Below are 54371 nucleotides of genomic sequence, written 5' to 3'. Positions count from 1 at the left end.
CTCAGCAGTGAAACGCGTCATCGCCGATGGTAGTGTGGGGCTTCCCCATGTGAGAGTAGGTCATCGCCAAGCATTTAATTAAGTGAAAACCCCGGTCTCGATGAGGCCGGGGTTTTTGCGTTATGGGTGTTGTATCAAAGTAGGACTACTTTGGGATGGTAGAGAGCAGGGGTAACCGGTAAGATTCGCCTCTCTTGTTAACGCATTGGGATGAACAGATGTATACAGAAGATGATGTGCGTCGACTGACCTGGCAGTGCCGTCGAGGCATGCTGGAACTGGATGTACTGCTGGTACCCTTTATGGAAGAGGCATTTCGCGATTTGGCAGAAGACGATAAAGATCGTTTTGTTCGTTTGCTGGATTGTGAGGATCAGGACTTGTTTGTCTGGTTCATGCAGCGTGGTGAATCCGAAGATCCTGATTTGCAGCGGATAGTGAACATTATCCTTGAACGCGTTCAGCCCGATTAAAATCCATCTGCGCCGCGGCCGCAGGCTGCTGCGCATCCTTTATCCTGCGACCCTGTTTCTGGGGGGCGCCGCTCTGTTCCATTTGTCTGCAGAGCCTGAACGCCTGGTATTGGTCCTGGTTGCCTACCTGCTGGTTGGCAGTGTCATTGTATGGCAACTGATGGTTATGGATGCGGCTGACGAAGTTTGTGGCCTGGACTGGGATGTTGAGCACAAAATGATGTCTGTGCTGACGCTCGAAGGTAACTGGGTGCCTGTGGATAAGCTTTATCGACGCTTATCCGTACAAGGTGTTGTTCATTTGTTGCTGTTGCAGCGACGGGACCGAGCATTGCCCAGCTGGCTGTGGATAACGCCTGACCGTTTGAGCGCTGATGAGGCCAGGCGTCTGCATGTGGCTCTAACTCTGGGGCCGCCTATCGCACCGAATCCGGCCACTGAAAATTGAGAGGTGAGAGTACGGTATCCATCCTTTCCTGAGCCGCTTTGGGGTAATCCAGCGTATAGTGCAGGCCACGGCTTTCCTTGCGGCTGATCGCACTGCGGATGATTAGCTCGGCGACAGTCGCCAGATTGCGCAGTTCGATCAGGTCAGAGCTGACTCGGTAATTGCTGTAATACTCGGCTATCTCCTGCAGCAGCAGCTCGATGCGGTGTTGGGCACGCTGCAGACGTTTGGTGGTACGCACGATACCAACATAGTCCCACATGAACCGACGCAACTCATCCCAGTTGTGCGAGATGATGACGTCTTCGTCCGAATTGGTCACCAGAGACTCATCCCAGTGGGGCAGTTCAACGGTTTCAAATTGGCTCTGCTCTAGCGCGTTACTGATGGAACGCGCGGCGGCCATGCCAAAGACGATGCATTCCAGTAGAGAGTTTGAAGCCAGGCGGTTGGCGCCATGCAGTCCGGTAAAGGCTGTTTCGCCAATCGCATAAAGCCCTTCCAGGTCGGTTCGACCTTCACTGTCGGTCATTACGCCGCCACAGGTGTAGTGTGCAGCGGGCACCACCGGGATGGGGTCACGCGTGATGTCGATACCGTAGTCGAGGCAGCGCTGGTAGATCGTCGGGAAGTGTTCCTTGATAAATCCCGCCGGACGATGAGAGATATCCAGGTATACGCAGTCACAGCCCAACCGCTTCATTTCATGGTCAATCGCACGGGCGACAATGTCACGCGGGGCCAGTTCTGCACGTTCGTCAAAGGCCGGCATGAAGCGGGTTCCATCCGGCAGCAGCAGTCGCCCGCCTTCACCGCGAACTGCTTCGCTGATCAGGAATGACTTGGCCTGGGGGTGGTAGAGGCAGGTCGGGTGAAACTGATTGAACTCCATATTGGCGACCCGGCAACCGGCGCGCCATGCCATGGCGATACCGTCACCGGTAGAGCCATCGCTGTTACTGGTATACAGGTAGGCTTTTGCGGCACCGCCGGTAGCAAGTACAACCTGTTTGGCACGAAAGGCCTGGACGTGGCCGCTGCGGCTGTTCAGTACATAAGCACCGATGCAGCGGTTCTGAGGCAGGCGGAGTTTGCGTCGCGTAATCAGATCGATAGCAACGTGCTGGTCAAACAGGCTGATGTTAGTTGCTTCGGTGGCACGTTGCAGCAGTGTCGAATGGACTGCGCGGCCGGTTGCGTCGGCGGCGTGAATGATGCGCCGGTGCGAGTGACCGCCTTCCTTGGTCAGGTGATAGTGGTCATTCTCACGTGTGAAGGGAACGCCCTGGTCGATAAGCCACTGAATGCTGGTAGGCCCTTCGTGGATAATATGGCTGACGGCTTCAGGCCGGCTCAGGTCGGCACCCGCGACAAGCGTGTCCCGTATATGGTCTTCGGCACTGTCGTCAGGCTCAAGGACGGCGGCAATGCCGCCTTGGGCCATCCAGGTGGAGCCACTTTCAAAGTCGGCTTTACTGAGTACCGCCACACTGAGATGGCTTGGGAGTTGCAGGGCGAGAGTCAGACCGGCTGCGCCGCTACCGATGACCAGTACATCGTAATCCAGAGGGGTGCCTTGGGTAGAGCTCATATTCACATTCCGTACGTTCAGTGGAATCTATTATGCGGTCTCACACAGATGAGTGTAAGTCTGCTCGCCAACTAAATTTTTTTGGAACTTCATTCTGTATTCAGGCTCATAGTTGGTGCGTGCCTGCTACAGACATGAGGTTGCAATGGATTAGGTCGGCGTTACATACTGCATCGAAAATGAAAACGCCCCTGAGATGCGTGCTGGGGCATTAAAGTCGCAGCGACTTAATTAAGGATACCGAGTGTCTAACGAAAGTCAGGCAGCCAGCGATCAGGTGCTGGTCAAGCGTGTACAGGCGGGCGACAAACAAGCCTTCGATCTTCTGGTCAAACAGTATCAGCATAAAATAATCGGCCTGATAGGCCGTTATGTATACGACCCTCACGAAGCGATGGATGTTGCTCAGGAAGCCTTTATCAAGGCTTACCGTGCCTTGCCGGGGTTCCGTGGCGATAGTGCTTTCTACACCTGGCTGTACCGGATCGCCATCAATACCGCGAAAAACCATCTGGTGTCGCGAAGCCGTCGACCGCCAGATGTGGATGTCGATGTGGACGATGCTCACTATATCGACACTGATTCTGAACTGCGCGATCTGGAATCACCCGAGCGTGCGTTGTACCGGGATGAACTCGAGCGCGTGGTCAAGACAACATTGGACCGCTTGCCGGAAGATCTTCGCGTGGCACTGACCCTGCGCGAGTTCGAGGGTATGAGCTATGAAGATATCGCCAACGTGATGGATTGTCCGGTCGGTACGGTTCGTTCACGTATTTTTCGAGCACGAGAAGCGATCGACAAGGAGATCGCCCCCCTGCTTGCCAATTAATCGAGTTGATTGAGATATGTCGCACTGTGGCACTCGAGGAAAAGCTATGCATACAGCGAATGATTCCATCTCTGCATTGATGGATGGCGAAGTTGGTGAATTCGAGCTGCGCCGTACGCTGGAGCAGGTTGCGGATGACCCGGAACTGGCCCAGCAGTGGCGTCGCTATCATGTCGCACGGAGCGCTCTTAAAGGTGAGGCCCAGGCAGGGCTAAAGGTCGATATCAGTGCCGGGGTCATGTCGGCACTGGAGCAGGAGCCTGTCTATCATCCCTCGGTCTATGATCGCGAGCCTGATGCCGCCAAGCCGCAGAAACCCGTTTCACGTTGGTGGCGTTCGGTCAGCAGTATGGCGGTAGCAGCCTCCGTGACGGCTGTTGTGATTCTGGGGGCGGGCAACTTTTCCGAATCGCCCTCGCAGACACCCAATTTCTACCTGCCAGGTTCCAGTGTCAGTGGTGACCTGATGCGGACCAATCTCGGGCGTTCAACACAAGCTACTGTCGCCGGTTACGAGTCTCCCGATGTGATCCGGCTGTCAGATGGGCTTAAGAAATATATTGATCAGCACCAGCACCTGGTGGGGGCGCAGCGTGTACCTCAATGGAGTACGCGCTGGATGCCTGAAGGTTATTCGATCGTGCGTCACGAGTTGCTGCCGCACGGTGAAGTCATGGTGTTTGCCAACGGACGTGATGCGTTTTCAGTCAGTGTCGAGGAGTTGGGGCACCAGAGCCTGCCTGAAGGCGTGGCCCAGGCTGACGGCTATATCGCTGTGGGTAAACGTCGCGGAGACCATTTCGTGACCGTGGTCGGTGACGTACCGTTGATGATTGCCGATCGTATTGCCAGTGCTGTGCAGCCTGAGCAGTAAACCAGAGCAGTAAACATGATTGAAGAAGTTGCCCTTGTTTCGGCGGTTGGCCCCGAAGGGGTCAGAGTGACGGCTGCTCGCACCAGTGCCTGTGCCCAGTGTGCCAGTAAATCGAACTGCAGCCAGGGTGTGCTGTCACAGTGGGGGCAAGGGAAAACGGTCGAAATCGATGTCCAAAACCCCGAAGCGCTGCCGGTCCAGCTGGGTCAGCAGGTCGTGATCGGCCTGGAGGAAGGCAGTCTGGTTCGGGCTTCCCTGCTGTTATACCTGTTACCGCTTCTCATGCTGATTCTAGGTGCCTTGTTGGGGTCTTCGATGGGGATGGTCGAGTGGCAGCAGATCATGCTGGCGATGGTGCTGATGCTGACGGGGTTTGTCCTGGCACGCCGTTTGAGTACAGGACGGGGAGCTGAAGTGCGCTACCAGCCGGTATTACTCAGAATCGTTTGAACAGATAAAGGTGGTATTTGATGAAAGCAATCAGGATCAGTCTTTTTCTCGTTTTTGCCTGCCTGCTAACGCCCCTGGTCAACGCGGCGGCCTTGCCCGATTTTACCGAACTGGTTGAAGAGGCGTCGCCTGCGGTCGTCAACATCAGCACAGTACAGAAGCAGGGCTCGCAAACGCTATCCACTCCTTTTGGGCAGTTTCAGGGCCCCAACGGCGAAGAGATCCCGGAAATCTTCCGTCACTTCTTCCGTGAAATTCCTCAGTTCCGGGATCGTCCTCACCGAGCCCCCCGTTCGCTGGGGTCCGGATTCATCATCTCCCATGATGGCTATATTCTCACCAATCACCACGTGATCAAGGATGCGGATCAGGTCATGGTACGGCTGAATGACCGTCGTGAGCTGGAAGCCAAGGTGGTTGGTTCGGACGAGCGTACGGATGTGGCGCTGTTGAAGATCGATGCAGACGACCTGCCGGTGGTGCGACTTGGCCAGTCGTCGGAGTTGAAAGTGGGCGAGTGGGTACTGGCGATCGGCTCCCCCTTCGGTTTTGATCACAGTGTCACGGCGGGTATTGTGAGTGCCACCGAGCGTGCACTGGCTAATGAGAATTATGTCCCCTTTATTCAGACGGATGTGGCGATCAATCCGGGCAACTCCGGTGGTCCCCTGTTCAACCTCGATGGTGAAGTCGTCGGTATCAACTCGCAGATTTACACCCGCTCGGGTGGCTTCATGGGGCTTTCCTTTGCCATTCCGATCGATATGGCACTTGAAGTATCTGAGCAGCTTAAGGGGCAGGGCTTTGTCGAGAGAGGCTGGTTAGGTGTGTTGATTCAGGAGGTTAACCGTGACCTGGCGGAGTCCTTCGGCCTGAAGAAACCTGCTGGTGCCCTGGTTGCCAAAGTGATGCCGGACAGTCCAGCTGCGGCGGCAGGCCTGCAAGAGGGTGATATCATCCTCAGCTTCAATGATCACAGCGTAGTGCTGTCGTCCGACTTGCCGCCGTTGGTTGGAAGGATCAAGCCGGGTGAAAGTGCAGAAGTCGTTGTGATACGCGACGGGCGCAAGAAAACACTAGAGGTAACCATTGGACGTCTGCCGGATGAAGGCAGTGATGGCCAGCCCGCCGCTAAGAAACAGCCAGTGGAGACCAGTCGTCTGGGGTTGGTCGTGGCGCCATTGCCGGAAGAGCTCAAGGACAAATGGAGTGTTCGTTCCGGGGTGATCGTGGAGCAGGTTGAAGAGGGCGCGGCTGCCCGTGCCGGACTGGTGCGAGGGGATGTCATCACCATGCTTAATGGCGAAAGGGTAGAGACTCTGGAGCAGTTCCAGCGCATCGTGGAGGAGCTGCCAGCAGGGCGCTCGGTTCCCCTTCGAGTCGTGCGCCGTGGCAACCCCATGTTCATAGCACTGAAACCGGAGTAACTCCGAATTCAAGGGGCCGAGAGGCCCCTTGTCGTTTGTGGATAAGCCTCGCTGGTTCTAATGACCTGAGCCCCCTTCTTACGTTAAACTGCGTGCTCTTTATCAACCCTGTTTTCAGCTGGAGTCGGGTAGCCCTATCGTGAGTAACCTGGATCATATTCGTAATTTCTCGATCATCGCCCATATCGACCATGGCAAATCCACACTGTCAGATCGCCTTATTCAGACCTGCGGTGGGCTCAGTGACCGGGAAATGGAGGCCCAGGTACTAGATTCCATGGAGCTCGAGCGTGAGCGCGGGATTACCATCAAGGCACAGAGTGTCACCCTCGACTACCATGCCAAAGACGGTAAAACCTACCAGCTGAACTTCATCGATACGCCGGGGCACGTGGACTTCTCCTATGAAGTCTCGCGTTCGCTGTATGCCTGTGAGGGCGCGCTGCTGGTGGTAGACGCGGCTCAGGGTGTGGAAGCACAGTCAGTGGCCAACTGCTATACGGCCATCGAACAGGGCTTGGAAGTGCTGCCAGTCCTCAACAAGATGGACCTGCCCCAGGCCGATCCCGATCGTGTGCGTCAGGAGGTCGAAGAAGTAATCGGCATCGATGCGACGGATGCGATTGCCTGTTCCGCCAAGACCGGTTTAGGCATCGAGGATGTGCTGGAAGCACTGGTGCGTGTCATCCCTGCACCGGAGGGTGATGTGGAAGCCCCTCTGCAGGCACTGATCATCGATTCCTGGTTTGATAACTATTTGGGCGTAGTGTCATTGGTACGCGTCAAGCAGGGCACGCTGCACAAGAAGGACAAGATCATTATCAAGTCCACCGGGCAGGCGCATCAGGTGGATTCTGTCGGTATCTTTACACCCAAGCGTAAGGAAACCGGAGTGCTCCGAGCGGGCGAGGTCGGCTTTGTTGTGGCGGGTATCAAGGATATCCACGGTGCACCGGTAGGCGATACGCTAGTACCGGCCAAACACCCCGAAGTAGCAAGTCTGCCAGGCTTCCAGAAAGTGCAACCGCAGGTCTATGCGGGCCTGTTCCCGGTCAGCGCTGATGATTATGAAGACTTCCGCGATGCGCTGGAGAAGCTGACGCTGAATGATGCGTCGCTGTTCTACGAGCCGGAAAGCTCGGACGCGCTGGGCTTCGGTTTCCGTTGTGGTTTCCTCGGCATGCTGCATATGGAGATCATTCAGGAGCGCCTGGAACGCGAATACGACATGGACCTGGTGACCACCGCACCGACGGTGGTCTATGAGCTCCTGCTCAACAACGGGGATATCATCCATATCGACAGCCCGTCAAAACTGCCGGACCCGGGCAGTATCCGCGAGATGCGCGAACCGATCGTGCTGGCCAACATCCTGGTGCCGGAAGAATATCTGGGCCAGGTGATCGGACTCTGTGTCGAGAAGCGCGGGGTGCAGAAAAACATGCACTTCGTTGGCAAGCAGGTGCAGGTCACCTATGAGCTGCCGATGGCCGAAGTGGTACTGGACTTCTTCGACCGTCTGAAGTCGGTCAGCCGTGGCTATGCCTCTCTGGAGTATAATTTCCAGCGCTTCGAAGCAGCCAAGCTGGTGCGCATGGATATTCTGATCAACGGTGAACGGGTCGATGCTTTGGCGGTTATTTTGCACCGTGACAACGCTGAATATCGCGGTCGACAGCTGTGTGAAAAGATGAAAGAGCTGATTCCGCGGCAGATGTTTGATGTCGCTATTCAGGCGGCTCTGGGCGGCAAGGTGATAGCCCGTACCACCGTTAAGGCGTTGCGCAAAAACGTAACCGCCAAATGTTACGGCGGCGATGTCAGCCGCAAGAAGAAACTGCTGGCCAAGCAGAAAGAAGGTAAGAAACGTATGAAGCAGGTGGGACGGGTCGAGATTCCCCAGGATGCTTTCCTTGCCGTGCTTAAAGTCGACAGCTAAGGCCTGATTATGAATCTGGATTTCTCACTGATACTGGTACTGGTCACGGCGTTGACCGGTGTGCTTTGGCTGCTGGATTCCGCAATCTTTGCCCCGCGGCGTCGACAGGCGCTGCAGGATGCTCAGGCCCAGGCGCAGGAAACCCTGCCTGACGCCCAGCGCAAGGCGCTGTTGCGGCAGCCTGGTTGGGCGGATACCTCAAAATCGATGTTTCCGGTCCTGTTGCTGGTGCTGTTGCTGAGATCCTTCCTGTACGAGCCCTTCCAGATTCCGTCCGGCTCCATGTTGCCGACACTGAAGATTGGCGACTTCATTCTGGTCAACAAGTACCATTACGGCCTGAGATTGCCGGTGCTGAATACCCGGTTCGTCAGCAACAATGATCCGCAACATGGTGATGTCATTGTCTTCCGCTATCCTGAGGATACCAGCGTCAATTTCATCAAGCGGGTCGTGGGTGTGCCGGGTGACTTGATCACCTACAAGGACAAGGTGCTCTACATTAACGGAGTGCCCCAGCAGCAGGAGTTGCTGGCCAAGTTGCCGCCATCGCGTCCAGAGCAGCTGCTGCTCAACGAGACACTGGATGAGGTCGGGCACCGGATCTACCGTGATCTGTACCGCCCGGTGATAGACGGTGAATGGCGTGTGCCTGAGGGTAACTACTTTGTCCTTGGTGATAACCGGGACAACAGCAAGGACAGCCGCTACTGGGGATTCGTGCCGGAAGAGTTGCTGGTGGGTAAGGCCACTGCCGTATGGATGCATTGGGATGGCCTGCTGAGCCTGCCAGATTTCAGTGATGTTCGTCGCATAAACTAGAGGACTTAATGACATGGACAAGGGCGTAGCACACTTTCAACGAGGGGCTTCTTTTACCTCGACTCTGGTCGGCCTGATTGTGGCCGGGATCTTTTTTTCCGTCGGCTTCAAGCTGTATTCGCCTTACTGGCAGCATGCCGCCATCAACTCGATCGTGAAGACTGCCAGTGAAGATCCTGACGAGCTGTCCAAATCCCTGCGAGAGCTGCGCCGTGACCTGGACAAGAAACTCCTGATCAACCAGGTTGAACTGCCTGAAAAGGACTCGCTCAAGATCCGTCTTGAAGAGGGTGTGATCTATTTCGACCTGGTTTACCAAGTACAGGTGCCGATGTTCTACAACGTCGATGCCCTGGTTAAGTTTGAAGAACACTACGAAGCTGTAAAACCTTGATTAAACCTGCTGCTGAATTGGCCCGTAAGCTGGGCAACCCCTGTACCGATACCGAGCTGTTTGAACTGGCGCTCACCCACCGTAGCTGTGGCAAGCGCAATAACGAACGACTGGAGTTCCTCGGTGATGCGATTCTGAGTTTTGTCATCGCTGACGACCTCTACAAGCGCTTCCCTGCGGCTCGAGAAGGTCAAATGAGCCGTCTGCGCTCTCGTGTGGTCAAAGGGGAAACCCTGGCCAAGATCGCGCGTGAGATGCAGCTTGGAGATTACCTGCGACTGGGGTCGGGTGAACTGAAGAGCGGCGGCTACCGCCGTGATTCCATCCTGGCCGACAGCGTCGAAGCGATTATCGGTGCGGTCTATCTGGATCAGGGGATCGAGGCTGCACGCAGCTTCATTCTGCATTGGTTCGCCGGTCACCTGGAACAGCTGGATCTCAACATCTCGTTGAAGGATGCCAAGACCCGTCTGCAGGAGTTCCTGCAGTCTCGCCGTGTCGAGCTGCCTCGCTATGAGCTGGTATCGGTCGAGGGTGATCCGCATGATCAAACCTTCCATATCCGTTGTGAGGTGGCGCTACTGGATGAGGCTACAGAAGGGCGCGGCAGCAGCCGGCGTCAGGCCGAACAGGAAGCGGCACGTCGAGCTTTGAAGACCCTGGGGCAGGAGACCGGTGCATGAGTGAAGCCATTACCCGCTGTGGTTATGTTGCCATCGTTGGTCGACCCAATGTGGGCAAGTCCACACTGCTGAACCGCATTCTGGGGCAGAAGCTGAGTATCACCTCGCGCAAGCCGCAGACCACCCGTCATCAGATTCTCGGTATCCATACCGAGGGTGACCTCCAGGTGGTCTATGTGGATACTCCCGGACTGCACAAGGATGATCGGGGCAAGGCGCTGAACCGGTTCATGAACCGCACGGCGTCCGAGGCGCTGCGTCATGTTGACCTGGTGGTGTTCATCGTTGACCGTACCGCCTGGACCGAAGAAGACCAGATTGTACTGGATAAGCTGGAAAACGTACGCTGTCCGGTGATCCTGGCGGTGAACAAGGTTGATCAGCTGAAGGACAAGGACGCACTGCTGCCGCAGCTGGATCTGCTGGCCGCCAAGCGTCATTTCGATGCAATCATCCCGATCTCGGCCCAGAAGGGGCACAACGTCGAGCGTCTGCAGCGCGAAGTGGAAAACCGTATTCCTGAGGGGATGCACATGTTCCCCGAGGACCAGATCACGGACCGCAGCTCCCGTTTCGTGGCCGCGGAGCTGGTGCGCGAGAAACTGATGCGCAATCTCGGTGACGAAGTCCCCTACGGTACTACGGTCGAGATCGAGGAGTTCAACCACGATGGTCGAGTTCTTCATATCAGTGCGCTGATTCTGGTCGAGCGTGACGGCCAGAAACGCATCGTCATCGGAGACTCTGGTGCCGTGATCAAGACCATCGGTCGTGACGCCCGCCTGGATATGGAAAAGATGTTCGATACCAAGGTGATGCTGAACCTCTGGGTCAAGGTAAAGCGTGGCTGGTCCGATAACGAGCGTGCATTGCAAAGCCTGGGTTATCGACACGAGTGATGGCGCAACGCGTCGATGCGACAGCAGCCTATGTACTGCATGCGCGTCCTTACCGTGAAACCAGCTTGCTGGTCGATCTGCTGACGCTTGAATACGGACTGGTCAGTGTTGTGGCGCGGGGAGCACGCAAGCCGGGCTCTCGGCTTCGCGCCAGCCTGCAGCCTTTCCAGCTGCTGCAGGTCAGTTGGCAGGGGCGGACCGAGCTGAAAAACCTGCGCAGCGCCGAAGCCACCGAAGTGGGGGCCATGCTGCAGGGGCGAGCGCTGCTCTGTGGCCTCTATCTCAATGAACTGGTTCAGCGTCTGTTGAGCCCGCTCGACCCCCACCCCCGGCTGTTCGTGCTGTTCCGCTACGTCCTCAATGAACTCAAGCTGGCGACTGATATTGAAGGGGCTCTGCGCACCTTCGAGCGTCAATTGCTGGAACAACTGGGGTTCGCCCTCGACTGCGCCGCGCTGAATGCCGACATTTGCTATGACTGGCAGCCCGAAACGGGGCTGCGGCCATGCGTGGCGGGGCGGGGTTATCCCGGTGCCCACCTGCTGGCTATCGAGCAGGACTGTTATGATGATCCGGCCGTACGGCGTACCGCCAAACAGCTGATGCGTGCGCGCCTGGCGGCTCAACTGGGCGACAAGCCGTTGCGCAGCCGCGAACTTTTCCTGAAACGCAATTTCCAGAAACACGAAGGAGCTAAGGATGACTGAACCCGATCGTTTGCTGTTGGGCGTCAATATCGACCACATCGCCACCCTGCGACAGGCGCGCGGTACCCGTTATCCTGACCCGGTGCAGGCGGCTGCGCTGGCGGAGGAAGCTGGCGCGGATGGTATCACCGTTCACCTGCGTGAGGATCGACGCCATATCCAGGATCGTGACATCGAACTGCTGGCGCAAACGCTGCAGACACGCATGAACCTGGAAATGGCCGTGACGGAAGAGATGATGCAGCTGGCCGAACGCATTCGTGCGCCCCATGTCTGCCTGGTGCCGGAAAAGCGTGAAGAGCTGACCACAGAAGGTGGACTGGACGTGCTGGGTCAGGAAGAGCAGATTCGCGCCGCCTGCGTGCGTCTGGCCGATGCCGGCTGCGAAGTGTCCCTGTTCATTGATCCCGACCCGGCCCAGATCGATGCGGCTGCTCGATGTGGTGCGCCCGTGATCGAGCTGCATACCGGCAACTATGCCGATGCCGAAACCGTGGTGGCGCGCAGCGAGGAGCTGGAACGACTGAAAGTTGCCTCTCGCCACGCCTGGCAGCTGGGCCTGGTGGTCAATGCCGGTCACGGCCTGCATTATCACAATGTTGAACCGGTAGCCGAAATTCCCGAGATCAACGAGCTCAATATTGGTCACGGCATTATTGCCCGTGCGGTGATGGTGGGACTCAAGCCTGCGGTGCAGGAGATGCGGGACCTGATGATGCAAGTACAGCAGCGGGTACAGGCCCGTCGTGACGCCATTCGCTCATGATTGTAGGCATCGGCACCGATCTGCTGGAGATTGCGCGTATCGAGCAGGCGCTGGCACGTACGCCGCGTCTGCCCGAGCGTATCCTGACGCCGACGGAGCTGGACGCCTTCCACCAGCATGCGCGGCCGGCCCTTTTTCTGGCCAAGCGGTTTGCCGCCAAGGAGGCGGCGGTCAAGGCGCTGGGAACCGGAATCGGCCGAGGCATCAGTTGGCAGCATTTTGAGGTATCCCATGATGCCTTGGGCCGACCGTTGCTGCGGGTGCAGGGCGAAGCGGCCAAACGGGCCATGGATGCCGGCATCAGCCACTGGCATCTGAGCTATACCGACGAGCGGGCCTATGTGTCCGCCTTCGTGATCGCCGAAGGGCGCTGAGATTGTTTGCCGCCCTCTGGACTGATATTATTCCGACTATAATTGTCAGGAATAGATAGTACTTTTCTTATACCCTATCGCGGAAGTTTTGCGGAGTCTCCATGCCCATCGAATATCCCACCATTGCTGACTATGTCGGTCACACCCCGCTGGTGCGCTTGCAGCGCCTGCCGATCCCCAATGGCAATACCGTGCTGTGCAAGCTGGAGGGTAATAACCCGGCCGGCTCGGTGAAGGATCGTCCCGCCCTGAGCATGATCAGCCTGGCGGAAGCGCGTGGCGACATCCAGCCGGGTGACTGCCTGATCGAAGCCACCTCCGGCAACACCGGTATCGCTCTGGCGATGGCGGCGGCGATCAAGGGTTACAAAATGAAGCTGATCATGCCGGCCAACATGAGTGCCGAGCGTAAGGCGGCGATGACGGCCTATGGTGCCGAGCTGATCGAAGTGACTCAGGAAGAGGGCATGGAGCGGGCACGTGACCTGGCGCTGGAGATGCAGGCGGCCGGTGAGGGCAAGGTGCTGGATCAGTTCTCTAACCTGGACAACCCGGAAGCACACTATACCGGTACCGGTCCTGAAATCTGGCAGCAGACGCAAGGCACCATCACCCATTTCGTTAGCTCCATGGGCACGACTGGTACCATCATGGGTGTGTCCCGGTATCTGAAGGAGCAAAATCCTGATGTGCGTATCGTCGGTCTGCAGCCGCAGGAAGGTTCGCAGATTCCGGGCATCCGTCGCTGGCCGGAGGCCTACCTGCCGCAGATCTTCGAGCGCAGTCGGGTGGATGAAGTGATCGATATCAGCCAGGAAGATGCCGAGAACTGCATGCGTGCTTTGGCGCGAGAAGAAGGTATTTTCTGTGGCGTTTCATCCGGTGGCGCCGTGGCCGGTGCGCTGCAACTGGCACAGAAGGTCGAGAATGCGACCATCGTCTGCATCATCTGTGACCGTGGCGACCGTTATCTGTCTACTGGCGTGTTTAACGGTTAAATTGCCAATAGCTAAGTCATTGTTTTAGTGGGCTTTGAGGGAACGTGCTCGCACTGCGGGGTCTTACCGACTAAAATGTGGCCCCATCTTGAAAGAGCGGGCCGCATCAGACCGGCTGACGCCCGTTTTTTCAGCAATCGTCGCCGGAGGCAAGACAGGAGTGGCTTAGGCCATGGTGAAGGTTCGAGAAGATCATCCGATACGAGAAGATGGCACCGTAGATTTGGATCTCTGGTTGTTGCGCCTGCAGCAGCAGGTCGAAGTCAGTGATGTCGAACAGATCAGGCAGGCGTGCCTGCTGGCCAAGGAGGCCCGCGCCGCTGTTGCCGACTCGGATGATGACTGGGCACAGAATACCATCGGCAGTTTCCGTACCGGGCTCGAGATGGCCCAGATTCTGGCGGAGCTGCAGCAGGATCAGGAAACGCTGGTCGCTGCGATTCTCTACCGCTCGGTTCGCGAGCACAAACTGCAGCTGGATATCGTACGTGAACGCTTTGGCAACACCATCGCCGGACTGATCGACGGTGTCCTGCAGATGGCGGCTATCGGCAGCCGCAAGAACCCCCGATCCGATGATGCCGTACTGGGTACGGGGATCGCCCAGGTCGATAACGTACGCAAGATGCTGGTGGCGATGATTGACGACGTACGCGTGGCGTTGATCAAGATTGCAGAACGTACCTGCGCCATCCGAGGCGTCAAGAACGGCGACCGCAAGAAGCGCTACCTGGTCGCGCGCGAAGTATTCGATATCTACGCGCCGCTGGCACACCGTCTCGGTATCGGTCATATCAAGTGGGAGCTTGAAGACCTCTCCTTCCGCTACCTCAAGCCCAACGACTACAAGCATATCGCGCGTCTGCTGGACGAAAAGCGCCTGGATCGTCAGCTGTTCATCAATCAGGTGGTGGAGCTGCTGCGCAGTCGTCTGGAGGACGCCCATATCGATGGCGAGGTGATGGGGCGCGCCAAGCATATCTACAGCATCTGGCGGAAGATGCAGCGCAAGAACATCGACTTCAGCCAGGTCTACGATGTGCGTGCCGTGCGTATTCTGGTACCGGAGATCCGCGACTGTTACACCGTACTGGGCATCGTGCACGGTCTCTGGCGCAACATCCCGCACGAATTCGACGACTATATCGCTTCGCCCAAGCCTAACGGCTACCGTTCGCTGCATACCGCGGTATTCGGCCCCGAAGGCAAGGTGCTGGAGGTACAGATCCGTACCTTTGCCATGCATGACGAGGCGGAACTGGGCGTTTGTGCCCACCACCTGTACAAGGGCACCGATACCCAGGCCCGTGGCGATGGCTACGAAGAGAAGATCGCCTGGCTGCGTCAGGTGCTCGAATGGCATGACGATCTGGGCGATACCGAGGCGCTTGGCGACATGCTGCGCGGCGACGTGGTACAGGACAGGGTCTATGTGTTCACTCCCGACGGCCATGTGATCGACCTGCCCCAGGGGGCGACGGCGGTGGATTTCGCCTACCGGGTGCATACTGAAGTCGGTCACCGCTGCCGGGGTGCCAAGGTCAACGGTCGCATCATTCCGCTGAACAAGCCGCTGAAGACCGGTGATCAGGTCGAGATCATGACCTCGAAGGAAGAGGCACCGCGCCGTGACTGGCTCAACACCAACTACGGCTTCGTCACCACCTCCCGTGCACGGGCCAAGGTGGCACACTGGTTCAAGCTGCAGGCCAAGGAACAGAACGCCGAGGCCGGTCGCGATATCATCCTGCGCGAATTCCGCCGCTTGGCGCTGGATCCTCAGGCCATCAGTCTGGACCGGATCGCGGTGGCGCTGAACCTCAAAACCTCTGAAGACCTCTGTGCCGCGCTCGGTGCCGGTGACCTGCGTCTGTCGCAGATCATTCACGAAGCCCAGCGTCAGGTGGAGCCGGAGCGCCCCGAGCCCCAGATGGACCTGGAGCTGCCGGCCAGCCGACAGGCACAGGAACCGCGCAAGGGTGGCAGCGGCATCAATATTCAGGGTGTCGGCAACCTGTTGACCACGCTGGCGACCTGCTGCAAGCCGGTGCCCGGTGATCCCATCATGGGCTACATCACTCAAGGCCGTGGCATCTCGATCCATCATGAAGACTGCCTCAACCTGATGACCCTGCGCGAGAACGAGCCGGACCGGGTGATCAGCGTCGACTGGGGTGATGAACATGAGCAGACCTACCCGGTGGACATGACCATCGAAGCCTTCGACCGGCCGGGGCTGCTGCGTGATGTGATGCTGGTGCTGAGCAACGAGAAACTCAATATTCTGGCCGCCAACACCCTGACTGACCGCAAGAACAACATGGCCAAGCTGACGCTGACCGTGGAAATCCCGCGTCTGGAGCGGCTGGGGCGATTGATGGACAAGATCAACCAGGTGCCCAACGTGCTGGATGTGCACCGTGAGCGCAGCGGGACGCACTGATGCATTACGGCCTTGATGACCTGATTCGGCTGATGGATGCGCTGCGTGATCCCGACAGTGGTTGTCCCTGGGATCTGGAGCAGACCTTCGCCAGTATCGTGCCCCACACGCTGGAAGAGGCCTACGAAGTGGCCGACTGCATCGAGCGTGAGGACTGGACCCATCTGCGTGATGAGCTGGGCGATCTGTTGTTCCAGGTGGTGTTCTATGCCCGTCTGGCCGATGAGCAGCAGTGGTTCGATCTGCACGCCATCATCGACCAGCTGGTCGGTAAGCTGATCCGGCGCCACCCGCACGTGTTTCCGAACGGGACACTGGACGGTGCCGGGGTGGATGCCATCGCCGTGGAACAGGTCAATCAGAATTGGGAAGCGATCAAGCAGGAAGAGCGCAATGCCAAGGCGCGTGCGGGGGTGCTCGATGAGGTGCCGCTAAACCTGCCGGCACTGAGTCGGGCGGCCAAACTGCAGCGACGCGCGGCCCGGGTAGGGTTCGACTGGCCCGAGGTCGGTGGCGTGCTGGACAAGATCGAAGAGGAGATTGCCGAGCTGCGCCAGGCGTTGGCGCAGGGTGATCTGGACAACGCCCGCGAAGAGATCGGCGACCTGCTCTTTGCCCAGGTGAACCTGGCGCGTCATCTGGAAATCGATCCCGAGCAGGCGCTACGCAACACCAACGCCAAGTTCGAGCGCCGTTTCGGCCATGTCGAAGCTCAGGTCAATGCTGGCGGTCACGAATGGGAGCAGCTCAGTCTGGAACAGCTGGACCTCTGGTGGGATGAGGCCAAGGCGAAAGGCCTGTAACGGCCTGTTGAACCTTCTTTCACTTCCGTCACAAGACGCACATCTGCCGACGCTAAATTCATACCTCTAAATTCATACCAAGGGTGCTAACGGTCCACCGTCCGGATCGGTTAGCATCGAAGGCTATGGAACCTGACGGAGGGGATGGCATGAGCGATCTGCACGAAGCACTGCGTGATGATGTCCGTGTTCTGGGCGAAAGCCTGGGACGTACCATGGAAACCCACCTCGGCTCGCCGTTTCTGGCTCGGGTCGAACATATCCGCAAGCTGGCCAAGTCCGCGCGCCTGGCCGAAGATGCCAGCCAGGAGCAGCTGCGCCAGGCACTGAATGACCTCAACGAGGACGAGGTGCTGCCGATGGCGCGTGCCTTTACCCAGTTCCTCAACCTGGCCAATATCGCCGAAGAGCACCACCGTGTACGCCGTCATTTCGAGACCGGTGGTGATGAGGATGCCGATCTGCTGGACCAGTTATTGGCTGAGCTGACGGCGTCCGGCCAGAGCCCTGAAGCCATTCTCGACTGCGTGCAGAATCTCAGCATCGACCTGGTCCTGACCGCCCATCCGACGGAGGTTAATCGTCGTACCCTGATCCAGAAGTATGATGCCATCGCCGACACGCTGAAGCAGCGTGATCGAGGCGAGTCGGTGCAGTCCCGGCTTGACCAGCTGATCAGCCAGATCTGGCATACCAACGAAATACGTCAGAACCGACCGACGCCCGTTGAGGAAGCCAAGTGGGGCTTTGCGGTGATCGAAAACTCCCTGTGGAGCGCCATGCCCCGTTTCTTGCGCCTGGTCGATAAACGTTTGCAGGCCGATCTGGGAGCCGGCTTGCCGCTGACCTGTTGCCCGGTGCATTTCTCCTCATGGATGGGCGGCGACCGTGATGGCAACCCCAATGTAACGGCAGCAGTCACCTCGGAAGTGCTGCTGCTGGCGCGCTGGATGGCGGCCGACCTCTATGCCCGCGATGTCGATCAGCTGCGTGCCGAGCTGTCGATGCATGCGGCTAATGCCGAGCTGCGCCACCTGACCGATAGTCACCCCGAGCCCTATCGTGAGTTGCTCGGCCGTGTGCGTAGCCGTCTGCTGGAAACGCGCAACGGTATCGAGGCGTACCTGAAGGGTAACCCGGCTGACCCTGAGCGCTGGATCAGTGATCTGGATGAGTTGCGTGAACCCCTGCTGGTTTGTCACCGCTCGCTGATCGAATCCGGCATGTCCTGCATCGCCTCCGGCGCGCTGGAGGACCTGCTGCGCCGTATCGCCTGTTTCGGTCTGACGCTGGTGCGCGTGGATGTACGTCAGAATGCCGATCGCCATGCCGAGGTGTTCGATGCGCTGACCGAGTTCTACCAGCTGGGGCGCTATTCCGACTGGGACGAACCGCGCAAGCAGGCGTTCCTGTTGCAGGAGCTGCAGTCGCGTCGACCGCTGCTGCCGCACAAGTGGCAGCCGGGGGAGAACGTGATGGAGGTGATCAACACCTGCCGGGTGATCGCCGCCAACCCCGAATACAGCTTGGGCTCCTATGTGATCTCCATGGCCAGTCAGCCCTCCGATGTGCTGGCGGTGAACCTGCTGCTGCAGGAAGTCGGCGTTGAGCACAACATGCGGGTGGTGCCGCTGTTCGAGACCCTGGATGATCTGGACAACGCTCCGGACTGCATTGGTGCACTGCTGGCGGTTGACTGGTACCGTAATTACATCGACGGTCATCAGGAAGTGATGATCGGCTACTCCGATTCCTCTAAGGATGCCGGCCAGCTGGCGGCCGCCTGGGGCCAGTACCGGGCTCAGGAAGCGCTGACCGAGCTGTGCAACCGTGAAGGCATCCGTCTGACCCTGTTCCATGGTCGTGGTGGCACCGTGGGCCGTGGCGGCGGTCCCAGCCATACCGCGATCCTGGCGCAACCGCCGGGTTCGGTGGGCGGCAGCCTCAGGGTCACCGAGCAGGGTGAGATGATCCGCTTCAAGTTCGGTATCCCCGAGATCGCGGTGCGTAACCTGACCCTCTATACCGCGGCCGTGCTCAAGGCGACGCTGACGCCGGGCCCGGCCCCTGAACCGGCCTGGCGCACGCTGATGGACAGCATGGCCGGGTGTGGCATGAAGATCTACCGCTCGCTGGTGCGTGAAGAGCCCCAGTTCGTGCCTTACTTCCGTGCACTGACGCCCGAGCAGGAGCTGGCCAAGCTGCCGCTGGGTTCACGTCCGGCCAAGCGCAAGGCCGATGGCGGCGTGGAAAGCCTCAGGGCGATCCCCTGGATCTTTGCGTGGACCCAGACACGGCTGATGCTGCCGGCCTGGCTAGGCTCGGGGGCCGCGCTGAAAATGGCGGTGGCCGACGAGCAACTGCCGCTGTTGCACGAGATGTACCGTGACTGGCCGTTCTTCCAGTCCTGGATCGACATGCTGGAGATGGTGCTCGCCAAGAGCGATATCAATATCTCGGCCTATTACGAGCAGCGCCTGGTATCGCCGGAACTTCAGGCGCTGGGTTCCAGCCTGCGCCTGCGACTGGAGCAGGCGGTGGAACAGGTAAAACAGATCAAGCAGGAACCGAGGCTGTTGGAAGGCAACAGCGTTATCCGCCAGTCGATCGATGTGCGTAACCCCTACATCGATCCGCTACATGTGTTGCAGGCCGAACTGCTGTTCCGGGATCGCAACCAGCCGGATCAGCGTCTGGAGCAGGCATTGATGGTGACCATGGCCGGAATATCGGCCGGCATGCGCAATACCGGCTGATGGGTGGTCTGCAAATGGGGGTTGAATCACCCACAGGCTTTGCGTACTCTCGATGCCTTTGTCAACAATCCGGCAACTCCCGGAGCGATTGTGCTAGGGCTAATGTCGAATTGTGTTTATGGGGCCCGGGCGGATAGCCTGCATAGAACCCTGTAGCCGAATTTCGGTGCAGTGGCACAGCCATTGCTCCTCAGCTTTACCGATTACTATAACGTTCAGGAGACAAGATACATGCGCATTATTCTGCTTGGAGCACCCGGTGCGGGTAAGGGCACTCAGGCCCAGTTCATCACCGAAAAGTACGGCATTCCGCAGATCTCTACCGGCGACATGCTGCGTGCGGCGGTGAAAGCGGGTACCCCGCTGGGCAAACAGGCCAAGGAAGTGATGGATGCCGGTGGTCTGGTATCCGATGACATCATCATCGGCCTGGTCAAGGAGCGTATCACCGAAGCGGACTGCGCCAAGGGCTTTCTGTTTGACGGATTCCCGCGCACCATCCCGCAGGCGGATGCACTGAAGGATGCAGGTGTGGATATCGATGCGGTTGTCGAGATCGATGTGGCAGATGAAGAGATCATCAAGCGCATGAGCGGTCGTCGTGTACACCCGGCTTCCGGCCGTACCTACCACGTTGTGTTCAACCCGCCGAAGGAAGAAGGCAAGGATGATGCAACCGGTGAAGAGCTGGTACAGCGTGAAGACGACAAGGAAGAAACCGTACGTCAGCGCCTGAAGGTTTACCACGACCAGACTGCTCCGCTGATCAGCTACTACCGTGGCTGGAACGAAAGCGGTGAAGCCAAGGCACCGGCTTACGTGTACGTGGAAGGTGTGGGCAGCGTCGACGATATCCGTGACAAGGTATTTGCTGGCCTGAAAGGCTGATACATACCCTGGTTGAGAAAGCCGCCTGAGGGCGGCTTTTTTATTGGTTTTACCGCATAATAGACAGCTGTTATTCCTCTATAGCACCCTTGGGAGTCCCATGAGCCAAACCGATATCTTTGGTCTGCACGCCGTAACCAGCCTGCTCAACCGTAACCCCGGCCGTGTCCGCCGTCTGCTGATACAGCAGGGCCGTCGTGACGAGCGTCTGCAGACGCTGCTGGACAAGGCCGAGGCCCAGCGGATCAAGGTCATTGAGGAGCCCAAGGCGCAGTTGGATCAGCGTGCCGGCGGCGGCCGCCACCAAGGCGTAATCGCCGAATGCGAGCCGATCAAGGCACTGTCGGAAAAAGCATTGGATGTACTGCTGGATAACGCCGGCAGTGCACCGCTGGTGCTGGTGCTGGATGGTGTCACCGACCCGCATAACCTGGGCGCCTGCCTGCGTACTGCCGACGCCGCTGGTGTCGCTGTGGTGATCGCGCCCAAGGACAAGTCGGCACCGTTAAACGCAACCGTGGCCAAAGTGGCCTGTGGCGCCGCGGAAGTGGTGCCCTACATTCAGGTCACCAACCTGGCACGTACCCTGCAGTCGCTGCAGCAGCGCGGCATCTGGATCACCGGTACGGCGGGTGAAGCCGAAGCCAGTGTCTACGAAACCGACCTGACCGGCCCCTGTGCTTTGGTGATGGGCGCCGAAGGCAAGGGCATGCGCCGCCTGACCCGCGAGAACTGCGATCAGCTGATCAACATCCCCATGGCCGGCGAGGTCAGCAGTTTGAACGTTTCCGTGGCTACCGGGGTGTGTCTGTTCGAGGCGGTCAGACAGCGTTCCCGCTAAAAGGTACCTCAATCATCTGTTGAGGACGTTTGGCGATTTTAAGTCTGATGGTGTCTGTCGGTATGATAGTCAGTCATGACTTGGCTTCATCGGCGCACTATTAAAACCGGCACAGGGCGGTTTCCCTGTGCTGTGTTGCTCCCTATTGGGGGGAGAAAAAATTCAGTGTGGTGGGTGCTGCTCATCGATATAGATAGGGAAGTGTATTCTTTCAATGATGGATTCGGCTTCTTTCTCGGCGGCCAGTCTGATGGGATCCTTTTCAAAGAGTTTTATTTCTCTATCGAGTCTATGGTAATAATCTATTCCATACACTTCTTTTAAAATATAAAGGTTTCTATAAATCAATGATAAATTTATAGTGCTGGCTTTTCTATCAGATATGTTATCCAGGAATTCTGTAACTAAAGAATAGTGAAGACCTAATTCTACATATTTTTTCTTCACTATCTCTCTCCATTCAGGAGATAATGAAGTGTATAATCTTTTCCCACGAGAGAACCTTATGGCAGGGATATAGTTGTTATTAATCATCATTTTAATAAGGCTCTCTGTTGCTTTTAAATTCTCATTTGAAACCTTTTTTGATCTATTTTCTATATAATAATGGAGGATCAGGTCATATAGTGGTCGATAGTAATGTTCTTTTGCCCCACGCGTAGCGATATCAATAATTTTTAAGTTAGATGGACTGTAATTTCCGAGTGCTATTCTAGCCTTATAATAATAATACTCTGATTTTATATCACCCATTTCTGTTCGTGCTTTGAGTAGTTTTAGCGCTTTTTCACTCCATTCATCATCGCAGATGGTTATGCCAAGACGTGCTTCATTGCAGGTGATACTAACTGAAAGTATGGGTGTAAGCCTCATTGCTGCATAAGGATTGCCTAGTTCTGCGGCTTGTTGAAACAGTGCACCATCCTCCCCATTAATCAGCTCCATTCCACTCATGCTACTAGCTAGCCAGTACATTGCATCGGAGTTACGGGTTTCCGCAAGTGGCAGTAGATCATCAGCTGTCTGATTAAGTTGAATAGCCAGTAGCCCTGGGTAAAGGGGATCGCTAGGTTTTACCTCGCTAGATATGTAGGGATCAGGATTAGGTTGGCTTTTACTGGCCATCTCTAATAGCTCTGTGAGCTGTGAAGGCTCCAATCCCTGCTGACTTTGATAGTCGACGTTGCTTTTACTAAGGAAAACAATTGCAATAATAACTAAAGAAAAAATTAATAAAAAAATAAGTGTTTGTTTTTTTATGATTCTTTTGTTCATGCTAGTTCCCATTTAAACTCTGAAGGTTTTGATAATTCTTTATCTTTTGGGTTACTTCGGGATAGTTTTTGTATTATCATCTTTTGATGTTTAATCGCGGATTTTATATCTTCTTGTTTACGTATATTTTTATGTCTTTGAGGATTTTTATCATACGCTATGTAATGTTTTAATATGCTTGTTCCGAAATGATTACTTGAAACAATAGAGCATTCGTAGCAAGCGATATTTGAGCAAAGCTCTTTTGATTTTTCATTGAAAATGCTTATTATAGAAAAAGCTTTATCTGGTTCTGAAATGTATTCCATATCTATGGTTTTTTTTATAAAATCTGCGATTTTCCACCAGTTTGTACAAAAGCTTTCCCATTTGGTAATATAACCTATATTTTTATTTCTATTATTGTTACCCATTATAAAAAGAGTCTGCTCGAATTGCTTTCGACTGTTTTCCTTGTTTTTTAAGTTTTTTGGATTATTAACTATCCAACTAAATATTTTCATTAGAGAGTCTAGTCTGTTTTTATTATCGTATGATATTTTTATTTTATTTTCTGTCCTTGTGTTTTGTTTGGATATAAGTATTGAAATAAGCTTGGCTAGTGTTTCAGGAGGAAGGCTTTGCACCCATGATGAAGTTATTCCTTTACTGTTTTCTTGAATTATATTGAGGGCCAGCACTGGCGCATATTCATTCCTCATTACCGAAATCTTGTAACGCTCATAGGTAACTACTGGAAGCAATATGGCCTGCCCTATTGTTAAACCCGCAGCAACCGCAATAGTAAGCAGCGTATTGAGGCTTTCGAACTCCCCCGGCTCTTCACCCAGAAAAGCCAATTTCTGAAAACCGCTTTGGTTGAATACCCCAAGTACACATGCCAGGAAACGGTCGGCAGCCATTGCATCGATTTCTATTGCGACTTTTCCATGGAAACCCAGCCCAAGTGTGCCCCCAGCAGCAGCGATGAGAAGCAATCGTCCATTGTGAAGGGCTATTTTGAATTCAGCGGATCCTCTTAAACCGTAATTAACGGCCGCATGGGCACTGAAACATCCGAGCTTCATGGGGTCGAGATATTTCTCCTGCTCATGATCGAGTGGCCGCCAATAAATATCGGCCCCGACCGTTCCGCCAGCCTCAACACCGGCGAAGACATCGGTATGGGCTCCCGCCTGAGCCGCTGTTGGCAGTTTCTGATCAACTTCGATAGCTTCACTGTCAATGTATCGGTTCGGGTGATTAGAGCGGCTAATCGCTCGCCCTTTTAAGCCAATGCTTCCGTCGATTTCAGAGGGTCCCAGTTCCAGGCTGGCTCCCAAATTACAGCTTACGCCGGCAAGCCCATATACACTTGCACTGACATAGGCCAGCAGCTTGCCAGCGTTATAATCGACTTTACTGCGGACGCCATCGCTGAACTTATAGTAGGGAATGAGAAATGTGTGGCCATTAACCTTGCTTACCTCATGAGAGGTATAGTTCTGATTCCCCTCAACAAGAGGTAGCCAACAGGCAAAGCTGAGCTGTCCACTTAACAGGGTAAGGCTCATGCTGACACTGCCGCCAGCTTTCAAGGCCTTCTTAAGGCTGATCGGATTGACTGCATTAAAGGGAAGGTCTAGGCTACTTTCGGCTTTTGCGCTAAAGCGCATAGACTGGGCTTCGGCATCGACCACATAGGCGGACGTACCTGTGTCGGTAAGCCCCCATTGGGTATGCAGGTTACCGTGCCAGAAGCAACTGTCATAGCTGGCGCTGGCACTTGGAGTTTTGACCAGTTCGGCACTTAACCCTTTGATCTCCAGGTTGTTCAAGGCCGCGAAAATTGCTGCTCGGGCAGTCTTGGTGTGTTCTTTCCGTGAAACTACCTGCTGAATATTCATGCTCGTTGTGATGTGTTTTACATGGCCCAGACAGGCGATTTCCTTGTTGTCCTTTTCAGGCATGAACCATTCAGCACTGCGGATATAGAACACCTTTCCTTCCGACAGCAGACTGCACTCGACTACTTGAAGGTCTGCCTTGCCAGCCTTGTTGAGGAAAGCGCCATAGCTTTTTTCTTTGGGAATGTAGGGCGTATCTTCCCGGAGCAGGGTATAGGTTGTCAGTGGCTGTTCCAGCCAGCAGCGCCCCGGCTCAAGCTTGCCCTCTCGGGCGTTGCGCTCGGCCAGCTTTTCGAGCCTGTCGAGCCGACTCAAAGCCAGTTTTTTTACCCAGAGGATATGTTGGAAGAATCCGGGGGGCAGTTGGCCATCAAGCAAGGCACTTAAACCGGCTTGTTGCTCCTCCAGAATGGCTTCAATGGTGGCGAGTATGGCGCATGTAGGGTAGTAGGCCCATTGGGTGCCAGTCTTGATATCATCAAGTATTTGCTCGATATAGCCCTGTCCATCCTTGCCTTCGGGGTTCATGCGTGTGTAGATTGACTTGAACACTTGTGATTGGTTGGAAAGCTTGTTTCTATCGTCAAAAAGTGGGCCTTCTTTATCACGCCACTCCTTTCCGAACTCCTTTGGGCCATAATGACTTTCAGTGGTACCGATCAGTTTTTCATATGGCAAGCATTGATCGATGAGGGCAAACCCGAATCCATTAACTTTCTTCAGATATCGTACAAACCGTGTAGGGTGGTATCGGTAAACACGGCCTGCCATCAGCCTTTGATGTGCAAAAGGCAGCTCTTTATCCCAAAATTCCTTCAAATTTTGATGAGACTCGGCAGGCTCTTCAAACATCAATTCTTTTCTGGAATAACACTTGTCACGGCAGCGCTTCAGTTGCTTTATACCGTGCTCAATCTGTTTTTCTTTACGGCTGGTAAAATAGTTTCGATTTCTATCGAAAACAAAGCGGCTGCCATCATCCGATATTTTACCCGGTGCAGCTTTTATAGCTTTTTCTTCCAGAATTTTGATCTGATCTTCATAATATGAAACTAATTTTTTATACCCGGCTTCATATGCATCCCTTTTGGTCTTTTCCCTAAATGAGATTAACGTCTGGTATTGACGTATTTCCCTGCCCAGTTCCGCTTCTGATATCCATGCTTCCAACTGAAGGCTGGGGCTCCGTAGAGGGTTGAATTTATTGTAATCAATAGCACAGAGCTCATTAGCAATATCCAGATCGATCTGTTCCTGGATTTCCTCCCTCAGGTTGACAGGATTTTCCTGTAGCAGCTTGTACACGAAGCTTTCAGGCCCATCCTGATAGAATTGCTCAGCGGAACTCTTCAAAACTGTCTGCTTGAAGAGCAGGTCTTGATAATGCTTTGCATCTTCTTCAGACAGAAAGGCTTCAAAGCTCTTGCCGGCCAGCTTGGACAGAATGCCCAAGCGAGTCAGGTTATGATGGGTGGTATCCAGATCATCTTGCTGGATAGCACTCGCCAGGTGTGATCGTTCCAGTCGCAGGGAATCCAGTGCTTCCTGTGTGAAGGCATACCACTCTGGTCGGTTGCTCTTGGGGTGCTGCGCCACGTAGAGAACATCGGCATAGGTGACTTCGGCTTCGCTGCAGGTGGTGTTGCCGTTGGCGGTTTTACCCTGCTGCCTGTAGTCGGGTACCGGTGTGCGCTTTGTGTCGGTATCGGGCTCTATGGCTTCGATGGTCTCGATGTCATCGGCCTGCTTGGCTGAAGGGGCTTGTTCGGGGGGCGCCGGCGTCTTTATCTGGCGTCCGGCATAGATCAGGTGAATATTCTTGATCTGGTCGCTGTTCAAGCGCTGAAGAGCATCAACAGTTGTACCGAAACGTTTGGCGAGCAAGCTCAGGCATTCGTCTTTTTGAATGGTATAGCTGTGTGTTGCTGTGGCCTGAGAGGCCAGTGTCTGTCCTGCCATAAAAAACATCCTTGTTCTCTGGCAAATATCTGTAAGCCCGATCTATGACGCTGAGATTGACGTCACCTGGGCAATGCGATGATGAAAACAGGTTCGGTAAACCGGTGGCTTATGGCGTTATTGTCTGGAGGGTAGGGGGATGAGAGCCGGTATTGAGGCTAGGCAGACGCATCTGATTTTGAATGGTGTGACAATTAGTTGTCGGCATGATGAAGTTCCTTTTCATTTGTCGTGATCAAGATGCTCTTCCTGAGATCTTGTCGCTATCGATCAGACGTTGCCGGCGGCCCGCACGGCTGTTGAATACAAGAACGGGTTGTCCTTGATTTCTATCTAAGACTTTACCGAATGAAAAATCAAAGACAACCCTGTTTTAACTGCACAAGCCCTTCAGGTTAGACAGGTGTCTCCTGAAGGGCTGAAAACGATGCTGTTCAGTGCAGCAGCTCATCAACATGGGTGGCAATCATCAGCTCTTCGTTGGTGGGCATCACCCGCACCGTTACTGCTGAGTCGGCTGTGCTGATGATGCCGCTGTTTTGCTGGTTGGCTGCTTCATCCAGCTTGATACCCAGCCAGCCGCAGCGCTTCAGTACCCGGGCACGGACATCGGCGTCGTTTTCGCCCACGCCGCCGGAGAACACCACCTGCTCGACACCTTCCAGGGCAGCGGTCAAGCGGCCCATTTCCAGTGCTACCCGATAGCAGAACATATCGATTGCTTCTTCGGCTTTGGGATCATTAGCCTGATGTAGAGTTTTCATGTCCGAGCTGATACCGGAGATGCCCAGCCAGCCGCTTTCCTTGTAGAGCAGCTTTTCCAGCGCATCCACATCCATGTTTTCTTCACGCATCAGGTAGAGCAGTACCCCCGGGTCCAGGTTGCCGGTGCGGCTGCCCATCGGTAGGCCTTCCACGGCAGTGAAACCCATGCTGGACGCGACAGAGCGGCCATTGCGGATGGCACACATGCTGGCGCCGGCGCCCAGGTGGCAGGCGACGGTTTTCAGGTTGCCGGCACCGGCCAGAGTCAGCTGGCGCTGGATATATTCGTAGGACAGGCCGTGGAAGCCGTAGCGGTGCACACCCTTGTCTACCAGTCGTCGCGGCAGGGCATAGAGACGCTCAAGTCGCGGCTGCTGGGCATGAAACATGGTGTCGAAGCAGGCCACGACCGGCAGTTCCGGCGCCAGTTTGCGGCAGGCCTGCACCAGTTTCAGGTTGTAGGGTTGGTGCAGCGGGGCCAGAGGAATCAGGGTTTCCAGCTGGGTCAGGGTGGCGTCGTCGAGCAGCAGGGGGGCGCTGTACTGGTCGCCGCCGTGGACCACGCGATGGCCGGTGGCGATCAGGTGTGACTCCGGCAAGTGTGCGTCCACCCACTGCAGTACCTCCTGCAGCGCAAACTGGTGGCGTTCGTTCTGGGGCACATTGCGGCAGTCCAGTTCATGAGCATCCAGCACCTGGTTCTGCTCGTCACGTACCTTGAACAGGGTGGGTTCACCGAGCAGGTTCTCCACCTTGAGGTGGATCAGGCAGCGCAGCTCACCGCCCTGCAGGGCGTAGAGGCCACATTTGAGACTGGAGGAGCCACCGTTAACGGTCAGGATCGTATCCATCACTTGCCTCCCTTGGCGTGCTTGACCATGTGCGAGGCCAGCGCACAGGAGGCGAGGCGCCCCAGAGTGCCTTCGGCGCGGCTGGTCAGGATGATCGGTACGCGGGCACCGACGGCCAGACCGGCAGACTTGGCGTCGGCCAGGTAGATCAACTGCTTGGCGATCATGTTGGCCGCTTCCAGGTCCGGGGCCAGCAGGATGTCGGCATCGCCGGAAACCGGTGACTTGATATGCTTGTCGATCGCGGCCTGCAGCGAGATCGCGTTATCGAACGCCAGCGGGCCGTCGATGATGCCACCCGTGATCTGCTCGCGATCCGCCATCTTGCAAAGCGCGGCGGCGTCGATGGTGCTCTGCATGCTCGGCTTGACCTTTTCCACCGCCGCCAGAATGGCGACCTTGGGCTGGTTGTTGCCCAGGGACTGACAGAACTCGATGGCGTTCTGCACGATATCGCGCTTGAGGGCCAGGTCCGGGGCGACATTGATGGCGGCGTCGGTAATGACCAGGGGCTTGTGGTAGTTGGGCACGTCGAATACGAATACGTGGCTCAGGCGGCGTTCAGTGCGGATCCCCTTGGTCTTGTGGATAACGGCACTGAGCAGTTCCGAAGTCCCCAGGCTGCCTTTCATCAGGGCCTCGGCTTCCGCCTTGCGGATCAGCTCACAGGCGCGCTCGGCTGCCTCATGGCTGTGTTCGGTACTGATGATCTGGTAGGGCGTCAGGTCGATATTTTCCGCTTCGGCCGCGGCACGAATCTTGTGTTCGGGGCCCACCAGCAAGGGTTCGATCAGTCCCTGTTCGGCGGCTTCGATTGCTCCGAGAAGGCTGTTGTGATCCACCGGATGCACGACGGCGGTGCGGATGGGGCCTGCCTTGCGTGCCTGCTCGATGTAGAACTCAAGCTGATCATGCATCGGGGGCGTCTCGGTAGTGACGGGCGAATCGGCTGCAATCGACATGGAACTATCCCTCTGTTTAACGAACCATCAAGCTAAAGTCTCATAATGAACACATTATGACGCAGTGCAACATGAAGTGGTGAACAACGGCGGCGGGGTTGATCCGGGGCAAGGGTGGCGGAGCGAGCCGGGCAGGGCGCCCGGCCGGGATGGGACTATTCCACCGGGGTTTTCAGCGTGTCCTGATAGGGAGGCCAGCCCATCGGCTTGCCGCCAAGCAGGTGCAGGTGGATATGGTAGACCGTCTGGCCGCCATGGGTATTGCAGTTGAACACGGTACGGTAGCCGCTTTCGTCAAAGCCCTGCTGTTTGGCGATCGTACCTGCTGCCTGGAGCATGTGGCCGACCAGCGCCTGGTCTTCATCGGCGATATCGTTCAGCGTGGCGATATGCTTGCGTGGGATGATCAGGCAGTGGAACGGCGCCTGAGGGTTGATATCGCGGAATGCCAGCACCTGATCATCTTCGTACACGACCTCGGCGGGAATCTCGCCGTCGAGGATTTTGCAAAACAGACAGTCCATAACAAGCCCTTGTTATCCTTTGAGGTAATTCCGCAGTATAGCCACCTCTAAGCAATACTCTCAACCGTCAGCTCCTGTGTCTGCGGAGGGCAGGCATGGGTCTGTACCACGTTGCCTTCGGGGGTAACCGATTCCAGGCGAATATCGAAGCCCCATAAGCGATGCAGGTGCTTGAGCACTTCGTCGGTAGACTCGCCCAATGGCTGGCCGTTGTGCATGTAGTGCCGCAAGGTCAGCGCTCGGTCACCACGCACGTTGACGTTGTAAACCTGGATGTTGGGCTCGCGGTTGCCGAGGTTGTACTGAGCCGACAGGGCCTCCCGGATCGCCCGGTAGCCGCGTTCGTTGTGAATGGCATCCACTCTCAGTGTCGGGCGGCTGCTGTCATCCAGGATCGAGAACAACTTGAGCTCGCGCATCAGGTGCGGCGACAGGAACTGCAGGATAAAGCTCTCATCCTTGTAGTTGTGCATGGCGCCCATGAGGGTGTCGCGCCAGTTGCTGCCGGCGATATCGGGGAACCATTCGCGGTCTTCGTCGGTCGGGTTTTCACAGATGCGGCGGATATCCTGCATCATGTTGTAGCCCAGGGTGTAGGGGTTGATGCCACTGAAGTAGGGGCTGTCGAACGGTGGCTGATAGATCACGCTGGAGTGGGAGTGCAAAAACTCCATCATGAAGCCATCGGTGACCAGCCCCTCGTCGAACAGCTGATGCAGCAGGGTGTAGTGCCAGAAGCAGGCCCAGCCCTCGTTCATCACCTGGGTCTGTTTCTGTGGATAAAAATACTGCGCGACCTTGCGCACGATACGAATGATCTCGCGCTGCCAGGGCTCCAGCAGCGGAGCGTTCTTTTCGATGAAATACAGAATGTTCTCTTCGGGCTCGGCAGGGAAGCGCGGCGGCTGGCCGGATTCACCATCGCCCTTGCGGGGAATCGTGGTGTTCCACAGGTCATTGAGGTGGCGCTGAATATATTCCTCGCGGGCGCGTTGGCGCTCACGTTCTTCAGCGGCGGTCAGGGGCCGTGGTCGCTTGTAGCGGTTGACGCCGTAGTTCATCAAGGCGTGGCAGGAGTCGAGCAGTTTTTCCACCTCATCAACACCGTGTTTCTCTTCACAGCGGCGAATATAGTTCTTGGCAAACAGCAGGTAGTCGATGATCGCGGAGGCATCGGTCCAGGTGCGGAACAGGTAGTTGCCCTTGAAGAAGGAGTTGTGGCCGTAACAGGCATGGGCGATGACCAGTGCCTGCATGGTGATGGTGTTCTCTTCCATCAGGTAGGCGATACAGGGATCGGAGTTGATTACGATCTCGTAGGCCAGCCCCATGCGGCCACGCTTGTAGTTCTGTTCTGTTTCGACAAACTGTTTGCCGAACGACCAGTGATTGTAGTTCAGCGGCATGCCGACAGAGGAGTAGGCATCCATCATCTGTTCCGAGGTGATCACCTCAATCTGGTTTGGGTAGGTATCCAGGCCGAAATCGGCAGCGATCCGGCCGATTTCGCGGTCATAGGTCTCGATCAGTTCGAAGGTCCAGTCGGACCCGGTGGAGATCGGCTGGCGTGCTTTACGACGACTCATGGGCGCCCTCCGTACGTTTTTCGAACAGGCGACGGAACACCGGGTAGATTTCGCCGGCGTCGGTAATCTGTTGCATGGCGAACTGCTCCTTGAAGACTTCATGCACATGCTCGTACTCGTGCCAGAGATTCTGGTGCGGCCCGGTGGTGATCTCGACATAGGCGTAATACTGGGTTTTGGGCAGAATGCGCTCGGTCAGAATTTTGCTGCAGGTGGCAGAGTCGCCATCCCAGTTGTCACCGTCAGAGGCCTGGGCGATATAGATGTTCCAGTCGGCCGGCGGGTAGCGCTGGTCGATGATATCGGCGCTCAGCGCCAGGGCGCTGGAAACGATGGTGCCGCCGGTCTCCCGGGAATAAAAGAACTCCTGTTCGTCCACTTCCTTGGCGTGGGTATGATGACGCACGAAGACCACTTCGATCTGTTTGTAGTTCCGGTTCAGGAACAGGTAGAGCAGGATAAAGAAGCGTTTGGCGATATCCTTGATGCTCTGCGTCATCGAGCCGGACACGTCCATGACACAGAACATGACCGCCTTGCTAGAAGGCATTGGGACACGGACCAGGTTGGTGTAGCGCAGGTCAAAATCATCCAGGAACGGCAGTTTGCTGGCGCTTTTCTCCAGTTCCTTGATATGGGCGCGCAGCGCGTTGAGTTTCTCGTTCCGTTCCGAAGAGGGCGGTGTATCTTCCAGAGCCCATAGTTCTTTGCGCAGCGCCCGAATCTGTTGTCGGGTTTCCTTGTCGGTCAGGGCGATGCGGCGGGCGTGAGCGGCCCTCAGCGAGCGCACGATGTGCAGCTTTTCCGGTGAGCCGGCGCTGGTAAAACCGGCACGACGGGTTTCGAAGGTGGTGGCATCCTTCAGTTGCTTGCGCACCATCCAGGGCAGTTCCAGGTCCTCGAACATGAAATCGAGGAACTCCTCCTGACTGATATTGAAGGTAAAGTCATCTTCGCCTTCACCCTGATTGCTGGCCTTGCCCTGGCCGGCACCGCCACCTCCGCCGCCATCCGGGCGACGGAACTCATCCCCTTCGACAAATTCCTTGTTGCCGGGAAATATCTTGTGCCGGATACCGCCCTCGCCATGGTGGAAGATCGGCTCGGAGATATCACGCTTGGGAATGGTCACCTGCCCGCCCTGATCAATATCCTTGATCGAACGGTCATGTATCGCCTCTTCCACAGCCTTTTTGATGTGCTGCTTGTAGCGACGCAGAAAGCGCTGGCGGTTGACCGTGCTTTTCTTCTTCGCATTCTCACGGCGATCGATGATATAGCTCATATATCGGGCTCCCGAAGCAGCAGCCACAGTGGCACAGCAGTGCCACGGCTGCGCGGTTCAGTTCCTTCAGTGTACGGCTCCCTGTTGTGGGCTTACTGCGACTTGCGTACGCGGATGTACCATTCGGACAGCAGACGTACCTGTTTCTCGGTGTAGCCGCGCTCGATCATCCGTTTGACGAACTCGCCATGCTTTTTCTGGTCGTCGGACGAGGCTTTCGGGTTGAACGAGATTACCGGCAGCAGATCTTCGGTGTTGGCGAACATCTTCTTCTCGATCACGGAGCGCATCTTCTCGTAGCTGTTCCACGCCGGGTTCTTGCCGTTGTTGCTGGCACGGGCGCGCAGCACGAAGTTAACGATCTCGTGGCGGAAGTCCTTCGGATTGCTGATGCCGGCCGGTTTCTCGATCTTCTCCAGCTCCTCGTTAATCGCCTGGCGGTCCAGAATGTCGCCGGTTTCCGGATCACGGTATTCCTGGTCCTGAATCCAGAAGTCGGCATAGGTGACGTAACGGTCGAAGATGTTCTGACCGTACTCGGAGTAGGACTCCAGGTAAGCGGTCTGGATCTCTTTGCCGAGGAAGTCGATGTACTTCGGGGCGATGTATTCTTTCAGGTGACCCAGGTAACGATCCTGGATCTCGCTCGGGAATTGCTGCTGGCTGATTTCGCGTTCGAGCACGTACATCAGGTGTACCGGGTTGGCGGCCACCTCTGTCGGATCGAAGTTGAACACCTTGGACAGGATCTTGAATGCGAAACGGGTCGACAGACCATCCATGCCTTCGTTTACGCCGGCACTGTCCTTGTATTCCTGCATCGACTTGGCGCGTGGGTCGGTATCCTTGAGGTTCTCACCGTCATAGATCCGCATCTTCGAGTAGACACTTGAGTTTTCCGGCTCCTTGATACGCGACAGCACGGTGAACTGGGCCAGCATGTCCAGTGTGTCCGGGGCGCATGGGGATTCGTTCAAGGAGCTGTTCTCCAGCAGCTTCTCGTAAATATGTACCTCTTCGGTGACGCGGGTGCAGTAAGGCACCTTGACGATATAGACACGGTCGATGAAGGCTTCGTTGGTCTTGTTGTTCTTGAAGCTCTGCCACTCGGATTCGTTGGAGTGGGCAAGCAGGATGCCGTCGTAGGGGATGGCCCCCATGCCTTCGGTGCTGTTGTAGTTGCCTTCCTGGGTAGCGGTCAGCAGCGGATGCAGCACCTTGATCGGTGCCTTGAACATCTCGACGAATTCCATGATCCCCTGGTTGGCACGGCAGAGCGCACCGGAGAAGCTATAGGCGTCCGGGTCGTGCTGTGGATATTCTTCCAGTTTACGAATATCCACCTTACCGACCAGGCTGGAAATATCCTGGTTGTTCTCGTCGCCAGGCTCGGTCTTGGCGATACCGACCTGATCGAGAATGGACGGGAACAGCTTGACTACCCGGAACTGGGTGATGTCACCGCCATATTCATGCAGGCGTTTCACCGCCCAGGGCGACATGATGCCGTTCAGATAGCGTTGTGGAATGCCATATTCCTGTTCCAGAATCTCGGCATCCTCTTCCGGTTTGAACAGACCGAGGGGCGATTCGAACACCGGAGAGCCCTTGATGGCGTAGAAGGGAATATGCTCCATCAGGTGCTTGAGGCGTTCGGCAAGTGAGGACTTACCACCGCCGACTGGACCCAGCAGATAGAGAATCTGTTTCTTCTCTTCCAGCCCCTGAGCGGCGTGGCGGAAATAGGATACGATGTTTTCAATCGCTTCCTCCATGCCGTAGAACTCGCTGAAGGCCGGATAGCGTTTAATCACCTTGTTGGAAAAGATGCGACTCAGCCGCGGGTCGCGGCCGGTATCCACAACTTCCGGTTCACCGATCGCCTTGAGCATGCGTTCGGCGGCATTGGCGTAAACCTCCGGTTTCTCCTTACACAGGTTAAGGTACTCCTGCAGGCTCATCTCCTCCTGCTGGATCGCTGAATAACGGGCCTTGTAGTGGTCAAAGATGCTCATGCTCACCTTCCTGTTTTTTGCGCTAGCCACTGAGAATTCAAACGCTTATAAACCAGTGGTTCGCGTTCTTCGCTGCTTTTAGTGTAGTCCAGATTAGCGGGAGTCAAGGGCTGAGAACGATGGAAATACTTCTTGGCAGTCTGTTTCAAAACGTAATAAAGGTAGCCTGACGCGGGAAAAAAGCAGGCAAAAGTGCTGAGTTTAGTAAGCCAAATTAGCGTTTTTAGCCTGTTTTAATGACGCATCCGGTAACGCAGATAGATTTTCAACTGCCTGCCAGGGAGGCTTGTCCTCAATCAATCAGACCCTGTCACGAGGGGTACGTTCCGTACCCCTTGGTCGATCATTCTGACAGTGACTGGATTAGCGCCAGCATGAAACGTGCGGCCTCGCCGCCAGTGGCGGCACGGTGGTCAAACGTCAGCGACAGCGGCATGACACGGTGTATGCGTACCTCGTCACCGACGGCCACCGGCTGGCGGCGAATCACCCCGGCGCCAATGATGGCCACCTGGGGCGGGACGATGACCGGGCTGGCGTATCGTCCGGCCAGAGTGCCGAAGTTACTCAGCGTGATGGTAGCGCCCTGCATCTCGGCCGGTGGAATGGAACGTGCCTTGACGTCCGCTCTTAACCGGTTGAGGCCATCGCGCAGGTCGTCGAGGCTGCGGTTGCCGATATCACGCAGCACCGGCACGAACAGGCCCTGCTCGGTATCCACGGCCACGCCCAGGTCGATCTTGCTGTGCGGGCGACGGGCCAGCTGCTGGCCATCGAACCAGACGTTAAGATCCGGTACCGCCTGGCAGGCCGCCGCAATCGCCTGTACCAGCCGCATGGTGATGTCAGTGCCCTCGGGCCAGTGATCGATATCGGCATCCTCACACAGGGTGACCGGCACCACTTCGGCGTGTGACTGCGCCATCGCCTTGGCCATCTGCTTACGCACCCCTTTCAGGGGTTCCGGCGCCCCGAAGGACTGGTCCAGGTCAGCGGCGCGTTCCACATCGTAGGCGGTGACGCGTCCGCCCGGCCCTGAACCTCGGAGCGTTTCCAGGCTTACTCCCAGCCGCTGAGCCAGCGAGCGTACCGCGGGTGTCGTGCTCTGATGGGCGGCCTGACGGCTGCTTGGCGCGGCGCCGATGATAAAGCTTTCACGCTGGCTTTCCGTACTTTTGGCCTGACTCAGCTGGCCGACCACGGTACCGCTGTCGGCATCCTCACCGCCAGCGAATTCCACCAGTGGCTCACCGGTATGGATGGTATCGCCGGCAGCACCGAACAGGTGAGCAATCACTCCGGTTTGAGGCGAGGGGACCTCGACGATCGCCTTGGCGGTTTCCACTGATACCAGGATCTGGTCCACTTCCACTTCATCGCCTTCCTGAACATGCCACTCGACGATTTCAGCTTCGGGCAGGCCTTCACCCAGGTCGGGCAGTTTGAAATATTTCATCCTGAATACTCCATGGTCTCTCTGACCGCGATGAGGATGTCGTCCACATCGGGCAGATACAGCTGCTCATAGCGATAGTAGGGCATCACGGTATCATCACCGGTGACGCGTCTTGGTGGCGCCTGCAGGTAAGTGAGTGCCTGCTCGCTCAGCGTGGCGGCGATCTCGGCACCCATGCCGCCGTGATGTGGTGCTTCATGAATGATCACACAGCGTCCGGTCTTGCTGACCGAGGCCACCAGGGTGGCGTGGTCGATCGGGTTCAGAGTAGCGACATCAATTACTTCGCAACTGATACCCTCATCGGCCAGCTGGTCAGCCGCGGCCAGCGTTTCGCTGATCATGGCACCCCAACTGATCAGGGTGATGTCACTACCCTCGCGCAGGGTGAAGCAGGTATCCAGTGGCAGGGCTTCGCCGTTGTCTTCGATCAGTGTTTTGCTGGCGCGGTAGATGCGCTTGGGCTCGAGAAAGACCACGGGATCATCGCAGCGGATCGCGGCCAGCAGCAGGCCGTAGGCCCGTGCCGGGGATGACGGAATGACCACCCTCAGTCCCGGGATATGGGCGAGCAGTGTTTCGGTACTCTCGGAATGGTGCTCAGGCGCATGGATACCGCCGCCGAAGGGCGCACGCAATACCATCGGGCAGCTCAGTCGGCCACGGGTTCGGTGGCGCATGCGGGCGGCATGGGCCACCAGGTGCTCCATGGTCGGAAAGATGAAGCCCATGAACTGGATTTCGGCCACCGGCCGTATGCCCTGAGTGGCCATGCCCACACTTAGCCCGGCAATCATGGTTTCTGCCAATGGGGTGTCGATAACACGGCGTTCACCGAAACGAGCCTTGAGACCGTCGGTGGCGCGGAAAACGCCGCCGTTGGTACCGATATCCTCGCCCAGCAGTACCACATTCGGGTCTTCCTCCAGGGCGCGTGCCAGGGCCAGATTGACGGCTTCCAGCAGGGTGATGGCATTGTCACTCATGATCGGCTCCTCCCTGTTCGCGACGTTGTTGCCGAATGCGAGCCTGTTCACGTTGGGCAGCCAGTCCCGGTGGACATTCGGCGTAGAGGTAGTCGTACTGTTCATCCACCGATTGCGGTTCAATCGCCTGATAGGTTGCCACGGCGCTTTCGATCAGCTGCTTGGTTTCGGTCTGCCAGGCCTGCTCGCGGGCTTCGTCCCAGAGCCCCTGGCTATGGAGCCAGTTGCGCAGGCGTGCCACCGGTTCGCGAGCCCAGGCAGCCTTCAGCTCGTCGGAAGGGCGATAGCGGGTGGCGTCATCGGCGGTGGTATGGTCTGACAGTCGATAACTCAGTGCCTCGATGACGGTCGGCCCCTTGCCGGCGCGGGCGCGTTCCAGCGCCTGGCCCACCACTTCGTGCAGGGCGATGGCATCATTGCCGTCCACCTGTTCTCCGCGGATGCCGGCGCCGATCGCTTTCTGGGCCAGCGTCGGCGCGATGCACTGCTGGCTGCGTGGTACCGAGATCGCCCACTGGTTGTTGTTGATGATGAACACGACCGGCAGCTGCCAGGCCCCGGCCACGTTGATCGCTTCCATAAAGTCGCCTTTGGAGGTGCCGCCGTCACCGATCATGGTCAGCACCGCCTGGTGTTCGCCACGCAGCTTCAGTGCCGTGGCCACGCCGCAGGCGTGCAGGCACTGGGTGGCGATCGGTACGGCGTTGGGCAGGTCGCGTCCCATCTCCGGTGTGGCACTGCCGCGCTCGTCGCCGCCCCAGTAGAGGAACAGCTGGGAGATCGGCATGCCGCGGATCATCTGCATGGCGTGGTTGCGGTAATAAGGTACCAGCACATCCTCGGCCTGCATCAGCGAGGCGCAGACCACGTCGATCGCTTCGGCACCGAGCAGGGAGGCAAAGGTACCCAGTTGGCCGGTACGTTGCAGGCTGATCGCCTTGGTGTCGAACTGGCGGGCCAACACCATCTGCTGGTAATAGCCGACCCAGGGCTGATTGCCACAAGCCCAGTCCGGCATCTCGCCCAGTGGCTCGCCGCTGTCGTTCAAGTAGCGGGTCAGACGGATTTCACCCTGATAACTGATCTCATGCATGACGACGCTCCTGTTCAGCATTGGATGCGGCTGCCGCCTGGAGCAGTGATTCGGCATGCAGGTCGGCGACATGGTGCACTGACTGGTTTTTGCGGTCGGCTTCGTTGAACAGATGGGTCAGGGTGCTGCCGATCTCGCGGATCTTGGCATCACGCCGTGCGCCATCGATGCGGGCGTGGTGCAGCGCCACATGGATCAGGCCACCGGCATTGATCACATAGTCGGGGGCATAAAGGATGCCGTGCGCGCGCAGGCGGTTGCCGTCCTCGTCGACCGCCAGCTGGTTGTTGGCGCTGCCGGCGACGATGGCGCACTTGAGCCGCGGGATGGTGTCGGCATTGAGAATGGCGCCAAGGCCACAGGGGCTGAACACGTCGACCTCGGCATCATAGATTTCGTCCGCCGGAACGGCACGGGCGCCGAACTGCTCGATACACTGTTGTACCCGGGTCGGATTGATATCGGCCACGATCAGCCTGGCACCGGCATCATGCAGCATGGCCGCGAGAGCATGTCCCACATGGCCGAGCCCCTGGATGCTGATGCTGAGTCCTGCCAGGGAGTCACGCTCCAGGCGGTGACGAACGGCGGCCTTGATCCCCTCGAATACCCCAAGGGCCGTATGCGGCGAAGGGTCGCCGCTGGCGCTGGTGCAGCTGACGAAGCGAGTTGTGGTTTCGATGATATCCATGTCACTGACCTCGGAGCCGCTGTCCATGGCGGTGATGTAGCGACCGCCAAGCTCGTCGACAAAGCGGCCGAACGCCTGCATTAATGCGGTGCGGTCATAGTCGCCTTCGGGTTCGATGACCACAGCCTTGCCACCGCCGTGGGGCAGACCGGCGAGGGCGGCCTTATAGCTCATGCCGCGGGCCAGGCGCATGGCATCAGTGACGGCATCCTGTTCACGGGGATAATGGAGAAAACGGCAGCCGCCGATGGCAGCGCCACGTGCGGTGGAATGAATGGCGATGATCGCCCTCAGACCGCTTGCCGGGTCCAGGCCGAAATGGAGATCGGTCAGGCCGGCGGTTTCCATCTGCTTCAACATGGCGGGGTCCTCCGCGGGTAAGCCAAGCCGGAAAACGGGTATAAAAATCGGCGATGTCGAATCTTGTGGATCGCAGCGCCGCTATCTTTGGAATAGCACAGCCTTGGGCAAAGTACAGCTTGAGGATCAAAGATTTACTGTGGATAAATCATGACTGTGCGGGTGCACAAATGCAGCGGGAGGGGAGAATTTCGAGAGCCTTGCTCTAGTGCTGGTCGTAATTGCTGCGCTGCAACGACTGGGGCGAAAAATCATTCAGTATCAGCGCCCAGGGACGGGGCAGCCCGGCTGCCTTGGCGGTATCGGAAGGGGTTGGCGAAGCGTTTGTTTCCGGTTTCAGCTCTGGTGGAATGGTTTCGCCTTGCAGGGTCAACTGGCGGCGTGCCAGCCAGCGTTTGACTTCGGCCAGCAGATCCATCAGTTCTTCATCACTGAAACGGCTCTCGGGCGCAAGAGGGTCGCGTACATCCTGTACGCTGAGCTGGGGGGCTGAGCAGTCGAACGACTGGTTGTCGCCTGCTCGCAGACAGTACCCGTCAACGGCTGTAGCAGCATCAGGAGGAGGTGGTTTCAGGCTGCAACCACTGACCGTAAGGGCCAGTGCAAGAGCCAGTGCCAGAGCCAAAATTCCCTGTAAGGAGCTGTGCGGCATACAGCCTCCCTGGGCTTAACAGGCCGTCGAAAATCTATCTACGTTGCCGAATGCGGCGTTAAAAACAGGCTCACAGGCTTTGTCTGAACGCACTTTAGTGCAGCCCCGAAGGGGTGAGCGAAGCGAATAAAATGCTCATTTAGTTCACTAAACTCCGCTTTTTCGCCTGTTTTTGCCCGGGCGGCGTTCCGCTGGCCTCGGCCGCCTCGATAACGCTTTCCAACACCCTGTTACAGTGCGGCAACTGAGAGCGCCATGGCGGCTGCAATCAAGGCGCTTCCGGTCAGACGTTGCTGCCAGAGCATGGCAATCGGATCAGCGAAACGGTGGCGCAGGCTGGCGGCCAGGCCACTATAACCGGTCATGACGCACATATCGATGACCAGCAGTGTAGCACTGATCAGCAACAGTTGGAGCTGCTGGGGGTGGGCCAGGTCGATGAACTGTGGAATCAGCGCGACCAGAAACACAATGCCCTTGGGGTTGGTGATGTTGACCAGCGTCGCCTGCCAGAAACGGGTCGGACCCGGCGCCGCGATCTGTGACTCAATGTCGGCGCTTTGCCGCTGGCGCCAGAACTGGATACCGAGCCAGACCAGATAGGCGACCCCGACCCACTTGATCAGTTGGAACAGTTCGGGGGAGGTCGCAATCAGGCTGCCAAGACCCACCGAGACAATCAGGATCTGCACAGCATAGCCGGTCATCAAGCCCAGGGTGGTCCAGCCGGCACCGCGCACGCCGTAGGTCAGGCCAGCGCTCATGGCCGTGGCAGCCCCTGCTCCGGGTGACAGACTGATCAAGACCGCCGTGCCCAGCAGGGCAAACCAGATCTCCAGACTCATTATTCATTCCTCAGAACGCAAACAGCCGCCCGAAGGCGGCTGTTGGTATAAGTCGCTGTTAAATCAACCGTTTTCCCGTGCGATGGCGCGATAAGCGATATCGGTACGGAAGTAGGCGTCTTTCCAGCTGACCTCTTTCAGCAGCTCGTAGGCGCGCTGCTGAGCTTCGGTCACGCTGTCACCCAGTGCGGTGACACAGAGTACACGACCGCCAGCGGTGACTACGTTGCCGTTGTCGTCCAGCTTGGTACCGGCATGGAAGATCTTGCTGCCTTCCGGGCAGGTTGCCGGCAGGCTGATCACGTCACCCTTGGCGTAGTCGCCCGGGTAGCCGCCAGCGGCCATGACGACACCGACGGACTTGCGCTCATCCCACTCGGCGGTGGTCTGGTCCAGCTTCTTGTCCAGTGCAGCCTGGCACAGCTCTACCAGAGATGACTTCAGGCGCAGCATGATCGGCTGGGTTTCCGGATCACCGAAGCGGCAGTTGTACTCGATCACTTTCGGCGTACCGTCGGCCATGATCATCAGACCGGCGTACAGGAAACCAGTGTACTCGTTGCCTTCCGCTTTCATGCCGTTGACGGTCGGCATGATCACTTCGTCCATCACGCGCTGGTCGATTTCAGGCGTCACAACGGGAGCGGGAGAGTAGGCGCCCATGCCACCGGTGTTCAGGCCGGTGTCGCCGTTGCCGACGCGCTTGTGGTCCTGGCTGGTGGCCATCGGCAGCACGTTGTCACCGTCGACCATGACGATGTAGGAGGCTTCCTCGCCGTCGAGGAACTCCTCGACGACCACGCGGCTGCCCGCATCACCGAAGGCGTTGCCGGCCAGCATGTCGCGGATGGCGTCTTCGGCTTCTTCCAGGGTCATGGCGACGATGACGCCTTTACCTGCAGCCAGGCCGTCGGCCTTGACCACGATCGGAGCGCCTTTTTCACGCACGTAAGCCAGCGCCGGCTCGATCTCGGTGAAGTTCTGATATTCAGCGGTCGGGATCTGCTGGCGCGCCAGGAAGTCCTTGGTGAAGGCCTTGGAGCCTTCCAGCTGAGCGGCGCCTGCAGTCGGGCCGAAGATCGCCAGGCCGGCTTCGCGGAAGCGGTCAACCACGCCAGCCACCAGCGGTGCTTCCGGACCAACGATGGTCAGGGCAACGCTGTTGTCACGGGCGAAGGCGACCAGCGCGTCCAGATCCATGACATCAATGGCGACGTTTTCCAGCTTGGGTTCAGTGGCGGTGCCTGCGTTACCCGGTGCTACGAAAACGCGTTCAACAGCTGAGTCCTGTGCGGCAGCCCAGGCCAGGGCATGTTCACGACCGCCGGAACCGATAACCAGAATATTCATGTTCAGTTTCCTTCTTTATAGTGGCGGTCTTAGTGACGGAAGTGGCGCATGCCGGTGAAGACCATCGCCAGGCCGTGCTCGTCGGCGGCGTCGATCACTTCCTGGTCGCGCATGGAGCCGCCCGGCTGGATCACGGCGGTGATACCGGCTGCAGCGGCGGCGTCGATGCCGTCACGGAACGGGAAGAAGGCGTCAGAAGCCATCACGGAACCCGGTACTTCCAGACCTTCGTCGGCGGCCTTGATGCCGGCGATCTTGGCGGAGTAGACGCGGCTCATCTGGCCGGCGCCGATACCGATGGTCTGGCCATCTTTGGCGTAGACGATGGCGTTGGACTTGACGTACTTGGCCACTTCCCAGCAGAACAGCAGATCGCGGATCTCCTGTTCAGTCGGCTGACGCTGGGTGACGATCTTCAGCTGAGATGCATCGATCATGCCCAGGTCGCGATCCTGAACCAGCAGGCCACCGTTGACGCGCTTGTAGTCGAAACCGTGAACGCGCTCCTTGTTCCACTCGCCACAGGCCAGCAGACGTACGTTCGGCTTGGCCGCCACGATGTCAGAGGCTTCCTGGGACACGGTCGGCGCGATGATCACTTCAACGAACTGGCGGTCAACGATCGCCTGAGCGGTCTTGCCATCCAGCTCGCGGTTGAACGCGATGATGCCACCGAAGGCAGAGGTCGGGTCGGTCTGGAAAGCGCGGTTGTAGGCTTCCAGAATGTCGCTGCCAACCGCAACGCCACAGGGGTTGGCGTGCTTGACGATAACACAGGCCGGTTCCTGGAACGGCTTGACGCATTCCAGAGCGGCGTCGGTGTCCGCCACGTTGTTGTAGGACAGTTCCTTGCCCTGCAGCTGACGAGCGGTAGACACGCTGGCTTCAGACGGGTTGGCTTCAACGTAGAAGGCCGCACGCTGGTGTGGGTTCTCGCCGTAGCGCATGTCCTGTGCCTTGATGAACTGGGTGTTGAAAGTACGCGGGAAGTCGGCCGGAACCTCTTCATCGCCTTCGACGATGGCACCCAGGTAGTTGGCGATCATGCCGTCGTAGCCGGCAGTGTGTTCGAATGCCTTCACGGCCAGATCAAAGCGGGTCTTGTAACCCAGACCACCGTTGGCCTTGAGTTCGGTGATGATGCTGTCGTAGTCAGAGGCATTAACAACGATAGCGACATCCTTGTGGTTCTTGGCCGCGGAGCGCACCATGGTCGGACCACCGATATCGATGTTTTCGATCGCCATCGGCAGGTCGCAGTCCGGACGGGCAATGGTGGCGGCGAACGGGTAGAGGTTGACCACAACCATGTCGATCGGCTGGATGCCGTGCTCACCCATGATGGCATCGTCGGTACCGCGACGGCCCAGAATGCCGCCGTGCACTTTCGGGTGCAGGGTCTTGACGCGGCCGTCCATCATCTCCGGGAAGCCGGTGTAGTCGGAGACTTCAACCGCCGGGATGTTGTTGTCGCACAGCAGCTTGTAGGTGCCGCCGGTGGAGAGGATCTCGACACCCTCGGCGCTCAGGGCCTGTGCGAATTCGACGATGCCGGTTTTGTCCGACACGCTGATCAGCGCGCGGCGGACAGAGGTAGTGTTCTGTTCAGACATGGTATGCGTTCCCGTTCAAGATGAATTCGTTACAGCAGGCCGTACTGCTTCAGTTTCTTGCGCAGCGTGCCGCGGTTCAGGCCCAGGACCTCGGATGCCTTGGTCTGGTTGTCCTTGGTGTAGGCCATCACGCTCTCGAACAGCGGGGCCTCGATTTCGGACAGAACCATCTGATAGACGTCGGTAACAGGCTGACCATCCAGCTGTTTGAAGTAGCTGGTCAGTGACTGGTGCACGGTATCACGCAGGGTTTGCTGCGGGATCTGTGCCTGTGCGCTGTTGTTTGTCTGTTTCAAGTCTTTGGTATCCACTGTACTTCTGTACCCAATCCAGGGATCAGGCGGCTTCATGCCGGGCCGCGAAAAAAGCGTCCACGGCATTCACCTGATCTGATGCTGTTTCAAGTTGATTAAATCTTTGCCGAAAGTCCCGATTGTCGCTGCAGCTCTGCAGGTACCAGCCGACATGCTTGCGCGCGATGCGCACACCCAGGTAATCGCCGTAGAAATCGTGCAGGGCGTGCAGGTGCTCGCGCAGAATCGCATGCTGAGTGGCCAGGTCCGGTTCTGACTGGAGTTCGCCGGTGCGCAAATAGTGGTCGATCTGCCCCAGCAGCCAGGGACGTCCCTGGGCGGCGCGACCGATCATCACCGCATCGGCACCGGTGTGTTCCAGTACCTGAGCGGCTTTCTGCGGTGAGTCGATATCCCCGTTGGCGAACAGCGGAATGCGGATCGCCTCACGGATGCGAGCGATGGTGTCGTATTCCGCCTCGCCCTGGTAGCGGTCGGCGCGGGTGCGTCCATGTACGGCCAGTGCGGCAATGCCCGCCGTTTCGGCCATCTCGGCGATGCGGACACCGTTGCGGGTTTCCGGACACCAGCCGGTGCGGATCTTCAGTGTGACCGGCACGTCCACGGCGGCCACTACTGCCTGCAGGATATCCTTGACCAGGGGTTCATCGCGCAGCAGCGCTGAGCCGGCAGCCTTGTTGCAGACTTTTTTGGCCGGACAACCCATGTTGATGTCGATGATCTGGGCACCATTGGTCACATTGAGCCGGGCAGCCTCGGCCATCATCTCCGGATCGCCACCGGCGATCTGGATCGAGCGAGGTTCGGCTTCACCGGAGTGGTCCAGGCGGAAGCTGGACTTGCGGGTATGCCAGAGGCGGCTGTCGGAGGTCACCATTTCAGAGACGACCAGCCCAGCACCCATGCGGCGGCAGAGCTGCCGGAAGGGGCGGTCGGTTACGCCGGCCATGGGGGCCAGAATCACCCGACTGTCAATGCTGTATGGGCCGATCCTGAACATGCCACATCCTGTCAAAAGGGTAAAAGAAACTCTATTCGCTGCATTGCTGCAACAAATTCAGGGTTAACTTTCGGAAGGTGGGCAATGATACTCTTTCGGCCCCTTAGGGCCAACCATTTCTGATGAAAAAATGATCTATTTTGCGCTTGCCAAAAGGGCTGGAGTCAGCTTCAACTCGTAGCTGACGCCACGACGACCGGGGGAGGCCAGTTCCAGTTCGATCTGGACCGGTTGTCCGCTGGGCATGCGCAAGGGGTCCACGCTGGTGGTGTCCAGATACTCTTCGGGCTGGAAGGTGCGTTGTGCCACCAGTCGGCCCTTGAGGTCGGTAAAGCGAAGCTGCAGGCCGGGCCAGGGCTGGCTGAAGGCAGCACGGTTTTCCAGCAGCAGAGTGGCGCTCAGGGCATCGCTGTATTTAGGGTGTGGTTGCAGGTGCAGGCCCTGATTGTCGATCAGGGGCAGTGCATTCTGCGTCAGAGAGCAGTCCACCTGCTCGCACAGCAGCGCATAGACACTGCCAAGCTCGGTGTAATCGGCCAGGCGAGCGCGCTCGAACCAGAGCAGCTGCGCCACCAGTCCCAATACGGCCACCAGGCTGAGTAACAGCCAGCCGGTCGTGGCAACGGGGTTGTCGTCAGAGTCGTCGCTGCTGAACGCGATCGGCTCGGCGCGAAACGGCTGCGGGGCAGCTGCGGTGGCGGCGGTGGCTCTCAGAGGCGTGGTGTCTTCAGCCGGTCGTTCGGGGTCTGCCTTATTCGGAGCCTGAACCTGTGGCTCCAGCGCTCCTGTTCCTGCCACTTCCCCTTGGGACTCAGCAGAGGGAGCCGGGGAGGCGGTGGACTCAGTGGCCGCTAAGGGGGCAGCTGGAGCATGAGTTTCAGGTGTCGGAAGGGACTTATTGGCCGGTTCCGAGGAGGGGGCGCTTGTCGTCGGCTGAGGGATTTCAGATTCACGCAGGGCATGTGCCTTGGCGTCAAACACGCTCAGACAGGCACCACAACGCACCTGCCCCCGTGCCAGCTTAAGCTGGCCGTCGGTCACCCGAAAACGGGCATGACAATCGGGGCAGCGCGTTATAACCAAGTATCAGCTCTCCTGCTTGCGGGTACCACTGATGCGTATCCAGCCTTCACGCTCACCCGGTGCATCCATATCAAACCACTGGCTGTAGGTGGATATTATCTCATCTGCCTGCTGTGATAACAGCCCGGAAAGCAGGATCCGGCCTCCTGCACGCACCCGTGCGGCCAGAGTTGGCGCCAGTTCGCACAGCGGACCGGCGAGGATGTTGGCGACCAGGAGGTCAGCTTCGATCAGCGGGGCATCCAGCGGCAGGAATGCATCCAGGCGTGACTCAGGCAGCTTGTTGCGCTGCAGGTTGTCGCGGGTAGCAGTGAGGGCCTGGGGATCGATATCCACAGCCTGGACATGATCGGCACCCAGCAGCAGGGCGGCAATACCGAGAATGCCGCTGCCGCAGCCGTAGTCGACTACCTGTTTGCCTTCCAGTTCTTGAGCATCCAGCCATTCCAGGCAGAGTGCCGTGGTCGGGTGGGTGCCGGTACCGAAGGCCAGGCCGGGGTCCAGCATCATGTTGACCGCGTCAGGTTCGGGGGCTTCACGCCAGCTGGGGCAGACCCAGAGGCGGTTGCCAAAACGCATGGGGTGGTAGCTGTCCATCCACTCGCGTTCCCAGTCCTTGTCTTCAAGAATTTCGGCCTTGAACTCCGGCAGTGTGTTCTGCCCCGGGGTCAGCTGTTGCTGGGCAGCCTGTAACAGTTCAAGGGTTTCACGCAGGTCATGCTCGGCGGCAAAGAGTCCTGTGACCACCGTGGCGTTCCACAGTGGCGTGGTACCCAGATCCGGCTCAAAAATCGGCTGATCAGCAGCGTCCTGATAGGTGACAGCGGCACAGCCTGCCGCCAGCAGCAGGTCTTCATAGGTTTCAGCCTGTTCAGGCGGAATGGATACTTTGATCTGTAGCCAGGGCATGGAGGTACTCCAGTCAAACAAGGGTTTAATTATGTCCTAAAACCGCGACGGGTACATCATGAGTATGATGACGCAGGGCAAAAGCAGGTGGCAATTTGTCGGGTTGTAGCAAGGCAGGACGGCAGCCCGCGACGCGAGCTGCCGTGAAGGGCTCAGAGGCCCAGTTTCTTTTCCAGATAGTGGATGTTAACACCACCCTGCGCGAAGTTGGCATCGCGCACGATATCCTGATGCAGCGGGATATTGGTCTTGATCCCTTCGATCAGAGTTTCATCCAGAGCACTTCCCATGCGGGCCAGTGCTGTTTCGCGGTCATCCGCGAAGGTGATCAACTTGGCGATCAGCGAGTCGTAGTGCGGCGGCACGCTGTAGCCACTGTACAGGTGGGAGTCGACGCGAACGCCATTACCGCCTGCGGCATGGAAATGCGTGATCTTGCCGGGGCTCGGCATGAACGTCTTCGGATCTTCAGCGTTGAGACGACACTCGATGGAGTGGCCGCGCAGCTTGATGTCGTCCTGCTTATAGGACAGCGGCAGGCCGGAGGCGATGCGCAGCTGTTCCTTGACGATATCCACACCGGTGACCATTTCGGTAACCGGGTGCTCAACCTGCACACGGGTATTCATCTCGATGAAGAAGAACTCGCCATCTTCGTACAGGAACTCGAAGGTACCGGCACCGCGGTAACCGATCTCGATGCAGGCATCGACACAGGCCTTGAGGACCTTGGCGCGAGCTGCTTCATCGATCATCGGAGCCGGTGCTTCCTCGACCACCTTCTGGTGACGACGCTGCATGGAGCAGTCGCGGTCGTACAGATGGATGGCGTTGCCCTGGCCGTCGGCCAGTACCTGCACCTCAACGTGGCGCGGCTTCTCGAGGAATTTTTCCATGTACACGGTGGCATCACCGAAGGCGGCAGCCGCTTCGGACTTGGTCACCTGTACAGCGTTGCCCAGATGCGCTTCGGTGTGCACCACGCGCATGCCGCGACCACCACCGCCAGCGGCAGCTTTGATGATCACCGGGTAGCCGATACGGCGGGCGATCTTGTAAAGCTCTTCGGTATCTTCCGGCAGCGGGCCATCGGAGCCCGGTACGGTCGGTACGCCGGCTTTCTTCATCGCTTCGATCGCGGACACCTTGTCGCCCATCAGGCGGATGGTGTCGGCACGCGGACCGATGAAGGTGAAGCCTGACCGTTCAACCTGCTCGGCGAAGTCTGCGTTTTCGGCCAGGAAGCCGTAACCCGGGTGGATGCCCACGGAGTCTGTTACCTCGGCGGCACTGATGATCGCCGGGATGTTCAGGTAGCTCTGCGGTGAGGGCGCCGGGCCGATACAGACTGCTTCGTCGGCCAGACGAACGTGCATCAGGTCGCGGTCGGCTACGGAGTGAACCGCCACGGTCTTGATGCCCAGCTCCTTGCAGGCGCGGAGGATACGCAGCGCGATCTCACCACGGTTTGCAATCAGCACTTTATCCAGCATAGTGAAAATCCTTGGTCAGCAATCAGGCGATGGTGATCAGCGGCTGGTCGAATTCGACCGGCTGGCCATCTTCGACCAGGATGCTTTCGATCACGCCGGATTTGTCCGCTTCGATCTGGTTCATCATCTTCATCGCTTCGACGATGCAGATGACGTCGCCGGCTTTCACGCTCTGGCCGACTTCAACGAACGGAGCCGAGGTCGGGGACGGCGAACGGTAGAAAGTACCTACCATCGGTGAACAGACCGCGTGGCCAGCCGGAGCGGCGGCTTCTGCCGGTGCTGCTGCAGCCGGAGCAGCGGCCGGAGCCGGAGCGGCTACAGGTGCGGCTACAACCTGGGCAGGAGCCGGAGCTGCTGCAACAACACTGCCGCCACGGCTGATGCGGACGGACTCTTCGCCTTCCTTGATCTCGATTTCGTTGATGTTGGATTCTTCCAGCAGCTCGATCAGCTTTTTGACTTTGCGAATATCCATACTATGACGGCTTCTCTGATTCTGATGTTTATGGGTAATTCTATCGAATCAAGCCTGCGTCAGCGCCAGGCGCTGATGGGCGGCTTCCAGTGCAAATTGGTACCCGGCGGGGCCGAGTCCACAGATGACACCCACGGCCTTGTCCGACAGATAGGAGTGCTGACGGAAAGGTTCACGGGCATGCACATTCGATAGATGAACTTCGATAAAGGGTATACCGACACCCAGCAGGGCATCGCGTATGGCAACACTGGTATGGGTGAAAGCAGCCGGGTTAATAATGATGAACTCGGTGCCCTGAGCGGGGGCCTGATGGATCCGCTCGATCAATTCAAACTCGGCGTTGCTCTGGAAACATTCGGCCGAATGTCCCAGCGCCCTGGCCTGAGACTCGATCTGCTGCTCGATTTCGGCGAGTGTGGTCGCACCGTAGATGCCGGGCTCTCGGGTTCCAAGCAGGTTCAGATTGGGACCGTTCAAAACCAGAATATGAGCCATGCAGATGCTCCGCAAGATCGTGTTTGCCAAGGGTGAAACTAAGGCCGACTAGTGTGCATGAAAGTAAAAACAGTGTCTATGCTGTTGCATCAATTTTCGGTCGTTAGCAGCCAGTTTGGCGAAGATAGCTTGATATAGGCCGGCATCCTGTCGATTGACGGTGACGGTCTTCATTGCCGGTACAATTGACCGGTTTGTATAAATTCGCCATAGTGCAATGCAGCATTCACCCCTGCCGCTGCTGCAGGGGCATTACATCATCAAGGAGACCCGGGTGGAGCGTTTAGAACGGATCTGGTTAACCCTGTGGGACAGCTTTAATTCAGCCCGCAAACTCAAACTGTTTATAGCTGCAATTCTGGCGTGGCTTTTGGTGGCCGCCGCATTTGGCATCTACTGGAGCTTTGAGCCCGATCGCTTTGATGTCAGTGAACAAGCCAAGCTTCAGACACAGATGGACGCCCCCGTTACCGGTGCGCATACGGTTTCCACCCTGATCCATTTGACCGAGACGCTGCTGGACAAGCCCGGCGGCTATATCAGTAATGATATGACTCCGCCCGGGATCTGGCTCGACAACATGCCGTCCTGGGAGTTCGGCGTGCTGGTTCAGGTGCGCGACATGAGCCGTGCGTTGCGCAAGAGTTTCAGCCGTTCCCAGTCCCAGTCCACCGAGGACCCGGCGCTGGCCAAGGCTGAACCGCTGCTGCATTTTGATCACCGCAACTGGATTCTGCCGTCCAGCGAGAGCGAATACCGCAAGTCTTTGAAGCAGCTGTATGACTACCGTCAGCGCCTGGCCGACAACGAACAGCCGGATGCCCAGTTCTATGCCCGTGCCGATAACCTGCGTGACTGGCTGGGTGATGTATCCACCCGTCTGGGCAGCCTGTCACAGCGCCTCAGTGCCAGTGTTGGCCAGCGCCGCATCAATACCGATCTGGCCGGTGACAGTGCCGGCCGTCAGGCAACCGAGGCCAGTGAAGAACTGGAGATCAAGACGCCCTGGATGCAAATCGACAACGTTTTCTATGAGGCGCGTGGTACTGCCTGGGCGCTGATCCATATGCTGGAAGCGATAGAGCGTGACTTTGGCGATGCGCTGGACAAGAAAAATGCGCGTGCCAGTGTGCGTCAGATCATTCGGGAGCTGGAGGCGACCCAGTCCACCATCTGGAGTCCGATGATCCTGAATGGTACCGAGTTCGGCTTCCTGTCCAACCACTCGCTGGTGATGGCGTCCTATATTTCACGCGCCAACGCCGCGATCATCGACCTGCGTGACCTCCTGTCCCAGGGATAAGTGCGGAGAGCAATTCAATTATGCGCAGAGTGGTATTCAATCAGAAAGGCGGTGTTGGCAAGTCCAGCATCGCCGTCAACCTGGCGGCGATCAGTGCCAGTCGAGGCGTGCGTACGCTGGTGATCGATCTTGATCCCCAGTGCAACTCGACTCACTACCTGTTGGGGGATGACTCGAATCAGCCGCAGACTGATGCCTACGGTTTCTTCGAGCAGGCCCTGAGCTTCCAGCTCAAGCCGCGTGCGGCGGACGAGTTTGTTCATGCGACGCCGTTCGACAATCTGGCACTGCTGCCGTCGCACCCGGAACTGGGCGACCTTCAGTCCAAACTGGAGAGTAAGCACAAGATCTACAAGCTGCGCGACGCCATCGACCAGCTGGTCGAAGAGTACGATGCGATCTATATCGATACGCCGCCGGCATTCAACTTTTTTACCCTGTCGGCACTGGTGGCTGCCGAGCGCTGTTTGATTCCCTTTGACTGTGACGAATTTGCCCGCCAGGCCCTGTATAACCTGCTTAATAATGTGCGCGAGACCCAGGCGGACCACAATGACCAGCTGCAGGTGGAAGGCATCGTTGTTAACCAGTTCCAGCCACGGGCGTCACTGCCTCAGAAGATAGTGGCCGGGCTGGAAGCAGAAGAGCTGCCGGTACTGGCGACGCGGTTGTCGGCGTCGGTGAAGATGAAAGAATCACACAACGAGGCGCGACCGCTGATCCATATGGCGCCCAACCACAAGCTGACGCAGGAATTCGTGCGGCTGTTTGAGGAGCTGGAAGCGGGGCGCTGAGGATTGCGGCATATGCTTATCCTGAGCTTGGCTGCTCCTGCGCATCCCTGCGCCCGCTGCCTACCGTTCATCCCTGAACATAAAAAAACGGAGCCGTTTGGCTCCGTTTTTGTCTGTATCGCCTGGGGTAAAGTGCCGAATGTCAGTACTACTTGTCCGGCGCGATAACCCGACCATCACTCATGAATACGCAGTCGCGTTGAGCGGCACTTTCCCGTGCGGCGAGCGATTTGCGTCTCAAGCGCAGCAGCCAGAGGGCAAGGGCCGTGGCTGATAGCGTGAGAATGACCAGTTCCGTCATGCAAACCCTGTCAATTTCTATGGACTCTTGCATTGTAACCAGCCGGTCACTGATGGCAAGGGTTGATTACATTCCCTTTACAGCGAAGATGCCAGGAGCGTTACGCCAGTAACCCTTGTAGTCCATGCCGTAGCCGAAGATGTAGCGATCTTCGATTTCAAGGCCGACAAAATCGGCTTTCAGGTCCGGGCGAGCCTTGCGGTCGTGTCGCTTGTCGACCAGTACCGCGCACTGTACTGAAGCGGCGCCTTCTGCTTTCAGGTAGTCCATGACCTCGGCCAGGGTGTGGCCCTCGTCGAGGATGTCGTCGACCACCAGTACCGGGCGGTCCTTGAAATCGACCATCGGCGGGACCTTCCACTCAAGTTCATGGCCGGAGGTGGTATTGCGGTAGCGCGTAGCATGCAGATAGCTGGCGGTCAGCGGGAAGTTGAGCCGGGTCAGCAGCTGACCGGCGATTACCAGACCGCCATTCATCACCGCGAACACGACCGGGTCCTTGTCCTGCAGGTCATTGGTGATCTCGGCTGCCATCTTGCTGATGGCCGTGTCGACTTCGCCCTGGCTATACAGAAGGTCGGCCTCGATATAGACCTTTTTGATTTCGTCAGCAGTAATGGTGCTCATGGAACCGGCTCCGCAATGTGCGCTTATGGCCATATGAAATGGCCTGGGTGTAAAAAAAGTGAGCAGGGTACTCAGGTTTGCCTTCCGGGGCAACCTGTGGGTTTCCCGGATGACAGATGGGGTATCATTGGTTAGTCTTGCCGAGAATTTTTTTGTCAAGTCGGACATAGGTCCAAGATGTCCGCCGCATGAATGAGGTTGCCCCGCGATGAGTGTCCACGAGATCAAACACCCCCTGGTTCAGCACAAGCTGGGCCTGATGCGTTCCAGTAACAAAAGTACCCGCAGCTTTCGCCAGCTGGCGGCGGAAGTCGGCTGCCTGCTGACCTATGAGGCGACCAAGGACCTGGAACTTGAGCCTTATACCATCGAAGGCTGGTGTGGCGAGATCGAAGCCGAGCGGATCAAGGGCAAAAAAATTACCGTGGTGCCGATCCTGCGTGCGGGGCTGGGGATGCTGGATGGTGTGCTGGAGCTGGTGCCCAGCGCCAAGATTTCGGTGGTCGGCCTCTACCGTGATGAGGAAACACTGGAGCCGGTCACCTATTTCGAGAAGCTGGCCAGCGATATCGAAGCGCGCATGGCACTGGTAGTGGACCCGATGCTGGCGACCGGTGGCTCCATGATCGCCACCATCGACCTGTTGAAAGAAGCCGGTTGTACCAGCATTCGTGCGCTGGTGCTGGTCGCGGCGCCGGAAGGGATCGAAAAAGTGCAGGCGGCTCATCCGGATGTGGAGATCTTTACTGCGTCCATCGATCAGGGACTGAACGAACAGGGTTATATCATGCCGGGCCTGGGCGATGCCGGTGACAAGATCTTCGGCACCAAATAATCAACGAGGGCTGGACTGATGCAGAACCTGCAACAAGGAGCCTTCCACTGGCGCACCGCGCTGGCCGGATCGCAGATGCTCTTCGTGGCTTTTGGCGCACTGGTGCTGATGCCGCTGCTGACCGGGCTGGACCCCAGCGTAGCGCTGTTTACTGCCGGTGTTGGTACGCTGCTGTTCCACCTGGTGACCGGCTTGACAGTGCCGATCTTCCTGGCGTCTTCCTTTGTGTTCATTGCGCCGATTACCTATTCGGTGCAGAACTGGGGCGTGGGTGCGACCATGGGCGGCCTGATGGCGGCCGGTGCGGTTTATATGCTGCTGGCACTGGCGGTAAAGCTTAAAGGTGTGGGCTTCCTGCATCGGCTGATGCCGCCGGTGGTGACCGGCCCGGTGATCATGATCATCGGCCTGGGGTTGGCGCCGATCGCGGTTAACATGGCGATGGGCAAGAGCGGGGACGGCTCCATTGAGCTCTTCCCCTACGAGCAGGCGATGCTGGTGTCGATGAGTGCACTGGTAACCACGCTGATCGTGGCCGTTTTTGCCCACGGTATCTTCCGGCTGCTGCCGATTCTGTCCGGTGTCGTGGTGGGCTACACGGTGGCTCACTTCAGTGGCATGGTGGACTACTCACCTATCGTAGAAGCCAGCTGGATCGCCATGCCCAGCTTTGTACCACCTGAGTTCAACTGGCAGGCAATCCTGTTCATGGTGCCGGTAGCGCTGGCGCCGGCGATTGAGCATGTTGGGGATATCCTGGCAATTTCCAACGTGACCGGTAAGGAATATGTGCGCAAGCCGGGTTTGCACCGAACCCTGTTCGGCGATGGTCTGGCGACCACGGCGGCCGCCTGCTTCGGTGGCCCGCCCAACACTACCTACTCTGAAGTGACCGGTGCGGTCATGCTGACCAAGGCGTTCAACCCGGTCATCATGGTATGGGCGGCTATTGTGGCGATCACCCTGGCGTTTATCGCCAAGTTCGGCATGGCCCTTCAGACTATCCCGGCACCGGTGATGGGCGGCATCCTGATCCTGCTGTTTGGCTCCATTGCGGCGGTGGGGATGAATACCCTGATCAAGGCACATGTGGATCTGGCCGAGCAGCGCAACCTGGTGATCGTGGCGACCACGCTGGTGTTCGGTATCGGTGGCATGGCCGTGGGGCAGGGCG

Annotated in this window: 50 protein-coding genes (1 of these 50 only partly in view); 25 read left to right on the top strand and 25 right to left on the bottom strand. The window is 57.5% G+C overall.

Features of this window, described 5'->3' with window-relative positions; all coding sequences use genetic code 11:
- The first annotated feature begins 218 nt into the window (after nt 1–218).
- Together ABD013_RS17655 and ABD013_RS17650 are read left to right on the top strand one after the other, a co-directional pair.
- Nucleotides 219–473 (top strand): FAD assembly factor SdhE, encoded by a 255-nt coding sequence (locus ABD013_RS17655; RefSeq protein WP_343808984.1) that lies wholly within the window; start codon nt 219–221, stop codon nt 471–473.
- The gene (locus ABD013_RS17650; protein WP_343808983.1) at nt 451–921 is read left to right on the top strand and encodes a hypothetical protein; all 471 of its coding nucleotides are present in this window, start codon (nt 451–453) and stop codon (nt 919–921) included. Before ABD013_RS17655 ends, ABD013_RS17650 begins: the two co-directional genes overlap by 23 nt.
- Here ABD013_RS17650 and nadB read toward each other — a convergent pair.
- A complete protein-coding gene (nadB, locus tag ABD013_RS17645) occupies nt 890–2512 on the bottom strand; it encodes an L-aspartate oxidase (protein WP_343808982.1) in 1623 nt (540 codons plus the stop codon). The genes ABD013_RS17650 and nadB overlap by 32 nt on opposite strands.
- Before the next feature lie 244 nt (nt 2513–2756).
- Between nadB and rpoE the strand changes: the two genes are divergently transcribed.
- The 18 genes from rpoE (at nt 2757) to rlmB (ending at nt 21408) form a co-directional block, all read left to right on the top strand.
- Entirely contained in the window at nt 2757–3344 is a 588-nt protein-coding gene (gene rpoE / locus ABD013_RS17640; RefSeq protein WP_343808981.1) for an RNA polymerase sigma factor RpoE, read from the top strand.
- A 46-nt stretch (nt 3345–3390) separates the two neighbouring features.
- Nucleotides 3391–4218: a MucB/RseB C-terminal domain-containing protein gene (locus ABD013_RS17635; protein WP_343808980.1), complete on the top strand. Its 828-nt coding sequence runs from the start codon at nt 3391–3393 to the stop codon at nt 4216–4218.
- 15 nt (nt 4219–4233) lie between these two features.
- Complete coding sequence (locus ABD013_RS17630) at nt 4234–4668, top strand: SoxR reducing system RseC family protein (RefSeq protein WP_343808979.1); 435 nt, start codon at nt 4234–4236, stop codon at nt 4666–4668.
- 20 nt (nt 4669–4688) lie between these two features.
- Nucleotides 4689–6095: a DegQ family serine endoprotease gene (locus tag ABD013_RS17625; RefSeq protein WP_343808978.1), complete on the top strand. Its 1407-nt coding sequence runs from the start codon at nt 4689–4691 to the stop codon at nt 6093–6095.
- 139 nt (nt 6096–6234) lie between these two features.
- On the top strand, nt 6235–8034 hold the full coding sequence (lepA, locus tag ABD013_RS17620; protein WP_343808977.1) for a translation elongation factor 4: 1800 nt from the start codon (nt 6235–6237) through the stop codon (nt 8032–8034).
- A 15-nt stretch (nt 8035–8049) separates the two neighbouring features.
- Nucleotides 8050–8856 carry a signal peptidase I gene (lepB, locus tag ABD013_RS17615; RefSeq protein WP_425543425.1) on the top strand — a complete coding sequence of 269 codons (807 nt, stop codon included), beginning with the start codon at nt 8050–8052 and terminating at the stop codon, nt 8854–8856.
- Between the two features lie 13 nt (nt 8857–8869).
- Complete coding sequence (locus ABD013_RS17610) at nt 8870–9250, top strand: DUF4845 domain-containing protein (protein ID WP_343808975.1); 381 nt, start codon at nt 8870–8872, stop codon at nt 9248–9250.
- The gene (gene rnc, locus ABD013_RS17605) at nt 9247–9933 is read left to right on the top strand and encodes a ribonuclease III (protein WP_343808974.1); all 687 of its coding nucleotides are present in this window, start codon (nt 9247–9249) and stop codon (nt 9931–9933) included. Before ABD013_RS17610 ends, rnc begins: the two co-directional genes overlap by 4 nt.
- Nucleotides 9930–10832, top strand: coding sequence for a GTPase Era (era, locus tag ABD013_RS17600; RefSeq protein ID WP_343808972.1), 903 nt, complete (start codon nt 9930–9932; stop codon nt 10830–10832). Before rnc ends, era begins: the two co-directional genes overlap by 4 nt.
- On the top strand, nt 10832–11539 hold the full coding sequence (recO, locus tag ABD013_RS17595) for a DNA repair protein RecO (protein ID WP_343808987.1): 708 nt from the start codon (nt 10832–10834) through the stop codon (nt 11537–11539). Before era ends, recO begins: the two co-directional genes overlap by 1 nt.
- Nucleotides 11532–12305 carry a pyridoxine 5'-phosphate synthase gene (gene pdxJ / locus ABD013_RS17590; RefSeq protein WP_343808970.1) on the top strand — a complete coding sequence of 258 codons (774 nt, stop codon included), beginning with the start codon at nt 11532–11534 and terminating at the stop codon, nt 12303–12305. The genes recO and pdxJ overlap by 8 nt, the downstream gene beginning before the upstream one ends.
- A complete protein-coding gene (acpS, locus tag ABD013_RS17585; protein ID WP_343808968.1) occupies nt 12302–12679 on the top strand; it encodes a holo-ACP synthase in 378 nt (125 codons plus the stop codon). The genes pdxJ and acpS overlap by 4 nt, the downstream gene beginning before the upstream one ends.
- A gap of 101 nt (nt 12680–12780) precedes the next feature.
- Nucleotides 12781–13677 (top strand): cysteine synthase CysM, encoded by an 897-nt coding sequence (cysM, locus tag ABD013_RS17580; RefSeq protein ID WP_343808966.1) that lies wholly within the window; start codon nt 12781–12783, stop codon nt 13675–13677.
- Nucleotides 13678–13849: 172 nt separating this feature from the next.
- Nucleotides 13850–16120 (top strand): GTP diphosphokinase, encoded by a 2271-nt coding sequence (relA, locus tag ABD013_RS17575; protein WP_343808964.1) that lies wholly within the window; start codon nt 13850–13852, stop codon nt 16118–16120.
- Complete coding sequence (gene mazG, locus ABD013_RS17570; protein WP_343808962.1) at nt 16120–16923, top strand: nucleoside triphosphate pyrophosphohydrolase; 804 nt, start codon at nt 16120–16122, stop codon at nt 16921–16923. The genes relA and mazG overlap by 1 nt, the downstream gene beginning before the upstream one ends.
- Before the next feature lie 149 nt (nt 16924–17072).
- A complete protein-coding gene (gene ppc, locus ABD013_RS17565; RefSeq protein WP_343808960.1) occupies nt 17073–19679 on the top strand; it encodes a phosphoenolpyruvate carboxylase in 2607 nt (868 codons plus the stop codon).
- Between the two features lie 231 nt (nt 19680–19910).
- Nucleotides 19911–20567, top strand: a complete 657-nt coding sequence (gene adk / locus ABD013_RS17560) for an adenylate kinase (RefSeq protein ID WP_343808958.1) — start codon at nt 19911–19913, stop codon at nt 20565–20567.
- Nucleotides 20568–20667: 100 nt separating this feature from the next.
- Nucleotides 20668–21408, top strand: coding sequence for a 23S rRNA (guanosine(2251)-2'-O)-methyltransferase RlmB (gene rlmB / locus ABD013_RS17555; protein WP_343808956.1), 741 nt, complete (start codon nt 20668–20670; stop codon nt 21406–21408).
- 162 nt (nt 21409–21570) lie between these two features.
- Here rlmB and ABD013_RS17550 read toward each other — a convergent pair whose 3' ends face one another.
- The 23 genes from ABD013_RS17550 to aroQ form a co-directional block, all read right to left on the bottom strand.
- Nucleotides 21571–22683 carry a hypothetical protein gene (locus ABD013_RS17550; RefSeq protein ID WP_343808954.1) on the bottom strand — a complete coding sequence of 371 codons (1113 nt, stop codon included), beginning with the start codon at nt 22681–22683 and terminating at the stop codon, nt 21571–21573.
- Nucleotides 22680–26528, bottom strand: a complete 3849-nt coding sequence (locus ABD013_RS17545) for a LysM peptidoglycan-binding domain-containing protein (RefSeq protein ID WP_343808952.1) — start codon at nt 26526–26528, stop codon at nt 22680–22682. Before ABD013_RS17545 ends, ABD013_RS17550 begins: the two co-directional genes overlap by 4 nt.
- A gap of 434 nt (nt 26529–26962) precedes the next feature.
- Entirely contained in the window at nt 26963–28144 is a 1182-nt protein-coding gene (locus tag ABD013_RS17540) for an acetate/propionate family kinase (RefSeq protein WP_343808950.1), read from the bottom strand.
- Nucleotides 28144–29106 (bottom strand): bifunctional enoyl-CoA hydratase/phosphate acetyltransferase, encoded by a 963-nt coding sequence (locus tag ABD013_RS17535; protein WP_343808948.1) that lies wholly within the window; start codon nt 29104–29106, stop codon nt 28144–28146. Before ABD013_RS17535 ends, ABD013_RS17540 begins: the two co-directional genes overlap by 1 nt.
- Before the next feature lie 155 nt (nt 29107–29261).
- Nucleotides 29262–29630 carry a histidine triad nucleotide-binding protein gene (locus ABD013_RS17530; RefSeq protein ID WP_343808946.1) on the bottom strand — a complete coding sequence of 123 codons (369 nt, stop codon included), beginning with the start codon at nt 29628–29630 and terminating at the stop codon, nt 29262–29264.
- Nucleotides 29631–29677: 47 nt separating this feature from the next.
- Nucleotides 29678–31216 carry a SpoVR family protein gene (locus ABD013_RS17525; protein ID WP_343808944.1) on the bottom strand — a complete coding sequence of 513 codons (1539 nt, stop codon included), beginning with the start codon at nt 31214–31216 and terminating at the stop codon, nt 29678–29680.
- A complete protein-coding gene (locus ABD013_RS17520) occupies nt 31203–32501 on the bottom strand; it encodes a YeaH/YhbH family protein (RefSeq protein WP_343808942.1) in 1299 nt (432 codons plus the stop codon). Before ABD013_RS17520 ends, ABD013_RS17525 begins: the two co-directional genes overlap by 14 nt.
- Nucleotides 32502–32593: 92 nt before the next feature.
- A complete protein-coding gene (locus ABD013_RS17515) occupies nt 32594–34516 on the bottom strand; it encodes a PrkA family serine protein kinase (RefSeq protein WP_343808940.1) in 1923 nt (640 codons plus the stop codon).
- A gap of 343 nt (nt 34517–34859) precedes the next feature.
- A complete protein-coding gene (locus ABD013_RS17510; protein ID WP_343808938.1) occupies nt 34860–35972 on the bottom strand; it encodes a dihydrolipoamide acetyltransferase family protein in 1113 nt (370 codons plus the stop codon).
- Nucleotides 35969–36958 (bottom strand): alpha-ketoacid dehydrogenase subunit beta, encoded by a 990-nt coding sequence (locus ABD013_RS17505; RefSeq protein ID WP_343808936.1) that lies wholly within the window; start codon nt 36956–36958, stop codon nt 35969–35971. The genes ABD013_RS17510 and ABD013_RS17505 overlap by 4 nt, the downstream gene beginning before the upstream one ends.
- Entirely contained in the window at nt 36951–38051 is a 1101-nt protein-coding gene (gene pdhA / locus ABD013_RS17500; protein ID WP_343808934.1) for a pyruvate dehydrogenase (acetyl-transferring) E1 component subunit alpha, read from the bottom strand. Before pdhA ends, ABD013_RS17505 begins: the two co-directional genes overlap by 8 nt.
- Nucleotides 38044–39102 (bottom strand): Leu/Phe/Val dehydrogenase, encoded by a 1059-nt coding sequence (locus ABD013_RS17495; RefSeq protein ID WP_343808932.1) that lies wholly within the window; start codon nt 39100–39102, stop codon nt 38044–38046. The genes pdhA and ABD013_RS17495 overlap by 8 nt, the downstream gene beginning before the upstream one ends.
- Nucleotides 39103–39307: 205 nt before the next feature.
- Nucleotides 39308–39754 carry a hypothetical protein gene (locus tag ABD013_RS17490; protein WP_343808930.1) on the bottom strand — a complete coding sequence of 149 codons (447 nt, stop codon included), beginning with the start codon at nt 39752–39754 and terminating at the stop codon, nt 39308–39310.
- Between the two features lie 230 nt (nt 39755–39984).
- Nucleotides 39985–40599: a LysE family transporter gene (locus tag ABD013_RS17485; RefSeq protein ID WP_343808928.1), complete on the bottom strand. Its 615-nt coding sequence runs from the start codon at nt 40597–40599 to the stop codon at nt 39985–39987.
- A 63-nt stretch (nt 40600–40662) separates the two neighbouring features.
- Nucleotides 40663–41949 carry a phosphoribosylamine--glycine ligase gene (gene purD, locus ABD013_RS17480; RefSeq protein ID WP_343808926.1) on the bottom strand — a complete coding sequence of 429 codons (1287 nt, stop codon included), beginning with the start codon at nt 41947–41949 and terminating at the stop codon, nt 40663–40665.
- A 29-nt stretch (nt 41950–41978) separates the two neighbouring features.
- Nucleotides 41979–43562, bottom strand: a complete 1584-nt coding sequence (gene purH / locus ABD013_RS17475; RefSeq protein WP_343808924.1) for a bifunctional phosphoribosylaminoimidazolecarboxamide formyltransferase/IMP cyclohydrolase — start codon at nt 43560–43562, stop codon at nt 41979–41981.
- 29 nt (nt 43563–43591) lie between these two features.
- Nucleotides 43592–43912 (bottom strand): DNA-binding transcriptional regulator Fis, encoded by a 321-nt coding sequence (gene fis / locus ABD013_RS17470; RefSeq protein WP_408904450.1) that lies wholly within the window; start codon nt 43910–43912, stop codon nt 43592–43594.
- Nucleotides 43899–44876, bottom strand: a complete 978-nt coding sequence (dusB, locus tag ABD013_RS17465; RefSeq protein WP_343808922.1) for a tRNA dihydrouridine synthase DusB — start codon at nt 44874–44876, stop codon at nt 43899–43901. The genes fis and dusB overlap by 14 nt, the downstream gene beginning before the upstream one ends.
- Nucleotides 44877–45011: 135 nt before the next feature.
- On the bottom strand, nt 45012–45959 hold the full coding sequence (locus tag ABD013_RS17460; protein WP_343808920.1) for a DUF3426 domain-containing protein: 948 nt from the start codon (nt 45957–45959) through the stop codon (nt 45012–45014).
- Nucleotides 45960–45962: 3 nt separating this feature from the next.
- Nucleotides 45963–46868 (bottom strand): 50S ribosomal protein L11 methyltransferase, encoded by a 906-nt coding sequence (gene prmA / locus ABD013_RS17455; RefSeq protein ID WP_343808918.1) that lies wholly within the window; start codon nt 46866–46868, stop codon nt 45963–45965.
- Nucleotides 46869–47020: 152 nt separating this feature from the next.
- Nucleotides 47021–48361 (bottom strand): acetyl-CoA carboxylase biotin carboxylase subunit, encoded by a 1341-nt coding sequence (accC, locus tag ABD013_RS17450; RefSeq protein ID WP_343808916.1) that lies wholly within the window; start codon nt 48359–48361, stop codon nt 47021–47023.
- A 22-nt stretch (nt 48362–48383) separates the two neighbouring features.
- Nucleotides 48384–48839 carry an acetyl-CoA carboxylase biotin carboxyl carrier protein gene (accB, locus tag ABD013_RS17445; protein ID WP_343808914.1) on the bottom strand — a complete coding sequence of 152 codons (456 nt, stop codon included), beginning with the start codon at nt 48837–48839 and terminating at the stop codon, nt 48384–48386.
- A 48-nt stretch (nt 48840–48887) separates the two neighbouring features.
- On the bottom strand, nt 48888–49337 hold the full coding sequence (gene aroQ, locus ABD013_RS17440) for a type II 3-dehydroquinate dehydratase (protein ID WP_343808913.1): 450 nt from the start codon (nt 49335–49337) through the stop codon (nt 48888–48890).
- Nucleotides 49338–49554: 217 nt separating this feature from the next.
- On the opposite strand from aroQ, the gene ABD013_RS17435 reads away from it, so the two are divergent.
- From ABD013_RS17435 to ABD013_RS17425, 3 genes are all read left to right on the top strand, one after another.
- Nucleotides 49555–50640 carry a DUF2333 family protein gene (locus ABD013_RS17435; RefSeq protein ID WP_343808912.1) on the top strand — a complete coding sequence of 362 codons (1086 nt, stop codon included), beginning with the start codon at nt 49555–49557 and terminating at the stop codon, nt 50638–50640.
- 20 nt (nt 50641–50660) lie between these two features.
- Nucleotides 50661–51434 (top strand): ParA family protein, encoded by a 774-nt coding sequence (locus ABD013_RS17430; RefSeq protein WP_343808911.1) that lies wholly within the window; start codon nt 50661–50663, stop codon nt 51432–51434.
- Nucleotides 51435–51573: 139 nt separating this feature from the next.
- Complete coding sequence (locus tag ABD013_RS17425; protein WP_343808910.1) at nt 51574–51708, top strand: hypothetical protein; 135 nt, start codon at nt 51574–51576, stop codon at nt 51706–51708.
- A 93-nt stretch (nt 51709–51801) separates the two neighbouring features.
- On the opposite strand, the gene ABD013_RS17420 is transcribed toward ABD013_RS17425, so the two are convergent.
- Nucleotides 51802–52362, bottom strand: coding sequence for a hypoxanthine-guanine phosphoribosyltransferase (locus ABD013_RS17420; protein WP_343808909.1), 561 nt, complete (start codon nt 52360–52362; stop codon nt 51802–51804).
- Between the two features lie 208 nt (nt 52363–52570).
- On the opposite strand from ABD013_RS17420, the gene upp reads away from it, so the two are divergent.
- Both upp and ABD013_RS17410 read left to right on the top strand, forming a co-directional pair.
- The gene (gene upp, locus ABD013_RS17415; protein WP_343808908.1) at nt 52571–53197 is read left to right on the top strand and encodes a uracil phosphoribosyltransferase; all 627 of its coding nucleotides are present in this window, start codon (nt 52571–52573) and stop codon (nt 53195–53197) included.
- A gap of 18 nt (nt 53198–53215) precedes the next feature.
- Nucleotides 53216–54371: the 5' portion of a uracil-xanthine permease family protein gene (locus ABD013_RS17410; RefSeq protein WP_343808907.1), read on the top strand. The gene runs 140 nt beyond the window's last position; only the first 1156 of its 1296 coding nucleotides appear in the window; the start codon lies at nt 53216–53218; its stop codon lies off the right edge, out of view.

Source organism: Marinobacterium maritimum (assembly GCF_039523155.1).
GTDB lineage: Bacteria > Pseudomonadota > Gammaproteobacteria > Pseudomonadales > Balneatricaceae > Marinobacterium > Marinobacterium maritimum.
The sequence above is the reverse complement of the archived record's forward strand: the minus strand, read 5'-3'. Positions and strand labels throughout refer to the sequence as shown.

Coding starts and splice junctions, on each gene's coding strand:
- ABD013_RS17655 (WP_343808984.1), top strand. CDS start 219: ATGTATACAGAAGATGATGTGCGTCGACTGACCTGGCAGTGCCGTCGA.
- nadB (WP_343808982.1), bottom strand. CDS start 2,512: ATGAGCTCTACCCAAGGCACCCCTCTGGATTACGATGTACTGGTCATC.
- ABD013_RS17635 (WP_343808980.1), top strand. CDS start 3,391: ATGCATACAGCGAATGATTCCATCTCTGCATTGATGGATGGCGAAGTT.
- ABD013_RS17630 (WP_343808979.1), top strand. CDS start 4,234: ATGATTGAAGAAGTTGCCCTTGTTTCGGCGGTTGGCCCCGAAGGGGTC.
- ABD013_RS17625 (WP_343808978.1), top strand. CDS start 4,689: ATGAAAGCAATCAGGATCAGTCTTTTTCTCGTTTTTGCCTGCCTGCTA.
- ABD013_RS17610 (WP_343808975.1), top strand. CDS start 8,870: ATGGACAAGGGCGTAGCACACTTTCAACGAGGGGCTTCTTTTACCTCG.
- era (WP_343808972.1), top strand. CDS start 9,930: ATGAGTGAAGCCATTACCCGCTGTGGTTATGTTGCCATCGTTGGTCGA.
- recO (WP_343808987.1), top strand. CDS start 10,832: ATGGCGCAACGCGTCGATGCGACAGCAGCCTATGTACTGCATGCGCGT.
- pdxJ (WP_343808970.1), top strand. CDS start 11,532: ATGACTGAACCCGATCGTTTGCTGTTGGGCGTCAATATCGACCACATC.
- acpS (WP_343808968.1), top strand. CDS start 12,302: ATGATTGTAGGCATCGGCACCGATCTGCTGGAGATTGCGCGTATCGAG.
- cysM (WP_343808966.1), top strand. CDS start 12,781: ATGCCCATCGAATATCCCACCATTGCTGACTATGTCGGTCACACCCCG.
- relA (WP_343808964.1), top strand. CDS start 13,850: ATGGTGAAGGTTCGAGAAGATCATCCGATACGAGAAGATGGCACCGTA.
- mazG (WP_343808962.1), top strand. CDS start 16,120: ATGCATTACGGCCTTGATGACCTGATTCGGCTGATGGATGCGCTGCGT.
- ppc (WP_343808960.1), top strand. CDS start 17,073: ATGAGCGATCTGCACGAAGCACTGCGTGATGATGTCCGTGTTCTGGGC.
- adk (WP_343808958.1), top strand. CDS start 19,911: ATGCGCATTATTCTGCTTGGAGCACCCGGTGCGGGTAAGGGCACTCAG.
- rlmB (WP_343808956.1), top strand. CDS start 20,668: ATGAGCCAAACCGATATCTTTGGTCTGCACGCCGTAACCAGCCTGCTC.
- ABD013_RS17550 (WP_343808954.1), bottom strand. CDS start 22,683: ATGAACAAAAGAATCATAAAAAAACAAACACTTATTTTTTTATTAATT.
- ABD013_RS17545 (WP_343808952.1), bottom strand. CDS start 26,528: ATGGCAGGACAGACACTGGCCTCTCAGGCCACAGCAACACACAGCTAT.
- ABD013_RS17540 (WP_343808950.1), bottom strand. CDS start 28,144: ATGGATACGATCCTGACCGTTAACGGTGGCTCCTCCAGTCTCAAATGT.
- ABD013_RS17535 (WP_343808948.1), bottom strand. CDS start 29,106: ATGTCGATTGCAGCCGATTCGCCCGTCACTACCGAGACGCCCCCGATG.
- ABD013_RS17530 (WP_343808946.1), bottom strand. CDS start 29,630: ATGGACTGTCTGTTTTGCAAAATCCTCGACGGCGAGATTCCCGCCGAG.
- ABD013_RS17525 (WP_343808944.1), bottom strand. CDS start 31,216: ATGAGTCGTCGTAAAGCACGCCAGCCGATCTCCACCGGGTCCGACTGG.
- ABD013_RS17520 (WP_343808942.1), bottom strand. CDS start 32,501: ATGAGCTATATCATCGATCGCCGTGAGAATGCGAAGAAGAAAAGCACG.
- ABD013_RS17515 (WP_343808940.1), bottom strand. CDS start 34,516: ATGAGCATCTTTGACCACTACAAGGCCCGTTATTCAGCGATCCAGCAG.
- ABD013_RS17510 (WP_343808938.1), bottom strand. CDS start 35,972: ATGAAATATTTCAAACTGCCCGACCTGGGTGAAGGCCTGCCCGAAGCT.
- ABD013_RS17505 (WP_343808936.1), bottom strand. CDS start 36,958: ATGAGTGACAATGCCATCACCCTGCTGGAAGCCGTCAATCTGGCCCTG.
- pdhA (WP_343808934.1), bottom strand. CDS start 38,051: ATGCATGAGATCAGTTATCAGGGTGAAATCCGTCTGACCCGCTACTTG.
- ABD013_RS17495 (WP_343808932.1), bottom strand. CDS start 39,102: ATGTTGAAGCAGATGGAAACCGCCGGCCTGACCGATCTCCATTTCGGC.
- ABD013_RS17490 (WP_343808930.1), bottom strand. CDS start 39,754: ATGCCGCACAGCTCCTTACAGGGAATTTTGGCTCTGGCACTGGCTCTT.
- ABD013_RS17485 (WP_343808928.1), bottom strand. CDS start 40,599: ATGAGTCTGGAGATCTGGTTTGCCCTGCTGGGCACGGCGGTCTTGATC.
- purD (WP_343808926.1), bottom strand. CDS start 41,949: ATGAATATTCTGGTTATCGGTTCCGGCGGTCGTGAACATGCCCTGGCC.
- purH (WP_343808924.1), bottom strand. CDS start 43,562: ATGTCTGAACAGAACACTACCTCTGTCCGCCGCGCGCTGATCAGCGTG.
- fis (WP_408904450.1), bottom strand. CDS start 43,912: ATGAAGCCGCCTGATCCCTGGATTGGGTACAGAAGTACAGTGGATACC.
- dusB (WP_343808922.1), bottom strand. CDS start 44,876: ATGTTCAGGATCGGCCCATACAGCATTGACAGTCGGGTGATTCTGGCC.
- prmA (WP_343808918.1), bottom strand. CDS start 46,868: ATGCCCTGGCTACAGATCAAAGTATCCATTCCGCCTGAACAGGCTGAA.
- accC (WP_343808916.1), bottom strand. CDS start 48,361: ATGCTGGATAAAGTGCTGATTGCAAACCGTGGTGAGATCGCGCTGCGT.
- accB (WP_343808914.1), bottom strand. CDS start 48,839: ATGGATATTCGCAAAGTCAAAAAGCTGATCGAGCTGCTGGAAGAATCC.
- aroQ (WP_343808913.1), bottom strand. CDS start 49,337: ATGGCTCATATTCTGGTTTTGAACGGTCCCAATCTGAACCTGCTTGGA.
- ABD013_RS17435 (WP_343808912.1), top strand. CDS start 49,555: ATGCAGCATTCACCCCTGCCGCTGCTGCAGGGGCATTACATCATCAAG.
- ABD013_RS17430 (WP_343808911.1), top strand. CDS start 50,661: ATGCGCAGAGTGGTATTCAATCAGAAAGGCGGTGTTGGCAAGTCCAGC.
- ABD013_RS17425 (WP_343808910.1), top strand. CDS start 51,574: ATGTCAGTACTACTTGTCCGGCGCGATAACCCGACCATCACTCATGAA.
- ABD013_RS17420 (WP_343808909.1), bottom strand. CDS start 52,362: ATGAGCACCATTACTGCTGACGAAATCAAAAAGGTCTATATCGAGGCC.
- upp (WP_343808908.1), top strand. CDS start 52,571: ATGAGTGTCCACGAGATCAAACACCCCCTGGTTCAGCACAAGCTGGGC.